Origin of the sequence: Pseudomonas sp. v388 (assembly GCF_003935425.1) — a bacterium.
Classification (GTDB): Bacteria; Pseudomonadota; Gammaproteobacteria; order Pseudomonadales; family Pseudomonadaceae; genus Aquipseudomonas.
In genome coordinates this window covers 114,253-169,151 of record NZ_RHQN01000008.1, presented here as the reverse complement: position 1 = coordinate 169,151, position 54,899 = coordinate 114,253, and the positions used below count along the sequence as shown (strand labels likewise).

At 61.3% G+C, this 54,899-nt stretch carries 56 protein-coding genes and 1 tRNA gene (2 of these 57 only partly in view); 18 read left to right on the top strand and 39 right to left on the bottom strand.

Translation table 11 applies throughout. The features are described from left to right. The 8 genes from EGJ27_RS19205 to moaA form a co-directional block, all read left to right on the top strand. Positions 1-826 carry the 3' portion of an ABC transporter permease gene (locus EGJ27_RS19205; RefSeq protein ID WP_125832316.1) on the top strand. It extends 47 nt beyond the left edge of the window, so 826 of the gene's 873 nt are visible here — the last part of the coding sequence; the start codon falls outside the window, past its left edge; its stop codon occupies positions 824-826. A 3-nt stretch (positions 827-829) separates the two neighbouring features. Beyond that, positions 830-1,624 carry an ABC transporter permease gene (locus EGJ27_RS19200; RefSeq protein ID WP_125832315.1) on the top strand — a complete coding sequence of 265 codons (795 nt, stop codon included), beginning with the start codon at positions 830-832 and terminating at the stop codon, positions 1,622-1,624. 22 nt (positions 1,625-1,646) lie between these two features. Then, complete coding sequence (locus EGJ27_RS19195; RefSeq protein WP_125832314.1) at positions 1,647-1,955, top strand: (2Fe-2S)-binding protein; 309 nt, start codon at positions 1,647-1,649, stop codon at positions 1,953-1,955. Further along, positions 1,952-3,313 carry an NAD(P)/FAD-dependent oxidoreductase gene (locus tag EGJ27_RS19190; protein ID WP_125832313.1) on the top strand — a complete coding sequence of 454 codons (1,362 nt, stop codon included), beginning with the start codon at positions 1,952-1,954 and terminating at the stop codon, positions 3,311-3,313. Before EGJ27_RS19195 ends, EGJ27_RS19190 begins: the two co-directional genes overlap by 4 nt. Continuing rightward, entirely contained in the window at positions 3,310-4,509 is a 1,200-nt protein-coding gene (locus EGJ27_RS19185) for an FAD-binding oxidoreductase (protein WP_125832312.1), read from the top strand. The genes EGJ27_RS19190 and EGJ27_RS19185 overlap by 4 nt, the downstream gene beginning before the upstream one ends. Beyond that, positions 4,502-5,569, top strand: coding sequence for an ABC transporter substrate-binding protein (locus EGJ27_RS19180; RefSeq protein ID WP_371920870.1), 1,068 nt, complete (start codon positions 4,502-4,504; stop codon positions 5,567-5,569). Before EGJ27_RS19185 ends, EGJ27_RS19180 begins: the two co-directional genes overlap by 8 nt. A 259-nt stretch (positions 5,570-5,828) precedes the next feature. Continuing rightward, on the top strand, positions 5,829-7,178 hold the full coding sequence (locus tag EGJ27_RS19175) for a sodium:proton antiporter (RefSeq protein ID WP_125832311.1): 1,350 nt from the start codon (positions 5,829-5,831) through the stop codon (positions 7,176-7,178). 91 nt (positions 7,179-7,269) lie between these two features. After that, positions 7,270-8,268, top strand: a complete 999-nt coding sequence (gene moaA / locus EGJ27_RS19170; RefSeq protein ID WP_125832310.1) for a GTP 3',8-cyclase MoaA — start codon at positions 7,270-7,272, stop codon at positions 8,266-8,268. A gap of 439 nt (positions 8,269-8,707) precedes the next feature. On the opposite strand, the gene EGJ27_RS19165 is transcribed toward moaA, so the two are convergent. From EGJ27_RS19165 to EGJ27_RS19145, 5 genes are all read right to left on the bottom strand, one after another. After that, positions 8,708-9,022: a hypothetical protein gene (locus tag EGJ27_RS19165; RefSeq protein ID WP_125832309.1), complete on the bottom strand. Its 315-nt coding sequence runs from the start codon at positions 9,020-9,022 to the stop codon at positions 8,708-8,710. 480 nt (positions 9,023-9,502) lie between these two features. Continuing rightward, complete coding sequence (gene ycaC / locus EGJ27_RS19160; RefSeq protein WP_125832308.1) at positions 9,503-10,129, bottom strand: isochorismate family cysteine hydrolase YcaC; 627 nt, start codon at positions 10,127-10,129, stop codon at positions 9,503-9,505. 84 nt (positions 10,130-10,213) lie between these two features. After that, on the bottom strand, positions 10,214-12,052 hold the full coding sequence (locus EGJ27_RS19155; RefSeq protein ID WP_125832436.1) for an amidohydrolase: 1,839 nt from the start codon (positions 12,050-12,052) through the stop codon (positions 10,214-10,216). A gap of 162 nt (positions 12,053-12,214) precedes the next feature. Beyond that, entirely contained in the window at positions 12,215-12,835 is a 621-nt protein-coding gene (locus tag EGJ27_RS19150; RefSeq protein ID WP_125832307.1) for an antibiotic biosynthesis monooxygenase, read from the bottom strand. Between the two features lie 146 nt (positions 12,836-12,981). Continuing rightward, a complete protein-coding gene (locus EGJ27_RS19145; RefSeq protein ID WP_125832306.1) occupies positions 12,982-13,917 on the bottom strand; it encodes a LysR substrate-binding domain-containing protein in 936 nt (311 codons plus the stop codon). A gap of 185 nt (positions 13,918-14,102) precedes the next feature. Here EGJ27_RS19145 and EGJ27_RS19140 point away from each other — a divergent pair, with 185 nt between their 5' ends. Further along, positions 14,103-14,516: a GFA family protein gene (locus EGJ27_RS19140; protein ID WP_125832305.1), complete on the top strand. Its 414-nt coding sequence runs from the start codon at positions 14,103-14,105 to the stop codon at positions 14,514-14,516. A gap of 98 nt (positions 14,517-14,614) precedes the next feature. Here EGJ27_RS19140 and poxB read toward each other — a convergent pair whose 3' ends face one another. After that, positions 14,615-16,333, bottom strand: a complete 1,719-nt coding sequence (poxB, locus tag EGJ27_RS19135) for a ubiquinone-dependent pyruvate dehydrogenase (RefSeq protein WP_125832304.1) — start codon at positions 16,331-16,333, stop codon at positions 14,615-14,617. 136 nt (positions 16,334-16,469) lie between these two features. Further along, positions 16,470-18,359: a penicillin-binding protein 2 gene (mrdA, locus tag EGJ27_RS19130; protein ID WP_125832303.1), complete on the bottom strand. Its 1,890-nt coding sequence runs from the start codon at positions 18,357-18,359 to the stop codon at positions 16,470-16,472. 238 nt (positions 18,360-18,597) lie between these two features. Between mrdA and EGJ27_RS19125 the strand changes: the two genes are divergently transcribed. Together EGJ27_RS19125 and EGJ27_RS19120 are read left to right on the top strand one after the other, a co-directional pair. Then, positions 18,598-18,906, top strand: coding sequence for an RcnB family protein (locus tag EGJ27_RS19125; protein ID WP_125832302.1), 309 nt, complete (start codon positions 18,598-18,600; stop codon positions 18,904-18,906). Positions 18,907-19,004: 98 nt separating this feature from the next. Further along, positions 19,005-19,838, top strand: a complete 834-nt coding sequence (locus EGJ27_RS19120) for an AraC family transcriptional regulator (RefSeq protein ID WP_125832301.1) — start codon at positions 19,005-19,007, stop codon at positions 19,836-19,838. 2 nt (positions 19,839-19,840) lie between these two features. Here EGJ27_RS19120 and EGJ27_RS19115 read toward each other — a convergent pair whose 3' ends face one another. Beyond that, on the bottom strand, positions 19,841-20,428 hold the full coding sequence (locus EGJ27_RS19115; RefSeq protein WP_177523058.1) for a LysE family translocator: 588 nt from the start codon (positions 20,426-20,428) through the stop codon (positions 19,841-19,843). Between the two features lie 211 nt (positions 20,429-20,639). Between EGJ27_RS19115 and EGJ27_RS19110 the strand changes: the two genes are divergently transcribed. After that, positions 20,640-20,840, top strand: coding sequence for a hypothetical protein (locus EGJ27_RS19110; RefSeq protein WP_125832300.1), 201 nt, complete (start codon positions 20,640-20,642; stop codon positions 20,838-20,840). Positions 20,841-20,849: 9 nt separating this feature from the next. Here the strand turns inward: EGJ27_RS19110 and EGJ27_RS19105 are convergent, their stop codons facing one another. The 3 genes from EGJ27_RS19105 to norR all read right to left on the bottom strand — a co-directional run bounded on the left by EGJ27_RS19105 (position 20,850) and on the right by norR (position 24,346). Further along, the gene (locus EGJ27_RS19105; RefSeq protein WP_125832299.1) at positions 20,850-22,307 is read right to left on the bottom strand and encodes an MFS transporter; all 1,458 of its coding nucleotides are present in this window, start codon (positions 22,305-22,307) and stop codon (positions 20,850-20,852) included. A 30-nt stretch (positions 22,308-22,337) separates the two neighbouring features. Next, on the bottom strand, positions 22,338-22,562 hold the full coding sequence (locus tag EGJ27_RS19100) for a DUF6555 family protein (protein WP_125832298.1): 225 nt from the start codon (positions 22,560-22,562) through the stop codon (positions 22,338-22,340). A 233-nt stretch (positions 22,563-22,795) separates the two neighbouring features. Then, on the bottom strand, positions 22,796-24,346 hold the full coding sequence (gene norR / locus EGJ27_RS19095) for a nitric oxide reductase transcriptional regulator NorR (protein WP_125832297.1): 1,551 nt from the start codon (positions 24,344-24,346) through the stop codon (positions 22,796-22,798). A 272-nt stretch (positions 24,347-24,618) separates the two neighbouring features. On the opposite strand from norR, the gene EGJ27_RS19090 reads away from it, so the two are divergent. Further along, on the top strand, positions 24,619-26,076 hold the full coding sequence (locus tag EGJ27_RS19090) for a DUF2723 domain-containing protein (protein ID WP_256672884.1): 1,458 nt from the start codon (positions 24,619-24,621) through the stop codon (positions 26,074-26,076). A 9-nt stretch (positions 26,077-26,085) separates the two neighbouring features. Here the strand turns inward: EGJ27_RS19090 and EGJ27_RS19085 are convergent, their stop codons facing one another. From EGJ27_RS19085 to EGJ27_RS19070, 4 genes are all read right to left on the bottom strand, one after another. Beyond that, positions 26,086-27,912 carry a glycoside hydrolase family 15 protein gene (locus tag EGJ27_RS19085; protein WP_125832296.1) on the bottom strand — a complete coding sequence of 609 codons (1,827 nt, stop codon included), beginning with the start codon at positions 27,910-27,912 and terminating at the stop codon, positions 26,086-26,088. Next, the gene (locus EGJ27_RS19080) at positions 27,905-28,705 is read right to left on the bottom strand and encodes a glucose 1-dehydrogenase (RefSeq protein WP_125832295.1); all 801 of its coding nucleotides are present in this window, start codon (positions 28,703-28,705) and stop codon (positions 27,905-27,907) included. The genes EGJ27_RS19085 and EGJ27_RS19080 overlap by 8 nt, the downstream gene beginning before the upstream one ends. A 72-nt stretch (positions 28,706-28,777) precedes the next feature. After that, positions 28,778-29,815: an NADP(H)-dependent aldo-keto reductase gene (locus EGJ27_RS19075; protein WP_125832294.1), complete on the bottom strand. Its 1,038-nt coding sequence runs from the start codon at positions 29,813-29,815 to the stop codon at positions 28,778-28,780. Between the two features lie 139 nt (positions 29,816-29,954). After that, complete coding sequence (locus EGJ27_RS19070; RefSeq protein WP_125832433.1) at positions 29,955-31,766, bottom strand: ABC transporter ATP-binding protein; 1,812 nt, start codon at positions 31,764-31,766, stop codon at positions 29,955-29,957. Between the two features lie 96 nt (positions 31,767-31,862). Here EGJ27_RS19070 and EGJ27_RS19065 point away from each other — a divergent pair, with 96 nt between their 5' ends. Next, on the top strand, positions 31,863-32,303 hold the full coding sequence (locus tag EGJ27_RS19065) for a DUF1810 domain-containing protein (RefSeq protein ID WP_125832293.1): 441 nt from the start codon (positions 31,863-31,865) through the stop codon (positions 32,301-32,303). Here the strand turns inward: EGJ27_RS19065 and EGJ27_RS19060 are convergent. From EGJ27_RS19060 to EGJ27_RS19020, 9 genes are all read right to left on the bottom strand, one after another. After that, complete coding sequence (locus EGJ27_RS19060) at positions 32,300-33,382, bottom strand: DUF1615 domain-containing protein (RefSeq protein WP_125832292.1); 1,083 nt, start codon at positions 33,380-33,382, stop codon at positions 32,300-32,302. The genes EGJ27_RS19065 and EGJ27_RS19060 overlap by 4 nt on opposite strands. Positions 33,383-33,427: 45 nt before the next feature. Continuing rightward, a complete protein-coding gene (gene glsB, locus EGJ27_RS19055) occupies positions 33,428-34,336 on the bottom strand; it encodes a glutaminase B (protein WP_125832291.1) in 909 nt (302 codons plus the stop codon). A gap of 137 nt (positions 34,337-34,473) precedes the next feature. Next, positions 34,474-34,875, bottom strand: a complete 402-nt coding sequence (locus EGJ27_RS19050) for a biopolymer transporter ExbD (RefSeq protein ID WP_125832290.1) — start codon at positions 34,873-34,875, stop codon at positions 34,474-34,476. A 1-nt stretch (position 34,876) separates the two neighbouring features. Then, positions 34,877-35,602, bottom strand: coding sequence for a MotA/TolQ/ExbB proton channel family protein (locus EGJ27_RS19045; RefSeq protein WP_125832289.1), 726 nt, complete (start codon positions 35,600-35,602; stop codon positions 34,877-34,879). Positions 35,603-35,693: 91 nt separating this feature from the next. Next, a complete protein-coding gene (locus EGJ27_RS19040; protein ID WP_125832288.1) occupies positions 35,694-36,509 on the bottom strand; it encodes an energy transducer TonB in 816 nt (271 codons plus the stop codon). Positions 36,510-36,728: 219 nt separating this feature from the next. Further along, on the bottom strand, positions 36,729-36,917 hold the full coding sequence (locus EGJ27_RS19035) for a DUF2188 domain-containing protein (protein WP_125832287.1): 189 nt from the start codon (positions 36,915-36,917) through the stop codon (positions 36,729-36,731). Positions 36,918-37,018: 101 nt separating this feature from the next. Beyond that, positions 37,019-37,507 (bottom strand): copper chaperone PCu(A)C, encoded by a 489-nt coding sequence (locus EGJ27_RS19030; protein ID WP_125832286.1) that lies wholly within the window; start codon positions 37,505-37,507, stop codon positions 37,019-37,021. Further along, positions 37,507-38,112, bottom strand: a complete 606-nt coding sequence (locus EGJ27_RS19025) for an SCO family protein (RefSeq protein ID WP_125832285.1) — start codon at positions 38,110-38,112, stop codon at positions 37,507-37,509. The genes EGJ27_RS19030 and EGJ27_RS19025 overlap by 1 nt, the downstream gene beginning before the upstream one ends. Positions 38,113-38,237: 125 nt before the next feature. Next, a complete protein-coding gene (locus EGJ27_RS19020; RefSeq protein ID WP_125832284.1) occupies positions 38,238-38,639 on the bottom strand; it encodes a hypothetical protein in 402 nt (133 codons plus the stop codon). Between the two features lie 161 nt (positions 38,640-38,800). Between EGJ27_RS19020 and EGJ27_RS19015 the strand changes: the two genes are divergently transcribed. Continuing rightward, positions 38,801-39,199 (top strand): hypothetical protein, encoded by a 399-nt coding sequence (locus EGJ27_RS19015; protein WP_125832283.1) that lies wholly within the window; start codon positions 38,801-38,803, stop codon positions 39,197-39,199. A gap of 10 nt (positions 39,200-39,209) precedes the next feature. Here EGJ27_RS19015 and EGJ27_RS19010 read toward each other — a convergent pair whose 3' ends face one another. Beyond that, complete coding sequence (locus EGJ27_RS19010) at positions 39,210-39,452, bottom strand: hypothetical protein (protein ID WP_125832282.1); 243 nt, start codon at positions 39,450-39,452, stop codon at positions 39,210-39,212. A 319-nt stretch (positions 39,453-39,771) separates the two neighbouring features. On the opposite strand from EGJ27_RS19010, the gene EGJ27_RS19005 reads away from it, so the two are divergent. Then, positions 39,772-40,626: a hypothetical protein gene (locus EGJ27_RS19005; protein ID WP_125832281.1), complete on the top strand. Its 855-nt coding sequence runs from the start codon at positions 39,772-39,774 to the stop codon at positions 40,624-40,626. A 171-nt stretch (positions 40,627-40,797) separates the two neighbouring features. Here EGJ27_RS19005 and EGJ27_RS19000 read toward each other — a convergent pair whose 3' ends face one another. The 12 genes from EGJ27_RS19000 to thrS all read right to left on the bottom strand — a co-directional run bounded on the left by EGJ27_RS19000 (position 40,798) and on the right by thrS (position 52,139). Further along, positions 40,798-41,511 carry a hypothetical protein gene (locus EGJ27_RS19000; protein WP_125832280.1) on the bottom strand — a complete coding sequence of 238 codons (714 nt, stop codon included), beginning with the start codon at positions 41,509-41,511 and terminating at the stop codon, positions 40,798-40,800. A gap of 316 nt (positions 41,512-41,827) precedes the next feature. Then, entirely contained in the window at positions 41,828-42,262 is a 435-nt protein-coding gene (locus EGJ27_RS18995; protein WP_125832279.1) for a hypothetical protein, read from the bottom strand. Positions 42,263-42,685: 423 nt separating this feature from the next. After that, positions 42,686-43,834, bottom strand: coding sequence for a glutathione-independent formaldehyde dehydrogenase (locus EGJ27_RS18990; RefSeq protein ID WP_125832278.1), 1,149 nt, complete (start codon positions 43,832-43,834; stop codon positions 42,686-42,688). 852 nt (positions 43,835-44,686) lie between these two features. Beyond that, a tRNA-Pro gene (locus EGJ27_RS18985) sits at positions 44,687-44,763 on the bottom strand. An 81-nt stretch (positions 44,764-44,844) separates the two neighbouring features. Next, entirely contained in the window at positions 44,845-45,204 is a 360-nt protein-coding gene (locus tag EGJ27_RS18980) for a MerR family transcriptional regulator (protein ID WP_125832277.1), read from the bottom strand. Then, entirely contained in the window at positions 45,185-45,487 is a 303-nt protein-coding gene (gene ihfA, locus EGJ27_RS18975) for an integration host factor subunit alpha (protein WP_002553164.1), read from the bottom strand. Before ihfA ends, EGJ27_RS18980 begins: the two co-directional genes overlap by 20 nt. Positions 45,488-45,490: 3 nt before the next feature. Further along, positions 45,491-47,869, bottom strand: coding sequence for a phenylalanine--tRNA ligase subunit beta (gene pheT / locus EGJ27_RS18970; RefSeq protein ID WP_125832276.1), 2,379 nt, complete (start codon positions 47,867-47,869; stop codon positions 45,491-45,493). A gap of 36 nt (positions 47,870-47,905) precedes the next feature. Next, the gene (pheS, locus tag EGJ27_RS18965) at positions 47,906-48,922 is read right to left on the bottom strand and encodes a phenylalanine--tRNA ligase subunit alpha (protein WP_125832275.1); all 1,017 of its coding nucleotides are present in this window, start codon (positions 48,920-48,922) and stop codon (positions 47,906-47,908) included. Between the two features lie 103 nt (positions 48,923-49,025). Then, positions 49,026-49,382 carry a 50S ribosomal protein L20 gene (gene rplT, locus EGJ27_RS18960; RefSeq protein ID WP_045184205.1) on the bottom strand — a complete coding sequence of 119 codons (357 nt, stop codon included), beginning with the start codon at positions 49,380-49,382 and terminating at the stop codon, positions 49,026-49,028. A 28-nt stretch (positions 49,383-49,410) separates the two neighbouring features. Next, entirely contained in the window at positions 49,411-49,605 is a 195-nt protein-coding gene (gene rpmI, locus EGJ27_RS18955; protein ID WP_002553160.1) for a 50S ribosomal protein L35, read from the bottom strand. A gap of 60 nt (positions 49,606-49,665) precedes the next feature. Beyond that, positions 49,666-50,217 (bottom strand): translation initiation factor IF-3, encoded by a 552-nt coding sequence (infC, locus tag EGJ27_RS18950; RefSeq protein WP_175561638.1) that lies wholly within the window; start codon positions 50,215-50,217, stop codon positions 49,666-49,668. After that, positions 50,217-52,139, bottom strand: a complete 1,923-nt coding sequence (thrS, locus tag EGJ27_RS18945; protein WP_125832274.1) for a threonine--tRNA ligase — start codon at positions 52,137-52,139, stop codon at positions 50,217-50,219. Before thrS ends, infC begins: the two co-directional genes overlap by 1 nt. Positions 52,140-52,638: 499 nt before the next feature. On the opposite strand from thrS, the gene EGJ27_RS18940 reads away from it, so the two are divergent. Together EGJ27_RS18940 and EGJ27_RS18935 are read left to right on the top strand one after the other, a co-directional pair. After that, positions 52,639-52,947, top strand: coding sequence for a hypothetical protein (locus EGJ27_RS18940; protein WP_125832273.1), 309 nt, complete (start codon positions 52,639-52,641; stop codon positions 52,945-52,947). A gap of 291 nt (positions 52,948-53,238) precedes the next feature. Continuing rightward, a complete protein-coding gene (locus tag EGJ27_RS18935) occupies positions 53,239-53,451 on the top strand; it encodes a cold-shock protein (RefSeq protein WP_125832272.1) in 213 nt (70 codons plus the stop codon). A 72-nt stretch (positions 53,452-53,523) separates the two neighbouring features. Here the strand turns inward: EGJ27_RS18935 and EGJ27_RS18930 are convergent, their stop codons facing one another. Then, positions 53,524-53,868, bottom strand: a complete 345-nt coding sequence (locus EGJ27_RS18930) for an I78 family peptidase inhibitor (protein WP_125832271.1) — start codon at positions 53,866-53,868, stop codon at positions 53,524-53,526. Between the two features lie 206 nt (positions 53,869-54,074). Continuing rightward, positions 54,075-54,899, bottom strand: partial view of a nucleoside hydrolase gene (locus tag EGJ27_RS18925; protein ID WP_125832270.1) — the 3' portion only. It continues 201 nt past the right edge of the window; the window shows 825 of its 1,026 coding nt (coding positions 202-1,026); its start codon lies beyond the right edge, outside the window — the gene reads right to left on this strand; its stop codon occupies positions 54,075-54,077.

Here is a 54,899-nt window from a genome sequence, read left to right as displayed (position 1 = left end):
GTCCGCGCCGGCGCTGGCGTTGTACATCGGGCTGCTGGTGCTGCCGCTGGGACTGACGCTGGTGTTGTCGTTCAACGTCTTCGACTACGAGGTCGGGGTCAAGAGCGACAGCTACACCTTGGGCCACTACGTGGCCGTGCTCACCGATTCCTACTTCTATGAAATCTTCCTGCGCACCTTCTGGATCAGCGCGCTGGTCACCCTGCTGTGCGTGCTGATCGGTGTGCCGGAAGCCTACATCCTCAGCCGCATGCGTGCCCCGTGGCGCTCGATCTTCCTGATCCTGATTCTTACCCCATTGCTGATCTCGGTGGTGGTGCGCGCCTTCGGCTGGAGCCTGCTGCTCGGCGCCGACGGCCTGATCAACCAGGCGATCCAGGCCATGGGCGGCCGGCCGGTGAAGATGCTCTACACTCCGTTCGCCGTGATCATCGCCTTGGTGCACGTGATGCTGCCGTTCATGATCATCCCGGTATGGACCTCCCTGCAGAAACTCGACCCCACCGCCGAACAGGCCGCGCTGTCCCTGGGCGCCAGCCAGGCGAAGGTGATGCGCCTTATCGTTCTGCCTCAAGTGATGCCGGGCGTGTTGTCCGGCTCGCTGATCGTCTTCGGCCTGGCCGCCAGCTCCTTCGCGATTCCCGGCCTGCTGGGCGGTCGGCGCCTGAAGATGGTGGCCACCGTGGTCTACGACCAATACCTCTCGGAACTCAACTGGCCCATGGGCGCGACCATTGCGGTGGCGCTGCTGCTGGTGAATCTGGCGATCATGCTGTCCTGGAACCGCATGATCGAAGGCCGCTACAAGAAATCCCTGGGGGAATGATCCATGTCCAGAAACGGTCCTTTGGCGCTGGCTTTCCATGCGCTGGTCGTGGTGTTCATGATGGCGCCGCTGGTGGTGGTCTGCCTGGTGGCCTTCACCCCGGAAAACACGCTGAGCCTGCCCACCACCGACTTTTCCCTGCGCTGGTTCCGGGCGATCTTCGAGCGTGCGGATTTCGTCGACTCGTTCTACAACAGCCTGATCCTGGCCTTCGTGTCGGCAACCCTGGCGACCCTGATCGCGGTTCCGGCAGCGCTGGCGATCACCCGTCATCAGTTTCCGGGGCGCAACTTCTGCAACGCGCTGTTCCTGTCGCCGATCATCATTCCGCACCTGGTGCTGGGCGTGGCGATGCTGCGCCTGTTTGCGCTGATGGGCGTCAACGGCAGCTTCACCTGGCTGATTCTGGCCCATACGCTGGTGATCACGCCGTATGTGCTGCGCCTGGTGCTGGCGGCCGCCATTGGTATCGACCGCAGCGCTGAGCAGGCAGCGGAATCCTTGGGTGCCAGCCGTTTCACGCTGTTTCGCCAGATCACCCTGCCGATGATCCTGCCCGGCGTCGCCGGCGGCTGGCTGCTGGCGTTCATCAACAGTTTCGATGAAGTGACGCTGTCGATCTTCGTCACCTCGCCCGCCACCCAGACGTTGCCGGTGCGCATGTACGTGTACGCGACCGAATCCATCGACCCGATGATGGCCGCGGTGTCCGCACTGGTCATCGCCCTGACGGCCGCGACCATGATCCTGCTGGACCGGGTCTACGGCCTGGACCGGGTGCTGGTCGGCAAACATTAATCCCAGGCGGAGCCCTGTAGTCATGGCATTGTTGAAAAGATTGGTCGAGACCGACCGCCCCAGCCTGGCGTTCACCCTGGACGGCCGGCCCGCCAGCGGGTTGTTGGGCGATACCCTGCTGACCGCCGTACTGACCGCCGAGAACCACTTGCGCGGCAGCGACTTCAGCGCCGAGCCGCGCGCCGGGTTTTGCATGATGGGCGCTTGTCAGGATTGCTGGGTAAAGCTGGGCGATGGGCGACGGGTACGCGCGTGCTCGACGCTGCTGGAGGCGGGTGCCGAGGTGCGCCGCGAACCCGGACGCACACCCTGCACAGGACCGCAGCCATGAGCCAATCGCCAGTGGTCATTATCGGTGCGGGTCCGGCCGGCATTCGCGCCGCCCAGACCTTGCTCGCCCACGGCGTACGACCTTGCCTCATCGACGAGGGCCTGCGCGGCGGCGGGCAGATCTACCGCCGCCAGCCCGAGCATTTCCGGCGCTCGGCCAGCGACCTTTATGGTTTTGAAGCCAGCAAGGCAACGGCCATCCACCAGACAATCGACAGCCTGGCCGCCACCATCGACTACCGGCCAGGGACGCTGGTGTGGAATGCCGAGGACGGCCGGCTGGACACGCTGTGTGACGCACATGCCGGACGCATCGATTATGAAAGACTGATCGTCGCGACCGGCGCCACGGACCGCATTCTGCCGATGCCGGGCTGGACCCTGCCCGGCGTCTACAGCCTGGGTGCCGCGCAAATCGCGTTGAAGTATCAGGGTTGCGCCATCGGCGAGCGGGTGGTGTTCAGCGGCAGCGGTCCGTTGCTGTATCTGGTCGCGTATCAATATGCCAAGGCCGGCGCGAAGGTACTGGCAGTGCTCGACAGCTCGCCTTTCTCCGCTCAGTGCCGTGCCCTGCCCGCCTTGCTCGGCCAGCCTGCGACCCTCGCCAAAGGCCTGTATTACCGCGCCTGGCTGAGCGTCCACGGCATACCGGTGCATCAGGGCGTCACGCTGCAGCGGGTCGAAGGCCGGCAACGGGTCGAGGCCGTGCGCTGGCAGCGTGCGGATGAGGAGCACGAAACCGCGTGCGATGCGGTGGCCTTTGCCCACGCCCTGCGCAGCGAAACCCAGCTGGCGGATCTGTTGGGCTGCGAGTTCGCCTGGAGCGCGCTGAACCGGGCGTGGCTGCCCGCCCGCGACGAGGCCGGACGCAGCAGTGTGCCGGGGGTTTACCTGGCTGGCGACGGCGCCGGCATCATGGGCGCCGATGCCGCCGAAATGGCCGGCGAGCTGGCAGCCCTGGCCTTGTTGGCGGACAGCGGGCACACCGTGGACGTGCAGCGTAGCGAACACCTGCACCGTCGGCTCAAACGCATCGAGCACTTTCGTCACGGGCTGGAAAGCGCGTTCCCGTTCCCGCTCGACTGGGCGGCGCAGGTGGCCGATGACACCCCGATCTGCCGCTGCGAGGAAGTCAGCGCCGGGCAGATTCGTGCCACGGTGGACGAAGGCCACTGGGAAGTGAACCGGGTCAAGGCCATGTGCCGGGTCGGCATGGGCCGTTGCCAAGGGCGGATGTGCGGCATGGCGGCGGCGGAAATCATCGCCGCCCGGAGCGGCCGCGCCATCAATGACATTGGCCGGTTGCGCGGCCAGGCCCCGGTCAAACCACTGCCGTTCGGCCTGGAGATCGAGCCATGAGTGGAATTATCGAAACCGATGCGCTGGTCATCGGCGGCGGCATCGTCGGCTCATCCGCCGCGATGGCCCTGGCGAGCCACGGCAAACGGGTCGCGCTGCTAGAGAGGGATTTCTGCGGATCGCATTCCAGCGGCGTCAACTACGGCGGCGTGCGGCGTCAGGGTCGCCTGTTGTCGCAACTGCCGCTCTCGCAACGGGCGCACCAGATCTGGGGCGGACTCAAGGAACTGCTCGGCACCGACGGCGAATACGTGCGCTCCGGCCACTTGAAACTGGCGCGCAGCGAGCAGGACCTGGACGCGCTGCGCCGGTATGCCGAAGCCAGCGAACCGTTCGGGCTTGAGCTGCAATTGCTGGACCGTGACCAATTACGGGCACGCTACCCATGGGCCGGCGATGTGGCGGTGGGCGCTTCGCTGTGTGCCGATGACGGCCACGCCAACCCGCGCCTGGTGTCACCGGCCTTCGCTCGCGCCGCACGTTTGGCAGGCGCGCAGATTTTCGAACAGGCCAAGGTTGTGAGTGTGGATCACGACGGCCAGGCATTTATCGTCCGGACCTCCAGCGGCCTGACTCTGCGCGCGCCGTGGCTGCTCAATTGCGCAGGCGCCTGGGCCGGAGAATTGGCGGCGCAGTTCGGCGAGCCGGTGCCTATGTATTCCGGCCATCCGGCGATGCTGGTCACAGAACCGTTGCCGATGTTCATGGACGTCAGCACCGGCGTGGAAGGCGGCGGCATTTATGCGCGCCAGGTGGCGCGCGGCAACTGCGTGCTGGGCGGCGGCCAGGGTTTTGCGCTGGACCCGGCCCGCGCGCGACCCGGTCAGGCGGCGGTGCTGGACATCCTGCGCAACGCAGTCGAACTCTACCCACCGCTGGCTGGCGCCATGGCGATCCGCACCTGGAGCGGCACCGAAGGTTATTTGCCCGACCGTCAACCGGTGCTTGGCCCGAGCCTGCGCCAGCCCGGCCTGCTGCACGGTTTCGGCTTTGCCGGCGCGGGTTTCCAGATCGGCCCGGCGGTCGGCGAGGCGCTGGCCCAGTGGGTCTGCGACGGCCACTCGGTCATCGCCCTGGACGCATTTTCCATCGGCCGCTTCCGGGCAGCCGATTCATCCCTGTCACTCCCTGATTCCACCCACAACGTCATCCCATTGCGCTCACATTGCACAGAGGAAGGTCGCCCCAATGACTAATGCCCGCCAGTCCAACGCCAAACGTCGCGTCATGCTCGGTTTGTCCTGCTTGCCGCTCGCCAGCCTGCTCGTCGCAGCGCCCGCCCAGGCCGAGACCACCCTCTACCTGGGGATGAACGGCGGGACCATGGAACGCCTGTATGCCGATCAGGTGCTGCCGGCCTTCGAGAAGGCCAATAACGTCAAGGTGGTGATCGTGCCCGGCACTTCGGCGGACATTCTGGCCAAGGTCCAGGCCAGCAAGGACAGCCCGCAGATGCACGTCATGTTCCTCGACGACGGCATCATGTACCGCGCCATTTCCATGGGCCTGTGCGATCCGTTGCAACCCAGCGCCGGGCTGGCGGACCTGCCGGACAAGGCGAAGATCAAGGACCAGGCGGCCGCCGTCAGTCTTGGTGTGACGGGGCTGGCGTACAACACCCGGATGTTCAAGGAAAACGGCTGGAGCGCGCCGACCTCGTGGATGGACCTGGCCGACAAGCGCTTCAAGGACAAGGTGGTCTTCCAGTCGCTGGCCTCGTCCACCTTCGGCTTACATGGCTTCCTGATGTTCAACCGCATCCAGGGCGGCAGCGAGAAGGATGTTGAACCGGGCTTCAAGGCCTGGCCGAAGACCGTCGGCACCAACGTGCTGGAATACATCGCCAGTTCCGCGAAAATCTCGGAAATGGTCCAGACCGACGAGGCCGCTCTGTTCCCGCTGACGCCCACCCAGGTTACTGCGCTGAAAATCAAGGGCGTGCCGGTGGAATACGCGGCGCCCAAGGAAGGCGGTGTGGTGCTCAACGTCGCGGAGTGCGCCATCGCCAAGAACAGCCAGCCCGAGCTGGCGCAGAAACTGGCCGCCTACTTGCTGAGCCCCGAAGCCCAGGCTCCGGCGCTGGAGTTCGGCGACCAGATCCCGTCCAACCCGAAAACCCCGACCACCGACAAGACCCGCAGCCAGGTGGAAGCCATGAACACATACCTGAAAACCGCCATCACCATTGACTGGGATCAGGTCAACCAGATCCGCCCGGAATGGAACGCCCGCTGGAGTCGGAGTGTGGAGCGGTAGGCATACCGAGAAGAAGACTGTAGGCGCGGACCGGGCAGCGCTCCGCTTGTCTGCAAAGAGACTGGTGCAACCACAGCCAATGTTTCGTCTGCAAGTCAGTCTTCGCGAGCAAGCTCGTTCCTACAGATCCAGTACGGGTGTAGGGCTGGCTTGCTGGCGAGGGTGGAATGAACGCGGCAAATATTTCAAATTATTGCTGCACCTTGCAGTCACACTTTCATACCCCTTCGTGTGACCACTCTGCAATGGTTCTGCCTATATGAGCTTCATAACCTGCATGAGCGTGCTTGGCGTGCTCCTGATGCTTTTGGCATTGACCTCTTCCTATCTGCGCTGGATGCCGGTTACGACATCCGCTGTGTGTCTGGCGTTCGGTTTCGCCATCGGGCCCGTGGGGCTGGCGATGATCAACCTGGACTTCAGGCAGGCGGTCGGCTGGATGGAACGCCTGACTGAAGTGGCAGTGCTGTTCTCGCTGTTCAACACCGGCATCAAGCTGCGCCTGCCGCTGCATGGCAAGGCCTGGCATTCGGCGTACTGGCTGGCCGGGCCGGTGATGATCGCCACCATCGCCGGCACCTGCCTGGCGGCGCATTACCTGCTGGACCTTTCCTGGGGGCTGTCACTGCTGCTCGGTGCCATGCTGTCGCCCACCGACCCGGTATTGGCCGGGCTGGTGCAGGTCACCAACGCCCAGGATCAGGACCGCCTGCGCTTCGGGCTGTCCGGTGAAGCCGGGCTGAACGATGGCACCGCCTTTCCGTTCGTCTATCTGGCTCTGTTCTACATAGGCTCCAGCACCCTGGGCTCAGGCTGGCTGGGCCACTGGGCGCTGGAAAAACTCGTCTGGGCGGTGCCGGCCGGGCTGCTGCTCGGTTATGTCATGGGCCGTGGTGTCGGGCACCTGATGATTTTCCTGCGCATCAAGAACGCCGACAGCACCACCTCGCCCAACGATTTTCTGGCACTGGCGCTGATCGCTTTGTCCTACGTGACTGCCGACTGGATCGGCGCCTACGGCTTTCTGTCTGTGTTTGCCGCCGGGTTCGGGCTGCGCCAGGCCGAAGCGCGCATCACCCGCTCGGAAATCCCCTCCGAACACGTCGCTCAACCGGTCCTGGGTCATATGACCGGCGGCCTGGAGAAAGGCACCGCGGCCGACGCCGAGGATCTGAGCGACACACAGCTGGCCGCCGGTGTGATGATGGGCGACATGCTGGCGTTCGGCAGTCTGGTGGAGCGTTCCATGGAAGTGCTGCTGATCACCTTGCTGGGCGCGGCGCTGTCGTTGTACTGGGACTGGCGCGCCATCGGCCTGGGCCTGGCGCTGTTCTGCATCATCCGCCCGGCAAGCGTGTGGCTGTTGATCAGCCGCCGGCTGCTGAACCGCCGGCAGAAGGCGCTGGTGGGCTGGTTCGGCATCCGCGGCATCGGCAGCCTCTATTACCTATGCTTTGCGTTGACTCACGGTTTACCGGAAGATGCGGGGCAGGTCATCATCGGCCTGACGCTGTCGGTTGTGGCGCTGAGCATTCTGCTCCATGGCCTGAGCATCCAGCCGTTGCTGGACCGTTATGAACGCTATTCGGCGTCCAGGGCGAGCGATTGATAGAGAGAGTCGATCAACCCATCGCAACAAGCGATTGGACTGTAACGCCCGGACTGCGCAAGCTTCACGTACTGTGTATTGAGAAGGTGAAATGTCAGATCACGTCCTGATGGACCGCTTTGCACGTAAAGTCGATTATCTGCGCATGTCGGTGACCGACCGGTGCGATTTTCGTTGCGTGTACTGCATGGCCGAAGAGATGACCTTTCTGCCCCGCCAGCAGATTCTGTCGCTGGAGGAAATCCTGCAGGTGGCCGAGCGCTTCGTCGCACTGGGTACCCGCAAGATCCGCCTCACCGGCGGCGAGCCGCTGGTGCGCGCCGGGGTAGTGGGCCTTTGCGAACGCATCGCCGCCCTGCCCGGCCTGCGTGAACTGTGCATGACCACCAACGGCTCGCAGCTCGACCGCCTGGCCAGGCCGCTGTTCGATGCCGGGGTCAGTCGCCTCAACATCAGCCTCGACAGCCTTGACCCGCAGCGCTTCCGCGAACTGACCCGTACCGGCGATCTTGCCAAGGTTATCGCTGGCATCGATGCGGCCAATGCGGCCGGGTTCCAGCACACCAAGCTCAACTGTGTGGTGATGCAAGGCCGCAACGATCACGAAATCAACGACCTGCTGGCTTTCGCCATCGAGCGCCAGCTGGACGTGTCGTTCATTGAAGAAATGCCGTTGGGCGTGATCAGCGAACACAGCCGTGCCGAATCCTTCTACTCCAGCGATCAGGTACGCGAGCGCATCGCCGAGCGCTATACGCTGGTGCCGTCCACCGATTCCACCAACGGCCCGTCGCGCTACTGGCGTCTGGCCGAAGCGCCGGATATCCGTATTGGCTTTATCTCGCCCCACAGCCACAACTTCTGCGGCACCTGCAATCGCGTGCGGCTGACCGTGGAAGGTCGTTTGCTGCTATGCCTGGGCAACGAACATTCGGCGGACCTCAAGTCCGTACTGCGCGCCAACCCGGGCCAGCCGCACAAGCTGGAAAAGGCCATCATCGACGCCATGCAGCTCAAGCCATGGAGCCACAACTTCACGCTGGACGACGATGTGCAAGTAGTGCGGTTCATGAACATGACCGGCGGCTGATCCTAGCGTTGCGCCCTGCCGACAGAACGCCTCACTCAGTGAGGCGTTTTTCGTTTCGACAGGTCATGCTGATGAGACATCAATGACGCGTTTGGTACGGGTCATTTTGTCTGCCAAGGCTTCCCGCCCAGGGTCTCAAAGAAGCGCGCAAAGCGCTGTCGCCCAGAGGTCGGCGTGCGGGCAAGCAGGCGGATTGAACAGCGGCGGAAACGAAAACGCCCCGCCTGCCGCTGGGTGGCGGCAGGCAGGGCGTAAAGAATTCAAGGGAGTCGACGACGTGGTCTAGACCGAAACCGATCACATCAGCGCCAAACCGCCAACCCGTGACTGAAGATATACACTCGATCGGATATAAACAACACCCGAACGAATTATTTTTGCTGTCAAGAAACAGACCAACCCCATTATTGGATCCATCCGCAGGCCAGTCCGCTACCGATCACGCGACACGGCTGCCACGCCCCTGAGACTGTTGCCAACGGATTTGCAGTTCCCTGAGCACCGACTCCAGATACGCGTTGTCCGCTGCGGCTTTCTTGCCAACATAACCTTGCCCCCGGCGAAACATCTTCACGCAGGCACGCAGTTGCGGATGCGTGTCGCGGAATTCGTCTTCCTGTGAACAAGGCGACATCGGGTCAAGATGCACTTCGCCGGAGTCGGACAGCCACAGCATGTGGCAGTCGAGGGTGTCTTTGCGGGCTGCAAACAGACGAGCCAGTTCATCGAGAGTGGCGTGGCGGGTAATGTTCATGTTGATGCTCCTTCGCTCGTAAACCTGTTCAAGTGGATGCAGCACGTTCATCGGCCGAACCAGCATCGGTCCAGCGCCAAGGGGCCACAGGTAGCCGCGATGAAAAGCCACTACATGGCAGCATCGACAATGAGAAAGTGGTGAACTCCGAAGCCCAGGGCGGTGATCACGAGGATCACCCACAAGGTCATGAAGACGGTTCACCAGACTTGTGCCCTGTCGAGCAGTCATGCCGGGTCAGCTTCATCAATCTGCCTTGTGGGCAGCCTGTATCCGGGAACATCTCGACGGCTTGCCGAGCCTGTTCAGTACGTTTCCAGCCCTCCCGATCAGGGAGACAGCTGCATAATGCAAAACGGGAACGAGGACGTCAACGATTATGTAGTGCTTATTTTTACTCACTACATATAGGGATGAGCAGGCAAAAAAAAGACGGTGGCGTGACTGGTCAGTCACGCCACCGTCAAGGGGAGCGCGGTTTTAATGGGTGAATGCGGTGTAGCTGTTGATCAGGTTGCGGTAATTGGGGATGCGCTGAGACAGTAGATTCGCCAGGCCTTCCATGTCGTTGCGCCAGTCAATCTGCAGCTCGCAGGCAACCGAGAACCAGTTCACCAGTTGCGCACCCGCGGCGCTCATGCGTGCCCACGCCGCCTGCTGCACGGTTTCGTTGAACGTGCCGGACGAGTCGGTCACCACGAACACTTCAAAGCCTTCGGCCAGCGCGCACAGGGTCGGGAATGCGACGCAGACATCGGTCACCACACCGGCGATGATCAGCTGGTTGCGGCCGGTAGCCTTGACTGCCTTGACGAAATCTTCGTTGTCCCAGGCGTTGATCTGGCCTGGACGCGGAATGTATGGCGCGTCCGGGAACATCTCCTTGAGTTCCGGCACCAGCGGGCCGTTCGGGCCGCTTTCGAAGCTGGTGGTCAGAATGGTCGGCAGGTCGAAGAACTTGGCGATATCGGCCAGGGCCAGAACATTGTTCTTGAACTCGTTGGGCGAGAAATCCTGAACCAGCGAGATCAGGCCGGTCTGGTGGTCGACCAGCAGGACTGCGGCGTCGTCTTTGTTCAAACGGCTGTAAGGGGTTGGGGTGCTCATGATTGACTCCTTTGGGTTAGCGAGGGTGTGGTGCACATCTCGCCAGGCCGGGAAGAACCTTCGGCCTGACGTGTTGAAGTCCGGTCAGAAGGCGAAGCACGAGCAGCCGAATGCGCCCCAGAAACCCTGGAAATCACTGACCGGCGCATTGGACAGCCGGGCCCGCTCATGGCTATGCGAATGCACCGCGCACGGGCCGCTGCACTGGTGGACCTGGGCCAGCATCGGCGAGGCCGGACGCCAGTGGCCCGGCACCTTGGCCACCGGCGACCAGTCCGGCAGCACCGGAACTGCGGGCGGTGCCAGCTTTTCAAAGTCGCCGGAGCCGAACACCACTTTGCCGTCCACCACCGTGAGCACCGATTCGATCCACTTGATCGCTTCTTCATCGACGCTGAAATAGTCGGCGGACAACGCCACAAGATCCGCCAGCTGGCCGACCTTGATCTGGCCCTTCTTGCCCTGTTCCGACGAAAACCAGGCGCTGCCGTGGGTGAACAGCTCCAGTGCCGTGTCGCGAGACAGCCCTTCGGGATATAGCTCCAGACCACCGACCGTGCGGCCGCTGACCATCCAGTACAGCGAGGTCCACGGGTTGTAGCTGGAAACCCGGGTCGCATCGGTGCCGGCGCCGACCGGCACGCCTTCGGCCAGCATGCGTTTGATCGGCGGGGTCATTTCCGCAGCCTTGGCACCGTAACGGTCGACGAAGTATTCGCCCTGGAAGGCCATGCGGTCCTGGATGGCGATACCGCCGCCCAGCGCCCGCACCCGCTCGATGTTCTTCGGGGTAATGGTTTCGCAATGGTCGAAGAACCAGGGCAGGCCGTTGAACGGGATGTCGCGATTGACCTTCTCGAACACGTCCAGCATGCGGCTGATGGATTCGTCATAGGTGGCGTGCAGGCGGAACGGCCAGCGGTTCTCCACCAGATGCCGCACCACCGGCTCCAGGTCCTGTTCCATACCGGCTGGCAGGTCCGGGCGCGGTTCGAGGAAATCTTCGAAATCCGCTGCTGAAAAGGTCAGCATCTCCCCTGCCCCGTTATGCCGCAGGAAGTCATCGCCCTGGTGCAGCTTGACGGTGCTGGTCCAGTTCTTGAAGTCGGCCAGTTCTTCCTTGGGCTTTTGCGTGAACAGGTTGTAGGAAATGCGCACGGTCAGCTGTTTTTCGCGGCCCAGTTGCTCGATGACCGCATAGTCGTCGGGGTAGTTCTGGAAACCGCCACCGGCGTCGATGGCGCTCGTCACGCCCAAACGGTTGAGTTCGCGCATGAACTGGCGCGTAGAGTTGACCTGATACTCCAGCGGCAGCTTCGGGCCTTTGGCCAGGGTCGAGTAGAGAATCATCGCGTTGGGCTTGGCCACCAGCATGCCGGTGGGATTGCCCTGGCTGTCGCGCACGATCTCGCCGCCCGGCGGGTTGGGCGTATCGCGGGTGTAACCGGCAACGCGCAGCGCTGCGCGGTTGAGCAAGGCGCGGTCGTACAGGTGCAACACGAACACCGGAGTGTCCGGCGCCGCCTGATTGAGTTCTTCCAGCGTGGGCATACGCTTTTCCGCGAACTGAAACTCGTTCCAGCCGCCCACCACCCGCACCCACTGCGGCGTCGGAGTGCGGTCGGCCTGATCCTTGAGCATGCGCAGCGCGTCGGCCAGGGACGGCACGCCTTCCCAGCGCAGTTCAAGGTTGTAGTTCAGCCCGCCACGAATCAGGTGCAGGTGCGAGTCATTGAGGCCAGGAATCACCGTGCGTTTTTGCAGGTCAATCACTTGGGTGTGGCTGCCGCGCAGGCCCATGACTTCGGCCTCGGTGCCGACCGCCACGAAACGCCCGCCGCTGATCGCCACGGCGCTGGCCTTGGGCTTTTCGCGGTCGACGGTGTGGAATTGGCCATTGAACAGAATCAGATCGACATTCATGGATGTACCTTTGGTGAACGTTGAAGAGGCATCGGCAAAACCGGTGAATGGCAGGGACGGCAAAATGGCTGCGGCGGCACTGAGCAGCGAGCCCTTGGCGATGAAGCGCCTGCGCTGCAGATCGGTTTTCTCGTCTGTCATCGGAAGGTTTCCTCGGGGGCCTTATTCAGGCGATTTGGCAGAAGCGTTCAGCCAGGGCGCCAGCAGTCGGGTGGCGGCCGGCATCAACGGGTAAACCACCAGCAACACAATGGTGATAGTGATGATTGCGGTACTGACCACATACCCCGACAGCCACGGGCTGAACGCCAGAATCGGCAGCCAGAACAACGGCACGCACAAGGTCAGCGGCAGGATCACCAGAAACGATACGCAGGCCTGTTTCCAGCGCGGCGGCTGCCCGGTCTGATCGGTGCCGGGGTTGAACCAGAACTCGTTATGCGGATTGACCTGAATCTGGTCGCCGTCGGCCAGCATCGGCGCGGCTTCCTCCACCAGTGCACGGCGCTGCTCGGAGTCCAGCCACGCCTGCATCGCCTGGGTCGAATGAAAGCGCAGCACGCAGGTGAACTGTTTCAGGCCGTCGGCGGTGCTGCGGATCACGTCAACGCCCAGATGGCCCGGATAACCGCTGGCGATGGTGACGATGCGTCGCAACCATTGCTCGTAATGGGCTTGCTGTCCGGCCTTGACGCGGTGCTTGATGACCAGGGTGACGACTTCATTGAAGGCCGCGCTGTCGATGGCGCGGGCCTCGGCATCGAGGCGAATGGATTCGGACATAACCTGCGGCTCCGGCAAACGGTTATTAAAGGTCGCGGCGCCGCTTCGGCCTGGTAGGTGTTACGACGGCGCCCTGAATGGAAACAGAGAGTGCCGTCGATCAACCGGCAGTGATTGAATCGATGTGCTTTCTTTGCGAAAGGTTCTCACTGTTGCCCCAGGGCCGCCGACTCAGGCAGCGGCGCCGACATGTATTCGGCGATGCGTGACCGTAGCCAGCGTTCGGCCGGGTCGTTGTCATGCACCCCGCTCCACACCATCGACAGCTCGGCCGGAACGATCGGGAACGGCGGCTCCTCGGCGCGAAGCTGACTGCCTTCGATCAATGCGCAGGCGGCGTAATCGGGCACCGTGGCAATCAGCTCGGTGCCCGCCAGCAAGGCGCGCAAACCGTTGAACTGCGGCACCGCCAGCACCACCTTGCGGGCACGACCGACCCTGGCCAGATCCAGGTCGATGTTGCCGCTCAGGTCGCCGGAAAAAGACACCATCGCGTGCTTGCGTTCACAGTAGTCGTCCAGGCTCAGCGTGCCAGGCCGAGCGTCGCCACGGATCACCTTGCAGCCGATGTCGCGCAACTTCTTGCGCTTGGCGTTGGCCGGCAGCTCTACGGTATAGCTGACCCCGACCGAGATTTCCCCCGAAGCGAGCAGCGCTGGCAGCAACAGGTAGTTGGCCCGACGAATGACCACGATAATGCCCGGCGCTTCCTCACGCAGGCGGCTCAGCAAGGGCGGCAACAGGCCGAACTCGGCGTCGTCCGACAGGCCGATGCGGAACACGTCGCAGCTGGTCGCCGGATCGAACTCCTTGGCACGGCTTACTGCCCCGGAAATGGTGTCCAGCGCCGGGCGGATTTCTTCGAGGATCACCAGAGCCCGCGCGGTGGGCTCCATGCCCCGGCCGTTGCGCAGCAGCAACGGGTCGTCGAACAGGTCGCGCAGACGGCCCAGTGCGGCACTGACCGCCGGCTGGCCGATGAACAGTTTCTCGGCGACGCGAGTCAGATTGCGCTCGAACATGAGCGCCTCGAAGATCACCAGCAGATTGAGGTCGACACGGCGCAGGTCATTGCGATTCATGAAAGCTTCCGGCTTCAATGGATGAGAAAGGGCTTGCCCAACCTAAGCACATTTCCTCACAACCGGCTTGTTCGCATGTGCGCAATTGTCATCTAGGCGCCACACCCCATCGCCCGATCCGTCGGCTCGATTGGGCAGAGTCGAATCCGGGGGTTACCCTCAAGGGCAAAAACGGAGGCTCAGCCATGATCAAGAAAGTCGGTCCGACCCGGATCAATCCTGTGCACAAAGCGTCGTGCCATTGCGGCGCGGTGATGCTGGAACTGGACTTGCCGGACGGCATCGTCGATCCGCACCGCTGCGACTGCTCACTGTGCAGACGGCGCGGCGCGATTGTCGCCACGGTGGCGGCAGATGGCATTCGCCTGCTCCATGGGCAAAGCGTATTGAAGTTGTATCAGTTCAACACGCTGACGGCCCGCCATTACTTCTGCGGCCATTGCGGCGTGTACACCCACCATCAGCGCCGCTCGAATCCTGAGCAATACGGCTATAACGTGGGGTGTCTGGAAGGAGTCAATCCGTTCGATCTGGGGCCGGTCGGGACGTCCGACGGGGTTCACCACCCCGCCGACGCCGAACCGCCTCGTTGCGACTGACCCGGCTGCACCGGACCAGGTGCCTGTACGACTGTTTGAGCGAAGGTCCGGCAGGCCTGTTTTAACGCGGCATCACCGAGTGCAGATGCCTGCACCTCCTAGCGCAGATTGGTCTTGGCCAGCTCCAGTACCTGATTGCCCCGCCCGCTGAGAATCGCGCGCATCATGTACAGGCTGAAACCCTTGGCCTGGGCCAGTTTGATTTTCGGCGGGATGCCCAGCTCCTGCTTGGCGGTCACCACGTCGATCAGCACCGGGCCTGGGTGTTCGAAGGCCTTTTGCAGCGCGGCGGGCAATTCGTCGGCGTTCTGCACGCGAATGCCAAGGATGCCGGCACCCAGCGCCACGCCTGCAAAGTTGGTGTCGTGGAAGTCGGTGTCATGGGGCACGTAGCCGGCAGCTTTCATTTCCATGTCGACGAAGCCCAGCGAGCTATTGTTGAACACCACCATTTTGATCGGCAGGTTCAACTGGCGGATGCTCAGCAGGTCGCCCAGCAACATCGACAAACCGCCGTCGCCGCACAACGCCACCACTTGGCGATCCGGATACTGCGCCTTGGCGCCCAGTGCCTGCGGCATGGCGTTGGCCATCGAGCCGTGATTGAACGAGCCGATGAGCTTGCGCTTGCCGTTCATGTGCAGGTAACGCGCCGCCCACAAGGTCGGCGAGCCCACGTCCACGGTGAAGATCGCGTCGTCATCGGCCTGCTCGTCGATCAGTCGCGTCAGGTACTGCGGATGAATCGGCCGGCCGGGCGGAGTCGGCGTGGCGAGTTCGTCCAGCTCTTCGCGGGCCTTGGCGTAATGCTTGAGCGCCTTGTCGAGAAACCGCCGGTCGCTGTGGGGCTTGAGGCGCGGCAGCACGGTGTCGAGAGTTTCTTTGATGCCACCGACCAGCCCCAGCGCCACGGGCGTGCGACGGCCCAGTTGGGTCGGGTCCAGATCGATCTGAATGATCTTCGCGTCGGCCGGATAGAAATTGCGGTACGGAAAGCTGCTGCCCAGGATCACCAGCGTGTCGCAGGACAGCATCGCGTGGTAGCCGGAGCTGAAGCCGATCAGCCCGGTCATGCCGACGTCGAACGGGTTGTCGTATTCGACATGCGGCTTGCCGCGCAAGGCGTGGACGATTGGCGCGCCCAGCGTCTCGGCCAGTTTGATGACCTGCTGATGCGCACCGGCGCAGCCCGCGCCGCACAGCAGCGTGGTGGCCTTGGAGTCGTTGAGCATCTCGACCAGGGTTTGCAGGTCCTGCTCGGCCGGCACCACACTCGGCGGCTGGACCTCGACCCACTTGGCCGATACGTCCGGCGAATCACTGAGCAATACGTCACCGGGCACCACGATCACCGCCACACCCTGCTGGCTGATCGCCGCTCGCATGGCGCGCTCCAGTACGCGCGGAAACTGCTCGGGGCTGCTCACCAGTTCGACGAAGTGGCTGCACTCCTTGAACAGTTCCTGCGGGTGGGTTTCCTGAAAATAATCCAGGCCGATTTCGGCGGAAGGAATGTGGGCCGCAATCGCCAACACCGGCACACGGCTGCGATGGCAGTCGTACAGGCCGTTGATCAGGTGCAGATTGCCCGGCCCGCAACTGCCGGCGCAGACCGCCAGTTTGCCGCTCGATGCCGCCTGGGCGCCGGCGGCGAAGGCCGCGACTTCCTCATGGCGGGTGTGCATCCAGCGAATCGATTCGGTGCGTTGCAGGCTGTCGGTCAGGCCGTTGAGGCTGTCGCCGGCCACCCCCCAGATATGGGAAACACCAGCCGCTGCGAGGGTTTGCGCGAGATGGTCGGCAATGGTCTTGGACATGCGGGGTTCCTTGTCGAAGCTGTGAAGGATCGGCGCAGGCTCGGCAGCGCCTGCTGTGGTCGACCCGTCACGCTGACGACAGTTCAGTAAACCTGCGCCCGGTTCAGCCTCGCCAACTCACGCCCGATCCGCCGCGTCAGGCATGGGGCGCACCGCTCGCCGAAGCCGGCGCGGCATACTGCGGCTTGAGCTTGCCGTTCTGGTCCAGCAGCCAGGCGTCGAGAATTTCCCGCACCACCGGCCCGGCCACGCGCCCGCCCGCCTCGCCGTTTTCGATCATCACCGAGACCACGATCTTTGGCCGTTCGGCCGGGGCGAAACCCACGAACAGTGCGTTGTCGCGGTGGCGTTCCAGGGTCTTGTTGCGGTCATAGCGCTCGCCCTGCTTGATCGCCACCACTTGCGCGGTGCCGCTCTTGCCGGCGATGCGATACTGCGCGCCTTGCGCCGCCGCACGGGCGATACCCCGCGGATCGTGCATGACCATCTGCATGCCGACGTTGACCTGATCCCATTCCCGGGGATCGCGCAGCACGATGTCGGGCATCGGATGCTCATCCACCGGGGCCACGTGGCCGACTTCTTTGGCCAGATGCGGACGGTGCCACACGCCTTTGCTGGCAATCAGCGAGGTGGCCTGGGCCAGTTGCAGCGGCGTGACCTGCATGTAGCCCTGGCCGATGCCGAGAATCACGGTTTCGCCCGGGAACCAGGCCTGGCGCCGCGTGGCCCGTTTCCATTCCCGGGACGGCATCAGCCCTGCAGATTCCTCGAACATGTCCAGCGAGACCTTCTGGCCGATGCCGAACATGGTCATGTAGTCGTGCAGCCGGTCGATGCCCAGCTTGTGCGCCAGGGTGTAGAAGTAGGTGTCGTTGGAACGCATGATCGCCGCGTCCATGTCCACCCAGCCATCGCCGCTGTGGTTCCAGTTGCGGTACTTGTGATCGAAGTCCGGCAACTGGAAATAGCCAGGGTCGAAGACCCGGGTCGAGGCGTTGACCACGCCGGTGTCGAGCCCGGCGATGGCCACTTCCGGCTTGACCGTCGAACCGGGCGCATACAACCCGCGCAGCACGCGGTTGAACAGCGGCCGGTCGATGGAATCGCGCAACGCCGCGTAGGCTTTGAAGCTGATCCCGGTCACGAACAGGTTGGGGTCGAAACTGGGCTTGCTGACCATCGCCAGCACTTCGCCGGTCTCCGGGTCCAGCGCTACCACCGAACCGCGCCGATCACCCAGCGCATTCTCGGCGGCTTCCTGCAAATGCACATCCAGGCTCAGGGTGATGTTCTTGCCGGGAACCGGATCGGTGCGTTTCAACACCCGCAGGACTCGGCCCTGGGCGTTGGTCTCGACCTCTTCGTAGCCGACCCGACCGTGCAGTTCGGATTCATAGAAGCGCTCGATACCGGTCTTGCCGATGGACTGGGTGCCGCGGTAGTCGGTGTCCAGTTGCCTGGCTTCTTTCTCGTTGATGCGCCCGACATAGCCAATGGAATGCGCGAAATGCGCGCCCAACGGGTAATGCCTCACGAACTGCGCCGCCACGTCGACGCCGGGCAGGCGGTATTGATTGACCGCCAACAGGGCGATCTGCTCTTCGGTCAGCTCGTACAACAAGGTGGCGGGCTCGAATGGGTGGCGAACCTGCTTGAGCTCCTTGTCGAACAGGATCCGGTCCTCATCAGGCAGCGAGAGAATGCTCATCAGCTGGTCGATCACCCCGTGCCAGTCACCGGCGCGCTCGCGGGTCAGGGTCAGGTTGAAACTGGGGCGGTTGTCGGCCAGCACCTCGCCGTTGCGGTCATAGATCAGGCCACGCTCGGGCGGGATCGGCAGCACATGCACCCGGTTGTTCTCGGAGACGGTGGAGTGGTAGGCAAATTCGGTGACCTGCAGGAAATACAAGCGGCCCACCAGGCAGGCGCTCAGCACCGCAATCAACGCGGCACAGGCAATGACTCGGCGATTGACCAGCCGGGCGTCCTTTTCATGATCCTTGAGAGGAATGGGATTGGGCATTTCTACAGCTTCTCGGTAAAGGACACAGGTCGCGTTAACATGTAATTAAATATTTCGGCGCGCACCATACCAAGAAGTCGCCGCCAATAGGGACAGCAATGGCGCCGTGGGGGTGAAAGTTCTGTCAGGTGTCGGTTGTCACGCCCAGCAACAGATCGAATGATTTCTCTTGCCCACGGTCCCATGCTGCAGGACAGGCAATAAGCCAGTCGCCTTACACTCAAGACGGAGTCTTCACATGAATAGCAAATCGTTGATCGCCTGCATGTCCCTGATCGGCTGCTTCTCGGTTGTCACTCTGCCCGTGCACGCCGACGAGAAGCCCGAGCCCAAGGTCGAGGAATCGCAGTACAACCAGCACGAACTGGAACTGGGTTCCCGCGTGCCTGAGCAGTTTCGCCGCAGCGATTCCAGCATCAAGGACTGGAAAGCCAAAGGCCTGAAAGAGCCGGCCAAGGAAAGCGAATGGATTCAGATCAACGACAAATACGTGCGCTTCCAGAAAGTGAACGGCCAGATCGTGGATATCGTGCCTGCCCCCAAGTAATAAAACCCTCTTAGCAGGAGCGGAGCGCCGCCCGGTCCGCTCCCACAGAAGTTTTGGCAAATGCGCTAGTCTTATGGCTCAGCCACCGGGACGTTCGCATGGACCGCATCAATCGCCACCCCACTCCCGTCACGCCGTTCTTCTGGCGTGACGAACGCTTGCCGTTCATCGAGGCGCGCTCGGTAGAGGATGGGCGCAAGCTGTGTTACGCACGGCATTCCCATGAAGTGTTTTCCATCGGCGCCATCACCGCCGGGACCAGCACCTATCTGCACGAAAAGACCTCGCAAACCGTCAGCCAGGGCACCGTGGTGCTGATGAATCCCGGCGCCGTTCACGCCTGTAATCCCATCGCCGACCAACCCTGGTCGTACCTGATGCTTTACGTCAACAGCCAGTGGCTGGGTGAACGCCAGGCCGAGTTGCTGCAGCAGCCCGGTTGCGGTTTCCAGCCGCTGGCCGCTACGGCCAGTACCGATCCGGCGCTGTATTCGGGCCTGGTGGACTTGTACCGGACCTTGATCGACCCGGATCAGGACACACTGCACAAGCAGTGCACCGCCCTGTCGTTCTTCACCTTGCTGCAACAGGTGCTGGGCAGCGCGCCGCATGCCCTCGACAAGCCGCTGCATCGCGTTGCGCAGGCCGCCCGGTTCATCGACGAGCATTTCAGTGAACCCATCAGGCTGGACGATATTTGTGCAGCGGCCAGCCTGTCGGCTTCGTATCTGATCCGCGCCTTTGAACAGCGCTATCACATGACGCCCCACGCTTACCTGATCAACCGGCGTATCCAGCACGCCCGCAACCAGCTCAAGCAAGGCCGATTGATTGCCGACGTGGCCCATGAGACGGGTTTTGCCGATCAGGCGCATTTGCAGCGCGAGTTCAAGAAACACTTGGCCGCCACGCCGGGCCAGTATCGGCTCTGAGTTCAGCCCAGCAGCAGATACAACGCGCAGCCGGCCAGCAAGGCCGCCATGGTCCGATTGAACCGCCGCACGCCCGCCGCGCTGCGCAGGTAATGGCTGAAAAAGCTGCCTGCGTAGGCCCAGCAACCCAGCGACGCATAGCAGACCACGCAATAAATCGCCGAAAACTGCCAGACCAGCCGGGCTTCGCTATTGGCCACGAATACACCCATGCCCGCAATCGACGCCAGCCAGGCCTTGGGGTTGAGCCACTGCATCAGTGCGCCGTACAGCATGGACGGCCGTTTGCCCTGCTGATTGACATTCAGCCGCCCATCATCAGCCGCCAGCTGCCAGGCCATGTACAACAGGAACGCGACGCCGGCCCACTGGATCAGCCGGGTCAGGAACGGCCACTGGCGCAGGGTTTCATGCAGGCCCAGGCCAATCAGCACCAGCAGCAAGGTAAAACCCAGGGTGGCACCGAGCACATGGCGCATGCTCGGCCAGAAACCAAAGCGTGCGCCGGCGCTGAGCGCGACCAGATTGACCGGCCCCGGCGTAATGGATGACGCCAGGGCAAATGCCGCCATGGAGATGAACAGACTCATGGGAACCTCTGATACAGGATGGATTGACCTGATCAGGGTAAAGAGCCGGTTTGAGCCGGTATTGAAGGAAATCACCCAGTGCGCGACCGAATGCCGCGTGGCACCGCGACAAATAAATTGAAGCAAAGTGCCATCACGGCCGATAATGCTTTCAGACAGTCAAGGAGCAGCCCCATCACGCCACCGGGAGGCGACTTACTGAGGAACGGCAGTGCAGCTTGAACCACTCAAAGACATGCAGGATTACCTGAAGCGCACCGCCGACGATCTGGAGCGAGTGTCGCGAAACCTCGCCGGTCATATGCGCTACCTGCAACATTCGTCTCGGATCATCGATGCGCAAGATGTGAATGCACGCATCCAGGGCCTCCAGGCTTCGGCCAATGATCTGCGCCAGGTCTTCAAAAAGTAGCAGCCGCGACTAGTCGTCCCCCGCTTGCGACAACGGCCTTGCGACCTGCTCCAGCGACTTGCGCTCCGATGCCACGCCCCAGCGCGCCTGTACGGCGGCGGCGAATATCATCAGCCCTGCCCCGATCAGATAGCCGATCTGCACATTGCCCCTGTCCTGGGTCTCGATCAGTTGCCCGAACAGAGTCGGGCCGATGATGCCGCCAAGGCCAGTGCCGAATGCGTAGAACACGGCAATGGCCAGCGCGCGGATTTCCAGTGGAAAGGTCTCGGCCACCGTCAGGTAGGCGGAACTGGCCGCGGCGGACGCGAAAAAGAAAATCACCATCCAGGCCATCGCCTGCTGCGTTACATCCAGAGCGCCCTGCTCGAACAAATAGCCGCTGATCGCCAGCAGCACGCCGGACAAGCCGTAGGTCAGGCTGATCATCACCCGCCTGCCGATCACATCGAACAGTCGGCCGAGCAGCAACGGCCCGCAGAAATTACCCAATGCCAGCGGCAGCACGTACCAGCCAACCTGTTCGGCAGGCACTGCGTAGAAATCGGTCAGCACCAGGGCGTAGGTGAAGAAGATCGCGTTGTAGAAAAAAGCCTGCGCCGTCAGCAGCGTCAGGCCCACCAGCGAACGCTGGCGGAAGGTGCGGAACAGCGTGTCGACAATTTCCTTGAGCGGTGTGTGATCCCGGGCATGCAGGCGCAGCGGTCTGCCCTGCGGCTCGGTCAGCACGTGGCCCTGCCGGCGCAAATCGGCCTCGATCCGCTCGACGATGCGCGTGGCTTCCTCGGTACGGCCGTGGATCAGCAGCCAGCGCGGGCTTTCCGGCAGCCACAGGCGCATCAACAGGATCAACAGGCCCAGGGCGGCGCCGATGCCGAAGCACAGGCGCCAGCCAAGCTCGCCGCCAATCCATTGCGGGTCGAGCAACAGGATCGAACCGCCGGCGCCCAACGCCGCGCCCAGCCAGAAGGTGCCATTGATGCTCAGGTCGACCCAGCCGCGATAGCGTGCGGGGGTGAATTCCTGGATGGTCGAATTGATCGCTGTGTACTCGCCGCCGATGCCCATGCCGGTCAGGAAGCGAAACAACATGAAGCTCCAGACATTGAAGGAAAACGCCGTCGCCGCGGTTGCGCCGACGTACAGCAGCAAGGTGATGAAAAACAGTTTGCGGCGTCCGAGACGGTCCGTGAGCCAGCCAAAGAACAACGCGCCCAGCACTGCGCCAGCGATATACACCGCTCCGGCCAGGCCAATGTCACTGTTGGACAGGTTCAGCGCCGGGCTGTTTTTCAAGGCGCCGGCCACGGAGCCGGCCAGCGTCACTTCCAGCCCGTCGAGCAGCCAGGTGATGCCCAGCGCGATCACCAGCAACGTATGAAAGCGGCCCCACGGCAAGCGGTCCAGGCGCGCCGGCAGATCGGTCTCAAACACGGCACCCTGCTGAATCGGCGGGATGGACGTCATGGCCGGAAAATCCTCTGGGCAGGTTCAGGATCAGGCCTGGGCCCACTCCACATCGCTGATGCCGTATTGCTCGGCACTGGGCTGGGTGACCATGGGGACCCTTTCCGTCCGGTATTTGGGGATCCGCGCCAGACCGGCATCGACACTGGCATGGTGCCAGGCATTGGCACCGTCCATGTGTTCGGCCCGGATATAAAACGTCTTGAAGGCGCCGTTGAGCAGGTAATCGATGCGGAAGTGTTTGGGGAGGGCCATTGAAGGCTGAGCCTTTTTTTCGGTGACGAGACAATAACCGACCCCTGACGAAGGCAAATAATTCAGTCTTTTTGTCTGACAATGTTCAACAAGCTTGCTTCTACTCGATTACGAACACACTGAATGTGCAGGAGCGAGCTTGCGCGCGAAGGCGCCAGGCCACTCGAAGCCTCTTTAGCGGCAGAACCGATGTCTCCGCCAGCAGGCTCGCTCCTACAGGACGGCGATGCTGTTTATCGAATCCCCAAACGCCTGGCGAGGCGGTTCAGGTTGGCCCGGTCGACACCCAACGCCCTGGCGGCTTCGCTCCATTTACCCTGGTGCTTTTCCAGCGCATCGACGATCAGGGCGCGTTGATAGGCGTCGACTGCCTCTTTGAGCCCTTCCCCCGGCTGCAACGCCACTACCGGTGCCTGGACTGCGCTTGGCGTCGCGGTAGCTACGACCTCGTCAAGGCCCAGCGCCTGCGCTTCGATGGTCAGGATACGTGGTCGCTGAGGTTGTGCGGCCAGGCTCTTGAGCACGGCCCGGCTGATCAAGTGTTCCAGCTCGCGCACGTTACCGGGCCAGTTGTGGCTGAGCAGCAGCTTCTGCGCCTCGCCGTTCAGACGCAGGCTGCGCAGCCCCATGCGCAAGCGATTTTCCTCCAGAAAGTAGCCGGCCAGCACCAGTACATCGCGGCCTCGCTCACGCAACGGCGGCACCTGCAATGGATAGACGCTGAGGCGATGATAGAGGTCGGCGCGGAACCGCCCGGCCCGTACTTCCTCGGCCAGGTCGCGATTGGTGGCGGCGATGATGCGCACGTCCACCCGGTGCTCCTGATCCGAGCCGACCCTCTGCAACTGACCGCTCTGCAGCACCCTGAGCAGTTTCGACTGCACCGGCAGCGGCAGTTCGCCCACCTCATCGAGAAACAGGGTGCCGCCATCGGCCAGCTCGAACTTGCCGCTGCGTCCGTTGACCGCGCCGGAAAATGCGCCCTTGACGTGGCCGAACAGCTCGCTTTCCACCAGGGTTTCCGGCAGCGCCGCGCAGTTGAGGCTGATCAACGGCTTGTGCGCCCGTGGCGAATGCAGGTGGATGGACTCGGCGACCAGTTCCTTGCCGACGCCGGTTTCGCCGGTCACCAGAACTGTCAACGGGCTGTTGCCGACCAGCTGGATTTCCTGCAACAACCGTTTGTGTACCGCGCTCTGGCCGATCAACTCACGCGGGGCACGCCCGCCGGCAGCGCGTTTATAGACTTCGGCAAGCTGGCGCTGGTCTTCGAACCCCCGCGCCAGCTGTTTTATGCGCTCACTGGCCATGACGGTGGCCGCCGCCAGGCCGGCGAACGCCTGCAGGCTGTCCAGGTCGACACTGCCGAAGCTCGCCGGGTCCAGGGAATCGAGGGTGATCAGCCCCCAGGGACGTTCCTGGAAATACAGCGCACAGCCCAGGCAGTCGTGAACCTCCAGCTGGCCATGGCCTTCGACCAGGCCGTCGTAAGGGTCAGGCAGTTCACTGTCGGCGCAGAACCTGACCGGCCCTGCGCTCTCCAGCAGGATCCTGAAGCGCGGATGTTCCTGAACGCGAAACCGACGGCCCAGGGTGTCGGGGCTCAATCCGTCCACGGCCAGCGGAATCAGTACCTCATCTTCAAGCTTGAGCAGCGCCGCCGCATCGCAGGGCAGCATCTGGCGCAAGGATTCGAGCAAGCGGCGATAGCGTTCTTCGTCAGGCAGATCGCGGGACAGGTCCGCCACCAACGGCACCAGTTCCAGCAGCAGCGGATGGGTCATTGCGACTCCGGATGGGACGGTATGAAAGGGGGTCATTATGACCAGGCTGCCAAGAGACCGGTAGATCTTTCCGGCCGCGCAAAGCTGTAGGAGCTGGCCCAAGTAGTAGAACTTTTCGATGAGACCCGAAAAACACGATCAACCACTGACGCCAGCCACCCGGCACCTCTCGCTCTGCCGTTAGTTTTTATTCAAGAGGCGAATGTCCAGTTTCGTTCCATAGTGTGTTCCGTTGCGAAGTGGACGTTACACACCCTAAGGAGCGGCGCGGCATGCGGCATGTGATCAATCCACCTTCCATTGCACCCACGACCGCAGAGCGGCCGCGCGGGTCATCGATCCTGATTCCCTTGCTGCTGGTGATCGCTGCCGTGCTGTCCAGCTCCATTGCCTCCAGCGGCCCGATTCAATGGGGCGATAACGGCGCGCTGCTGGCCAATGCAGCCAGCGGCCGGTTGCTCAGCGAATCCCTCGGACCGCTGGATCATCCGCTTTATCACCTGCTCACCACCGCGATCCAGACACTGTTCGGCTCCCGCGTCCTGGGCCTGCTCAATTCCCTGTTGCTGATACCGCTGGCCTGGCTGGTGGTACAACTGGCCATCAGCGTGGGCGCAACTCCGCGCCAGGCGCTTCTGGCCGCGGCCGCCACGCTGCTGTCCCACGCGGTGTTCTGGGTCTCGACCAAGGCCGAGATCTACCTGCTGCACACCTTGCTCATGCTGCTGGCGTACTGGGTGTACTGCGCCTGGAGCGCGCACCTGAGCGCACGTCGCACCCTGTTGTCGATCGGCCTGCTGACCGGCCTGGGTGCCTCGACGGACCCGCTGACTTTCGTGGTGCTGTTGCCGCTGTACGTTCAGTTGCTGGTCCAGTACAAAACGCAAACCTGGCTCGCGGCGGCCGGGTTCCTGATGGGTTTCCTGACCGCCTACCCTGCGCTGATCAACGACCTGATGGCGGGCCTGGGGCCGCTGGACATTGCCCGACGCTACATCGCGGGCGACTCCGCGGCGGCCCACTGGTACGGCAACCTGTTTCGCGTGGACCTGCTCTGGCATGAAAAGAATGCGGTATGCGTGTTGCTGGCATCGCTGATCGGCCCGCAGCTGCTGGGGCTGATCAGGCCCGGACGACGCCTGCGTCGCCTGCTGTGGAGCGCCGCAGTGCTGAACCTGGTGTTTGCGCTGACTTACAACGTGTTCGACCGTTTCACCCTGTTTCTGCCCGGCATTGCGCTGTTCAGCATTCTCGGGGTCCTGCAGCTGCGCAAGTGGCTGCCGCGCAAACCCCTGGCCAACGGCTTGCTCAACGCCTCGGTGCTCAGCGGGCCGCTGAGTATCGTGCTGATCTATTCGCTGTACGTGAGCGGCCAACTGCACCTGCCCACCCACAAGGAGTCGCTGCCGTTTCGCGAAGACATTCGCTATGTCATGGTGCCGTGGCTGCCCGACCGTTCGGCGCAGCGTTTCGTCCACGCCTACCAGTGGGGGGTGCCCGAAGGCTCGGTAATCGTCGCCGACCCTACGCCCATGGGCGCGCTGCGCGCGGGCCAGGCACTGGGCCTGTTGCGCGGCAGCACACTGGTGATGTGCGGCGAAACCGCCGATCTGCGCGCCTGGCTCAGCAACCCCGGCGTGTACCTGGCGCGACTGAGTTTCTGTGGGATGATCGCCGAAAACTTCAAGCTCGAAGACATTCAGTTCGGCTACGCCCTGCACACCAAATGAACCCGCCCATCACGGCTGCCACAGGCCTTCCCCGCCGTCCAGTTTACGGTTGAGGAAGGTCGCGGCGCTGATCAGCGCCAGATGGCTCAGTGCCTGAGGCGTGTTGCCCAAGTGATGGCCGTAACAGTCGAACTCTTCGGCGTACAGCCCCACCGGGTTGGCGTAGCGCAGCAACTGCTCGAATTCCAGCTGTGCCTTTTCGACTTGCCCGGCGCGGGCCAGGCACTCGACGTACCAGAACGAACAGGCGACGAACGCACCCTCTTCGCCCACCAGCCCGTCATCATGGCTGTCGTCGTTGCGATAGCGGTAAACCATGCCGTCGCGAACCAGCGCGTGCTCGATGGCTTCCAGGGTCGCCAGCCACTTGGGATCGCTGGCGCCGACGAAGCGCACCAGCGGCATCAACAGCATCGCCGCGTCCAGGCTACGGCTGCCCTTGTACTGAACGAAGTGGCCCAGCTCGGCATTCCAGAAATGCTCCCAGATGTCGTCGTGAATCGCCTGGCGCACGTTGTCCCAGCGCTCGAACGGCGCCGGCAGCGAGCGTTTGGCCGCCAGACGCAAGGCGCGGTCCAGCGCCACCCAGCACATCAGCCGCGAATGCAGGAAGTGCTGGTCCTCGCCGCGTTTTTCCCAGATGCCCACATCGCGATCGCTCCAGTGCTCGCAGACGTAATCCACCTGGCGCACCGCATGGGTCCAGCCGTCGTGGGAAATCGCTTCGCCGTACTTGTTGGACAGGTACACCGCGTCCATCAATTCGCCATAGATGTCCAGCTGGACCTGGTCGTAGGCGCCGTTGCCGATGCGTACCGGCTGCGCGCCGCCGTGGCCCGAGAGGTGATCGAGATTGGTCTCGGGCAGTTCATGTTGTCCAGCGAGGGAATAGAGAATGCCGAGTTTTTCACAGCCACCGGAGCAGTCGTCGAGGCGTCGGCGCACCCAGCGCATGTAGGCATTGGCCTCGCCGGTGTAACCCAGGCGCATGAAGGCATACACCGTGAACGAGGCGTCACGGATCCAGGTGTAGCGATAGTCCCAGTTGCGCTCGCCGCCGCGGGTTTCCGGCAGGCCATAGGTGGCCGCGGCAATGATTCCGCCGTGTTTGCGCGAGGTCAGCAGTTTGAGCGCCAGGGCCGAGCGCATCACCATTTCACGCCAGCGTCCACGGTACTGGGATTGCCGGCTCCACTGACGCCAGAATTTGAGGGTGTCATCGTAGTAACGCGAACATTGCCCGGCGGCCACGTGCGGATCATCCACGCCGCCCAGGATGAACTCGACGGTCTGTCCTTGCTGGAGGTCGAAGTCGGCACAGGCGGTGCCGTCTTCGACGGTCATCACCGTATTGCCTGACAGCCGCATGCCCAGCTGCCCCGCGGCCTGGAAGCACACGGAGCCGCCATCCAGATGCGCGGCCGTGGACGCCCGGTTGTAATCCAGGCGCACCCGACAACGCATGCGGATTCGCACGTTGCCGGCCTGAACCTGCACCCGGCGCACCAGGCGCGGCAGGTCATCGGCGTCCTGGCCGATGGGCATCAGGTCGGTGACTTCCACCACGGCCTGTTCACCGATCCAGCGGGTTTGCAGAACATTGGTGTCGGGGAGGTAAATCTGCAGGCGACGGGCGTCGGGCAACTCCGGCGCCAGCTGAAAGATCCCGGCATCAGTGCTGTCGAGCAAGGCGCTGAAGATGGACGGGCTGTCAAAGTCCGGCCAGCAGCAGAAGTCGATGCTGCCGGTGTCCGCCACCAGCGCCGCACTGCGCATGTCGCCGATGATGCCGTGGTTCTCGATGGGGTTCTGGGCTTCTTCCAAGCGTTCAACCATTGCCACGAAACTCCGGATAAAGGCTCATGCCGCCGTCGATGAACAGCGTGCTGCCATGGACATAATCGGAGGCGTCCGACGCCAGCCAGACCACTGCGTTGGCAACGTCCTCAGGCTCGCCGACGCGGCCGTAGGGGATCAACTCCAGCAATTTCTTTTCCGCATCGCCGGCCCGGGCGTCTTCATTGATAGGCGTGCGGATCGCACCTGGCGCGATGCTGTTGACGCGGATTTTCTGCACGCCCACTTCCTGGGCGATGCTGCGCATCAGCAGGTCTACGCCGCCTTTGGACGCCGCGTAATTGGCATGTCCGGCCCAGGGAATCAACTGGTGCACCGAACTCATGTGAATGATCTTGCCCATGGCCCGGGATACGTCGGGGCGCATGCCCTGGGCGATGAATTGGCGCAATGCCGCGCGGGCGCAAAGAAATTGTCCGGTCAGGTTGACGTTGATGACGGTGTTCCAGTCGTCCAGGGACATATCGACCAGGGCCGCATCTTTTTGCAGTCCGGAGTTGGCAACCAGAATATCCAGGGCGCCGAACGCCTCCAGGGTCTGGGCGAACAGGCGCTCGACGTCCTCCTCTTTCGACACATCGGCGCCAATGGCGACCGCCTGACCACCCGCGGCACGGATTTCGTCCGCCAGCGCTTCTGCCGGTTCCGCCTTGGAATGGAAGTTGATGACCACAGCCGCACCGGCCTGGGCCAGCGCCCGCGCCGCACTCGCGCCCAATCCGGAACTTGCGCCGGTGACGAGTGCGACTTGTCGCTTCAAAGAAATATGCATCGGTGTTCAGCCTCCAGGTAAGCACTGTAGATGCTGACTTGCGAGGCTGACGGGAAGTTCAAGCCCTGAGGGTTACGGCGCCGGATTCGGCTGCTGGGCGTGAATGGCTTCGATACCGGCGATGACCTCATCGGACAGCACAAGATCGATGCTCTCCAGATTGATCGCCAGCTGCGTGAGGTTGGTGGCACCAATAATGTTACTGGTTACGAACGGCCGGCTGGTGACATAGGCCAGGGCCATCTGCGAGGGGTCCAGACCGTGTTCGCGAGCCAGCGCGACGTACTTTTCGGTCGCACTGACCGCCTGCGGATTGTTGTAGCGCTGGAAACGCTCGAACAGGGTCAGACGGCCGTCCGCCGGGCGTGCGCCGTTTTCGTATTTGCCGCTCAGCACACCGAACGCCAGCGGCGAATACGCCAGCAGGCCGATCTGCTCGCGAATCGCCATTTCCGCCAGGCCGATCTCGAAGCTGCGGTTGAGCAGGTTGTAGGGGTTCTGGATCGACACCGCGCGCGGCAAGCCGTGAACGTCGGCCAAGTGCAGGAAACGATGGGTGCCCCACGGGGTTTCGTTGGACAGCCCGAAGTGACGAATCTTGCCGGCCTTGACCAGGTCGTTGAGCACTTCGAGGGTCTCTTCGATCTCGACCGACACGTCATCCGCATCGTGGGTGTAACCCAGCACGCCGAAGAAATTGGTCTTGCGGTCCGGCCAATGCAGTTGATACAGGTCCAGGTAATCGGTGTTCAGGCGGGCCAGACTGGCGTCCAGGGCGGCGGTGATGTTCTTGCGGTCCAGACGCGGGTTACCGTCACGGATATGCTCCATGCGGCCCGGGCCTGCCACCTTGCTGGCCAGCACCCAGTCAGCGCGGTCGCGGTACTTCTTGAAGTATTCGCCGATGATGCTTTCGGTCTTGGTATAGGTTTCGCCACGCGGCGGCACCGGATACATCTCGGCCGTATCGAGGAAATTGACCCCGGCCTCCTTGGCCATGCGGATCTGTTCGAAAGCTTGTTCCTGAGTGTTCTGCTCACCCCAGGTCATGGTGCCCAGGGAGATGGCGCTGACCGAAACGTCTGTCCTGCCCAATGAACGAAATTGCATCGAAGACTCCGTTTTTATCCAGTAAAAGATTCAGTCCGGCACCGACGACGCGCCGGTTTCACTTGCGGCAAAGACCTGTAATGGAACGCCCCGCGCTGGTGGACTGCAAGATTTAATTGTTTTCTGAAGGGATTTTCATCTAGCGGTAACCCTGCGCCTGCAGGTCGAACAACGCGGCGTAACGTCCGCCGGCTGCCACCAGACTCTGGTGATCGCCCCGCTCCAGCACCCGGCCGTGTTCCAGCACCACAATATGCTCGGCATTGCGCACGCTGGAGAACCGATGGGAAATCAGCAGGGTCATGCGGCCTTTGGCGTACTCGCGGAAATGCTCGAACACCGCCGCCTCGGCCCCGGCATCCAGGGCGGCGGTCGGCTCGTCGAGGATCAGGATATCGGCGTGGCGGCGCATATAGGCACGGGACAAGGCGATCTTCTGCCATTGCCCGCCGGACAATTCCTGGCCACCGGCAAACCAGCGGCCAAGCTGGGTGTCGTAGCCCTTGTCGAGCTGCTCGATAAACTGCGCAGCCATGCCTTGGGCGGCAGCTTCGCGCCAGCGGTCCTGATCGTGAAAGGCATCCATATCCCCGACTCCGAGGTTTTCGCCGACCATGAACTGGTAGCGGATGAAGTCCTGGAAGATCACCCCGATGCGGGTGCGCAGTGCCTCTTCGTCCCACTGCGCCAGGTCGCTGCCATCGAGCAGGATGCGGCCGCTGTCGGGCCGGTACAGCCGGGTCAGCAACTTGATCAGCGTGGTCTTGCCCGAACCGTTCTCCCCCACCAGCGCCACGCTGCGACCGGGCGCCAGGTGCAGGTCGATATGCTCCAGCGCCGGGCGGGCACCGCCCGGATAAGTGAAGCTGACATTCTCGAAACGCATGCCGTCGCCGGGCACGGCGCCCTGGGTCAGATGCCCGGTCTGGGCCACCACCGGCTGGCCGAGGTAGTCGTACAGATCCGCCAGGTACAAACCGTCTTCGTAAAGGCCGCTGATCGCGCTCAGGCTGCTGCTCACCGCCGATTGCCCTTGTTTGAACAGCACCAGATACATGGTCATCTGCCCCAGCGTGATGTGTCCGTGCACCGCATCGACCACCACCCAGGCGTAGGCCAGATAGAACGCGGCCGTCCCCAGCAGGCCGAGCACAAACCCCCAACCGTCGCGGCGCAGCGTCAATCGGCGATCCTCGGCATAGAGGCGGGCGAAGGTGTCCTGATAGCGCTTGAGCAGCAACGGCGCAAAGCCGAACAGCTTCACTTCCTTGATATAGCCCTCGTGGGAAAGCAGGGTTTCGATGTAGTTCTGCTGTCGGGTCTCCGGCGCGCGGCGGGTGAACAGACGGAACGCATCGCCGGAGAAATGGGCCTCGGCGAAGAATACCGGGAGTGCACCCAGCACCAGGATCAGCAGTGCCCACGGCGAGAAATGCACCAGCAGCACCGCGAAACTGACCAGCGAAATGAGATTCTGCAACAGGCCCAGCGATTTGGTGACCAGGGCCAGCGGCCGGGTCGAGGCTTCACGGCGCACCCGCACCAGCTTGTCGTAGAACTCCGAGTCTTCGAACTGCATCAACGACAAGGTCTGGGCTTTCTCCAGAATCAGCAGATTGACCTTCTGCCCCAACTGCACCCGCAGCAAGGCCTGCTGCACCGACAACACCCGCTGCGCGCCGGCCAGTAGCGCCAGTACGCCGGCCTCCAGCAGCACGTATTGCAGCACCGGCCACAGCGGCGCCTGGCCGGTGGCGGCATGCAGTTGCATGGCCGCGACCACCGCGTCGACGATGCGCTGGCCCAGCCATGCCGCCAGCGCCGGCAGCAGGCCCGCGACCAGCGTGGCGACCACCAGGCCCAGGGACAAGCCGCGCGAGGTGCTCCAGACCAGCTGCATGGCCCGTGCCGCCTGGCGGATGAACGACGTGAAACGATGGACTAGCGACATACGCATTCGAACTCTGGACCTTGGGATGAATCAATCACAACGCACACATCATAAGGCGCCGGCACCAGCCGGCCGGCCATTTCCGGGAGATCAATCATGAACGACGTCTTCGACCTGCAACGCTTCGTCGACGCCCAGGCGCCGGTCTTCGAACAGGCGCTGGCCGAACTGCAAGCGGGCCGCAAACGCAGCCACTGGATGTGGTTCGTGTTCCCGCAGATCAAGGGGCTGGGACGCAGCGAGATGGCGCAGCGCTACGCCATCAGCGGCCTGGAAGAAGCTCGGGCCTATCTGCAACATCCGTTGCTCGGCCCGCGTCTGGAGCAGTGCGCCAAGGCCATCGCCCCACAGGTGGAACGCACGGCGCAGCAGATATTCGGCTCGCCGGACGATCTCAAACTGCATTCGAGCATGACCCTTTTTGCCGCCGCAGCACCCGAACGCGAGGTCTTTCGCGACGTGCTCGACACCTTCTTCGACGGCAGGGCCGATGCCCAGACCGTGGAAAAACTGCAGGCCGTACCCGAGCGCCACTAGCGGGCGGCCGTCGAACGCTGCACGCAGCGTTCGCGACGATCATCGACCCGCTCGGCGAACCACGCCGTGGTCAGCTTGCGGGTGATCTTCGGGCTCTTGAGGGTGATTCCCGGCAGGACCGCCCTTGGCAGCGGCTTGCCCTCGGCCTGTTCGGCCAGTTCGAACACGCGCTGGTAAAGCGGGGTGTCTTCGAAGGCCAGGCTGTCGCCCTGCTTGAGCTGGTTCCAGATCGCCGAATTTTTCAGGTCCAGGCGTTTGCCCAGAGTGCGCACTGCCCGCTCCGTCGCGCCGGGGGTGGTGGAACCGTGAATGATCAGGTCGCCGTCCAGCGCCAAGTCGATACCGGTCGCCCGGCTCACGGCGTTCTGGAACGCAGCGTTGCGGCTGGCGTACCAGCCGGCATTGAAGTCGGCAAAGCGATACAGCGAGCGCTCATAGTTGACCGGATAGCCGAGCAGGTGGGCGATACCGAAGTACATGCCGCCACGCCGGGTGAATACTTCGCGACGAATCGAGCCATCGGGCGTGTAGGGGTAATCGGCTGCGTGCTTTTCCGCGAAGGCAATGCTCACCTGCATCGGCCCGCCGGTGTGCACCGGGTTGAAATTGCCGAACAGGGTCTGGCCCATGGGCACCATGCCGATGAAGTCATCGAAGATCGCCGACAGCTCCTTCTCGGTGCGCGCGGCATCCAGCCTGGCGGCGTAGGTCTTGCCGCCGGGCGAGCGAACGCGCAAGGCCGCGTTGATCAACGCGCCCGGGATGTGCAGCCGCGCGGCACGCCGGTCGATCTCGCCACGGGCGATCTTCGCCAGGCCCGGCACCGCAGGGTCCACCTGATAGGTCGACTCCTGCTCAGTGACGGCCAGTACCGAGCACAGATTTTCGGTGGTCAGGGGAATATCCTGAGCCACGAACGCCGCATGGATGTCGGTGGCCCAGCCTCTGCGATCCGGCGTCTGGGCCGGCATCAAACGCACGATCTGCGCCTTGGCCTGCTCTGGGGTCAGCTCGGGTTCCTGGGTGCGCTGAGTGCCGCACCCGGCCAGGGCCAGCAAGCCCAGGCTCATGACAGACATTCTGATTGTCGAAGGCTTCAACCTCTGCTCCCGTGCAAAGCGGCTCTAGAATACGGACCACTCGATCCTGGCGCTGAGCTTCTCCAGCGCAGCCATTCCGACAAGTGAATTGCCCGCCGCGTTCAACTCCGGGGACCACACGCAAACCGAAAAGCGTCCGGGCACCACCGCGACAATACCGCCGCCGACCCCGCTCTTGCCGGGCAGGCCGACCCGGTAGGCAAAGTTGCCGGCCTCGTCGTACAGGCCGCTGGTGGCCATGATCGAATTAAGCTGGGTAGTCTGCCGGGCGCTGAGGATCTGCTCGTCGCTGTGGATGCAATAACCCTGATTGGCGAGAAAACCGAACGCGCGCGCCAGGTCCACGCAATTCATGCTCAACGCACAGTGATGAAAATAGCTGCGCAGCACGTCCTCCACTTCACCATGGAAGTTATCGAATGACTTCATCAGGTACGCAGCCGCCGCATTGCGCGAACGGTGCTGGTATTCGGATTCGGCGACTCTGGAATCGGAAATGATCGAAGCATTGCCGCACAGGCGACGGACGAAGTCGCGCATGGACAGTGCAGGTGCGGCGAAGCGAGCCTGGTTGATGTCGCAGATCACCAGCGCACCGGCATTGATGAACGGGTTGCGCGGCCTGCCCCGCTCGAATTCCAGCTGCACCAGCGAGTTGAACGGCTGCCCCGACGGCTCGTGGCCCAGGCGCTGCCAGATCGACTCGCCGGAATGCCCGATGGCCTGCACCAGGCTGAATACCTTGGAAATGCTCTGGATCGAGAACGGCGTTTGCGCATCTCCGGCGCAGAACACGCGTCCATCGTTGCCGTAGACCGCAATACCCAGCTGATCAGGACGCACGTCACCCAGCGCCGGAATGTAATTGGCAACCTTGCCCTGACCGAGCAGCGGCCGGACTTCGTCAAGGATTTCGTTCAACAGCTCTTGCATGTGGCCCCCTTGTTTTGGATGCGCACACTACACCAAGCCGAGACGTCTCGCTGCGGTGTCGATCACGGGCAGAAAAAAGGGGCCGCACCTGCCTGAGAGTGCGGCCCCAAAAGCCTGAAGGGGTCGAGAGATGAAGGTCAGCGAGCGGTGATCACCGACAGTTTGGTGATACCGGCGCGCTCGATGGACGCCATCGCCCGCGCTACTTCGCCGTAATTCACGCCGTCGTCGGCCTGCAGTTGAACCCGCACCTGAGCATCCTTTTCCTTGGCACTCTTGAGACTGGTTTCCAGCAGGTCCGGCTGGATTTGATCCTTGTTGATGAACAGCTTGCCGTCACCGTCGATGCTGACCACCAGCGGGTCTTTCTGCTCCACCGGGGCCACGTCCTCGGTCTTGGGCAGGTTGATCGGGATGGAGTTGGTCAGCAGCGGCGCGGTGACGATGAACACCACCAGCAGCACCAGCATCACGTCCACCAGCGGCGTCACGTTGATCTCACTGAGCACTTCATCGCTGTCCTGGGTAGAAAAGGCCATATCAGGACGCCTCCTTCACTTTCTGGCCGGAAGCGGTCGCGCCGGACTTGTTGAGCACGGGATGCAGCAGCACGCGGAAGGCGTTTTTCTGCGCCAGGCTGTAGAAGTCGTGGGCGAAGTCGTCGAGGTCGGCGGCGGTCAGCTTGAGGCGACGCAGGAAGTAGTTGTAAACCAGTACCGCCGGGACCGCGACGGCAATACCGACACCGGTGGCCACCAGTGCCGCACCAATCGGGCCGGCAACGGTTTCCAGGCTCGCCGAGCCTGCGGCACTGATGCCCTTGAGCGCCGACATGATCCCCCAGACCGTACCGAACAGGCCGATGAAGGGTGACGTGCTGCCGATACTGGCCAGCACAGCCAGGCCGGTTTCCAGCGAACGACGCTCGCGGACGATCTGCTGACGCAACGAGCGTTCGAGGCGATCCTGATGGTTGATCGAATGCGCCAGGTCTGCAGCCTGGGACGTGTCGCCCACCTGAATCGCCGCGTAACCGGCCTGGGCCACGCGGGCTGCCGCGCCGGGTTGGCTGGAGGCCAGTTCTGCGGCCGAATCGAGACTCGACGCCGCCCAGAAATGCTTGTGGAACTTGCGGTCCTGGTTCTTCAGGCGGGTGAACTGCACGCCCTTGAGCAGGGCCAGCCCCCAAGTGGCGACGGAAAACAGGATCAACAGCCAGATGACGGCGTGTTCAACGGATTCAAACGGGGATGCCAGTAGGTTCATGGTTAGCGCTCTCGTGCTGATACAGCAGTTCGTGTGGCGATGCTCCTTTTGTCAGGTGGCCCGCAATAATGGTCGAAGGTCGGTCGGGCTATTACTTGAGTTTGAAATCGATAGGCACGCTCACCCAGCCGTCCTGCGCGACGTCGCCCTGCTTGGCGGGCACGAAACTCCAGCGCTTGACGGCGGCCAGGGCGGCCTCGTCGAGTTGGTCACGGCCACTGCTTTTCTGAATCTGAATGTCGCCCGGCTTGCCGCTGGCCAGCACATGAACGCGCAGCAAGACGGTGCCTTCCCAGCCGCGACGCATCGCCAGCGACGGGTATTCGGGTGCAGGGTTGCGCAGGTAGCCGGCGTTGGCCGAAGCCGGCGTGACCGGTTTGGGCGCAGGCGGCGCCGGTGGCGCTGGAGCGGCCACCGGCTGCGGGGGTGTCGGTGGCTGCTCGACAGGCTTGGCAACCGGCTTGGGCGGCGGTTTCGGCGCTTGCTTGACCACCGGCTTGGGCTTGGTAACCGGTTTGGGTGGCGGTGGCTTGACGGCCAGCTCGTCTTCGACCGGCGGCGGTGGTTCGACCACAGGCTCAACCACCGGCTCGGGTGGCGGCGGTTCGACCACCGGCGGCGCGGGCTGCGAGAACTCGATGGTCATGGGTGGAATTTCCGGCGGCACCACCGGCAGCGGTGGCGTCGGATTCTGGCTCAGCCAGTAGATCGCCGCGCCGTGCAGCACCAGTGCGAACACGCCGAACAGCGCTTTCTCCCGGCCGCTCAACACACCCTTGGGCGTGCTCTGCAAACGCGACAGCGCCAAAGGCACCCGGTAAGGACGCCCCAGATCGACCAACTCACCACTGGGCGCTTGCTGCCATGGCAGCTGCTGTGCGCTGGCGGCGGTCTGGACATTGCCCATTGATACACTCCCCTGCATTTCTCAATGAAAATCCAGGTTCTGTTGGTATCAGTCACCTTTGCGAAGTAAATAGCTCGAGGGGGATCATCTCTGAAACAGCCTTGTTCCGGAAAAGAATATTTAGTTCTCCATTTATGCGCTTATCGAATATCACCTGTCGTCAGACATGAAAAAGCCCCGCCGGCTGACGCCTTGCGGGGCTTGCTTCGCAGCCCGGGATTACCCGCCCGCGGCCGGCTTAGCGCTCCAGTTGCGCACCGGCAGCGCGGCTGCATAGGCCATGGCTTCCTGGCGGGTATTGAAGGACGCCAGCCGATCACTTGGGGTACAGACCGTCCATGGACCGCTGTTGACGCTGACCAGTTGATATCCGTTGAACTGGCATTTGGACAAGATGGGAGCACTCATATCGACCTCCGCTGGAGAGAGACATTCTCGTTTCCGCCCGCCTACCTTACACCCGTCACGGACCGCTGTGCGCCCCGCTCGGCATTCCGTGCCGTCCTCTTTCAGTGACCGCTGTGGGCACCATGCCCGCCGTGATCCTCGCTGGTCAGCGCGCGAACCGGCGCCTGCAACTCGATGGCCTGACGAACGCCCTTGTCGTTTTCCACGGTCAGGGTCATCGGCACGGTGTCGCCCTCCTTCACCTGAGCCGCCAGCCCCATGAACATCACGTGATCACCGTTGGCATCGAACACAACGGTCTTGCCGGCCGGCAGTTCGACGCTGTCGACCTGCCGCATGCTCATGACGTCATTGGCCATGCTCGACTGATGGATCTGTACCGTCCTGGCAATCGGCGAAGCAACGCCCACCAGCTTGCTGTCAGTGGTGGCCGTGATCTGCATGAAGGCGCCGGTCGCCGGCTGCCCGGCCACCGTGGCCCGGACCCAGGCGTCGTCAACTTTGGTCTGGGCCTGGGCGAACAGGCTGACGCTCAGCAGGGACACGGCCAGCAGGCCGGATTTCAGGGCAGTGGCGATTACAGTATTCATCAGCAGACTTCCATGAGAGTGAGCAAATCTTCCGCGCATTGCTGGGCGGACAGCCGGTGCGACAGGCCAAGGCGCAGTACGCCGCGGGTGTCGTACACATAACTGGTTGCGGTATGGGAAATGGTGTAGGTGTCACCCAGCGGCACCTTCTCGAAGAACACTCCGAACTCCTTGGCGGTGGCGGCGGTTTCCTCCAGAGTGCCGGACAAGGCCACGAAGGTGGGATCGAAGGCTTTGACGTAGGCGTCGATCACCTTGGGCGTGTCGCGCTCCGGGTCCAGGGTGATAAACACCACCTGAAAGGAGTCGCCCTCGGCGCCCATCAGCTTCTTGATCTGGGCGGCGCGTGCCAATGCTGTAGGGCAGACGGCCGGGCACTGGGTGAAGCCGAAGAAAATCATTGGCATGAAGCCGCGGAATGTGGAGAGGGTCGCGGGATTGCCGTTAACGTCCTTGAGCTTGAAGTTCCGGCCGACAATCTCGTTGCTCATGTCCTTGCCATGCTTGAAGGGCAAGGCATTGGAGTTACCGCAGCCGGCCAGCAGGCCCAGGCTCAGCAGCGAGAGGCCCGTGACCACCTCGCGGCGGGTCAAATGTTGAGTCATGCGTTACGGTCCTTTAAAGGATAAGGCGCAACCCGCTGCGAATGGCAGCGCGGCTGATCCTGTGGGCAGGCAAGGCATCACGCGGGTGAATACGCCTCGCTGGCACGGTGGTCCGGCGGCGGGGTTCAGGGCGCCTGGGGCACCAGGCCGGGCAAGGCATTGCGCGGCGCGGTGGGCATGACGCCCTGAAACAGACGCGGCCCGACATCGAGGGCGCGCAGTAGCCAGACCAACCCGCCCATCAATAGCAGAGCACCAATGAGCTTGCCGGCGAAGGCACAGTCGAACATCGCCAGCTGCATCCAAAGGCCATGCCCGCTGCGGTGCGGCGCTTCGATCGCTGCCGCTTGTTCACCGCCCGGACCGCAGACGTCGGCACTGGACAATTGCGTTGCAACGGGCTTGGGAGACGACTGCGCCGCGGCCAGCATTTGCCCATGACCCACGCCGCACAGCACGCCATTGATCAGCACGAAGCTGAAAAGGACCCAGGCAAGCAGGTGGCGATGTGTGCGGGCAGATTTCATGGCGGCGAATTTACCACTGCCGGGCGTGACGGAACACCGCCGGCCTCAAGGTATCTGTAACCGTTGGCGCAAACCGTGCTGCGACAGGCGTCGGCCCGAGTGCGACAAATGCGCGCACCCGGTACTGGTCAGCAACCTTTCCCTGTCGTTATGCTGCGCCCATGAATGGCCTTCCCCCCACCCGCCACCCCTGCCCGCCCGGCGCTTGCAACTGCGAGCGAGAACGGCTGGACTCACCCGATGCGGATCGGCGCATCCTGTTGCTCACCCGCGACGAAGAACGGCGCCTGCTCGAGCGACTGGAGCGGATTGACAGCCTGGCCGATCTGCAACGTATGCAGCGCAAGCTTGAGGAGCAACTGGGCATGCGTCTGGAAATCTCTCCAGGCCACAATGAAGTGCGGACCATGCGCGGCATCAGCATCGTGCTGCATCAGCAGGTCGGCCTGTGCCGCAAGACTCGCCAAGCGATCCCCGCCGCCATCCGGCGCGGCCTGGAAGCACGGCCGGACATTGCCTGGGCGTTGCTCAACGCCAACGATCTGTTGCGCGACGCCTGATCCAGCCGGGTCAACGAGGATTGGGTTGCCGATCCATTTCAGCATTGTCCACGTCAACATCCGGCATGTCTTCCACGACCGGAGTTTCATCGTCGGCGTCCAGCGGCACCCGACCGTCGTTGTCCGGCAGTTGGTCAACACCTTCCTTGTCGCTGGGATTGAGGTCCGTACGGCCTGGGCTGAGCGGTTCATTGGAGGCCGGCAACGGCTCATCATTGCCTCGTCCCGATTCAAGCTGAGTGTCTTTGTTCATTACAGTCTCCGTGGATCGCCAACAGTCAGGCGTGTACCTGTGGAGCGGGATGCGCAGGCAATGGTTCGGTGTTTTCGCCGAACGGTGCGTCCTTGACTGGCCGGCGGCGCCGAGTGCAGACGGACGCGCCGGCAGGCAGGCAATGAATTCCCGTTATAAATCGGATACACGGCCGCCTTCACAAGTCTGGATTGCCTAAACAGCACTGCATGAGTAGAGCTGAAGAACTTTCTTACATGGGTGATGTTCGTTGTCTTACAACCGAGCCACATGTAATAATTCAGACACAATTTGTGACTCACCATGGCGTCTAGTTTTTATGTTTGCTGGTAGGGATATCGTCCAACATTTTCCGTCTACTTTCAGTCACCTCAACGCAAAGCTTTATCTCGCCAAGCCTCCGGTTCACGCAGCTCAGAATGCCTTCGAACGTCTGATTGAAGCTCGCCGTCATGTGCGCAACCAAAAAATGGAACGGGTCAGCGCGCCGCTGGCGGGCCTTGAACACGAGCTTTTTGCCAAATCCCAGCCTCTGGATAACCTGCGGCCCAAGATTCGGGTCACGCTGTGGCGCGCCAAGCGCGACGGCATGTTCGACTGGCCGCTTGAGGAAGTCATCAATACGTTCGAGGCTCAGCGCCGCGACGCTCCCGTTGCCCGCCTGGCCGGATTCGGCTACAGCAAATCTGCGGTTGGCGTGACTCAGGAGTTCTTCATATTTACCGAACTGTTGTCGTCCCACATTAATGGAATGGACTGGATTCAAAGTCCGGATAACGACATCGAGGCCTTTATTCGCAGGGCTTTCCGATTACTCAAGGCGCTCCATGATAAAAGCCTGACCCACATGGACTTCTGGGCCAACAACGTCATGGTTAGTCTGACGCCTGATGAACCGGACAAGGCAATTGACCTGGAGAATTGTTTCCTTGGCAGCTCCCGGAAACATACCTGCGAAACGCTGGCATTCCAGTTCGGGTTCTTTTATCGCAGAGAAATCTACCGCTTCATCACCGAAGCGCGTTATGACCAGCTTGTTCATGAAGAACTGGCGAATCACTACAGCGTCGATATGGAACGATTCACGCCGATATACCTGCTCGCCAAACATGAAGTCATCAGCCGACGAGCTCGGCGCGAGACGTTTCTTAGCGGAACGGTGGTAACCGGTTAGTCACCCGTTTCCGGATATCGCTGCAGCGGGCCTTGCGCAGCGGATCGCCCTCCGCACAGCGACAGCCACCAAGGCTGTTGCGCTCGGGAAAACACCGAAGCGGCATGATTCTGGATCGCCCGTTCCAGCGACCCCATGTGAGCCATACCCTGCCCGGCCACTGATCCAACGTTACTGCACCGGCAGGAAATTCATCAGCAGCAGGCTTTGTGCGTAGTTGAGACCGATACGTCGGTATCGCTCATCCAGAATCTGGGTCAGCAGATCAAGGCGCGCCACGATCTTGCCGAACTCGACGGCGAAACTCAGGTTGCTGCCATCTTCGGAAAGCTCATTGGAGAACAGCAGCAGTTCGCCGTTGGCGTCCTGGCGCTGACTCAGCAACCAGGTCGCCTTTTCTATGTTGCGCGCGGCATTGCTGACGAACTCCGGGTTGATTGAGTCGGTGACATAAAATTGCGTGCGCCCGCCGTGGGCGGTGACGAGCATGCTGCCGATCGCGTAGATAAACGCGCCGACCCGGTCGCCGCGAAACTCAGGACTTAACGAATAGCTCAGCGCCACCAGATCACGCCGCTCCCCGAGCGCCGCCAGTGGGCGGCGCTGTTCGATGGCCTCGCGGATTTCCCGGGCGGCACTCGCAGCATCCAGGTAGCCGGAGGCACGCCACTGGCTGGGGTTGCGCAGATAGAGCTTGTTCATCAATAGATCCAGGCTCTGCAGGTTGTCACGCATGCCCAAAGTGGCCATCCGGTCAACGCTGGTCTGGAACAGCTCGTCGGGCTTGCCGCCGGTGAATTGCTTGACCAGCTCATGCTCCTGTTGCTGGCTGCAACCGCTGGCGAACAGCGTCAGGACTAAAGCCAGCAGCAAGGACGGAGGCATGGGTGCGGTGAGGAAAGCGGGTAACGGGCAATGCATTGGCACGAAGTCTGGTGGTCGTAGCCACGCTGGAGGTAGCGTGGCTGGGACACACATAGATCGAAGAAGTCGCAAAAAGTGCGATTAAGGGGTGGCCGCTGATCAGTCGCAAGGTTGCGGGCCATCGTCTGGTGAGCTGCCACTGGTCATTGATCGTGAGGGCAAGTGCGAGTGCCGACGCAAGCAACGGGCGCCGCCGCACGCGGTTGCCATGAACCCGCCTCACCAAAGTGAAATGCACTGTTAAGACGTCACCAGCGCGGTCTGGCCAGGATTATTATCAATCGATAGACGCTTGCTGCGGTGTGAGAGCTGCGGGCTTACCCGTAATATCATCGGGTAGCGTGTACATGGCGCCAGTAAGCGGATCAACGATCAGCAGACCTATCAGCCCGCCGAACAGGATATTGCCCCAGTACCAGCCGTTCACTGTAGTTTTGAGTGGCACCGTTGTTTCTTCATACCCGTCTTTGCGAAAGGTCACCTTGTAGTTTTCGCCTTTGAAGTAGCCGCGCCCACTTTCAAGAAGTACTCGGCCTGGCGTTACGCCTTGAGCAACCACTATTCCTCGACTGTTGACGATCTCATATCTGGCAGCGGCGGGTGTGCTGTACACTCCAACTGCTGGCTTGCTGTCGCTCACAATGCTTGCACAACCTGAAACTGCAAACGTCACACCAATCGCCGTCCCGGCGATTATCTTCCTGACAATCATTACACTGCTCCATTTTGCCGTTATTGGCGTGGCCGGGCACCGGCCGGGGCGGATTGTAGTCGAATAATGGCCTTAGGACACCTATCCAATCGAATGCTCTTGGTTCTTAAAAAAAGTTCAGTGCCGCCAACTTCAACCGCGCATGATCGAAACTTCACATCGAGCGCCGCTCAACGCAGGGCTTTCCCAAGATAGAGGGATTGATACCGCACGACCTGGACATGACAGCGCATTCGATCCACCTGAAAAGAGCAGCCTCTCTTGGGCGACCGCCTGGCCCGCAAATTAGACCGCTACCGCCCAGATGTGCTGTCTCATAGGCGGTAGACGGGCTAACTGCTACTTGTCATGACTCGAAGCGGCACGAGTGTTCGCCGTACGGCCGCAGGGCTTTTTGCGCCAGGCAGATGGCACTTGGGTTTACTAGGAACCGGGGTGCAGGACGACTTTTGTCCAACCGTGATCGCGCGCATCGAAGTGCTGGTAGGCATCCGGCGCCTGGTCCAGCTTCAGTTCATGGGAAACGACAAACGATGGCTTGGCACGGCCGGCGTGGATAAGGTCGCGCAGTTGCCGGTTGTACGCCTTGACGTTGCATTGGCCAGTGCCGATACGCTGCCCCTTGAACCAGCACGTGCCCCAGGCAAACTCGATCATCCCTTTTTTCGCCAGCTCGTCCGGGCCGCCCGGGTCTTGCGGAACGAATACTCCGACCACGCCAATCCCGCCAGTGAATTTGACCGAGTTGACCAGATTGTTCATGGTGAGGTTTGGATGCTCGTGCCGATGCGAAGAATGGTCGTGGCATTGATAGCCTACGCATTCGCACCCCACGTCCGCGCCTTTGCCGCGGGTCAACTCCATGACCCGCTGGACCGGGTCTTCCTTTGAATAGTCAATCGCGATCGCGCCGATCGATTCGGCCAGCTTGAGGCGGTCGGGATGGCAGTCGACCACCATGACACTGCAGGCTCCCTTAATCATCGCCGAGTGCGCTGCCATCAGGCCCACCGGGCCGGCGCCATAGATGACCACCCGGTCTCCGGGCTTCATACCGGCCAGCTCGGTCACGTGCCAGCCGGTTGGGAAAATATCGGCGCACATCACGTAATCGGTCTGCTTCTCCTCAGCATCCGGCGGCAGCTTCAGGGCCATGAAGTCAGCCCATGGTACTCGCAGGTATTCTGCCTGCCCGCCCGTCCATGGCCCCATGTCGGCAAATCCGAACGCACCGCCGGCCATACCGGGTTCGTTTGCTCTCAGACAGTAGGCGGTCAGGCCGCGTTCGCAGTTCTTGCAGTGGCCACAACTGATATTGAACGGCAGACAAACCCAGTCTCCAGGCTTGAGCCGTTCGACCGCCGGCCCCACTTCCAGGACCACGCCAAGGTTTTCATGGCCGAAAACGCGGCCCTGCTCGAAATCAGTTCGGCCTTCGTACATATGCAGGTCAGAACCGCAGATGTTGGTGGTGGTAATCTTAACGATGGCATCCGTCGGACGTTCGATCTTTGGATCCGGAACGTTTTCGACAGCAACCTGGTTGGGACCGCGATAGACAACAGCTTTCATGATCTTCTCCCGTGAACCGCCAGGAAATAGTCTTCATGCATGAAAGGGCGCAATACGGCGTCCCGGCGGTTTTGGTAAAACCCGCACGCAGTGCTTGCCGGATCATTTACCAGCTTATTGTGCCCGGCGCGCAGCCAAGGCACTTAGAGCTTGGCCCCCTTAAAAACCCTGTCAAGTTATTGAGTCTATATATCGAAATTGGCGACATATGTCGATTTAGTTCATGTACCTTTATTTTGCACACTAAAGGTCGATGCCTGCACGCTTGACAACCGCATTTGGATTACTGCTCAATCCATTTGAATGGCCGAGTTCAGGGACTGGCCATCGTGCTGGCCGCCTGGATTCTCTAGAGGCAGTACATCATTCCAGTTCTCGAGTTACCTTAATCGACAACCTCAAAAGCGCTCTACTACTGCAGTAATATTTAAAACCTTACCCTTACACCATCATCGTTCATCACCAAAATTGTCTAACACTATTCTTGCGCTTTGCCCTGTGTCGCTTAATAAAACCGCCATGTTATTACTAAGTATCCGAGCGCAAATCCCTGATGTTGACGTAATCGGTCTGACGCACCTGTGCGCAGTCGCCAAGGGGTTTGCAAGAGGTCGGAATTGCATCGAGGCTATATGAACGGCTGATATTGACGCGCTTGAGATCGCCTCCAGCCAGACCTGCACCGGCGGATGGCGGCCCTGATCTGCCTGCAGCTACGGAGACCGGATCATGGACACCAGTGAGGTGGATAAGGTGGGAACGGGGAACTCTGGTGCCGGAGCTGGACCAGCAAAAATCCCTACGCATGAAAAAGCCCAACCTGAGAAGATTGGGCTAAGTCATTGAAAAATATGGTCGGGACGGAGTGATTCGAACACTCGACCCCTAGCACCCCATGCTAGTGCGCTACCGGACTGCGCTACGCCCCGACTAGGCGTGTAACTGCTTTGGAACTTGCGAAAGCGATGAGGAATATACCCTAAGCTTTTGAAATATGGAAGTATCTGGCTTCACTCCGTGCGAAGCACAACCAGCACGTCTTCCAGTTCGGCAATCATCTGCCGGATCATTTGCTTGTACTGCTGGGTATCGTCCTTGGCCTCTCCGCTGGAGAGACGAAGGCGGGCTCCGCCGATGGTGAAGCCCTGGTCGTAGAGCAGGCCGCGGATCTGGCGGATCATCATGACATCCTGTCGTTGATAATACCGCCGGTTTCCGCGTCGCTTGACGGGGTTGAGTTGAGGAAATTCCTGCTCCCAATAGCGCAAAACGTGCGGTTTCACCGCGCAGAGCTCGCTGACTTCACCGATGGTGAAGTAACGTTTGCCCGGGATAGGCGGTAGCTCGTCGTTATGACTTGGTTCCAGCATAAGCCTCAACTCGGGCCTTCAACTTCTGCCCTGGACGAAAGGTGACCACACGGCGAGCCGTGATCGGGATCTCTTCACCGGTCTTGGGATTTCTCCCAGGACGCTGGCGTTTATCTCGCAGGTCGAAATTGCCGAAACCGGACAATTTCACTTGCTCGTTATCTTCCAGAGCGTGCCTGATTTCCTCGAAGAACAGCTCAACCAATTCCTTGGCTTCTCGCTTGTTCAGGCCCAGCTCTTCGTACAGACGTTCGGCCATTTCAGCTTTCGTCAGAGCCCCCATACGCTACTTCCTTAACGTGGCGTTCAACCTCTCCTCAAGTGAGGTGAGGATAGCAAGTGTGGTTGCATTTACCTCATCGTCATTAAGAGTGCGCGATGGATGCTGCCAGGTCAAGCCGACTGCAAGGCTTTTTCTATGCGGATCAATGCCTTTACCCTGATAGACGTCAAATAGCCTGAGGTCTGTCAGCCATTCACCGGCATTTTCGCGGATCACGTCGAGAACGGCGCTGGCCGCTACGTCCCGATCGGCCAGTAACGCCAGGTCGCGGCGCACTTCCGGGAAGCGGGAAAGCTCGTAAAATTTGGGCAGACGGCCGGTGGCCACTTCAGCCAGAACCAGCTCGAAGACAAAGACCGGACGGTCCAGACCCAGCGTCTTGGACAGCTCTGGATGTATCGCACCCAGGAAGCCCACTTCCCTGCCATCGCGCTCGATGCGAGCGGTCTGACCAGGATGCAGCGCAGGATGCTGACCCGCGGTGAAGGTGAAGTCGTCCAGCGCACCGGCAAAGCCCAGTACCGCTTCTACGTCAGCCTTGACGTCGAAGAAGTCCACCGCATCGCGGCCCTGCGCCCAACCTTCCGGCAGACGGCTGCCGCAGACCACACCAGCCAGCATCGGCTCTTGCTTCAATTCGCCCAGCTGACCGACGAAACGCAGCCCGCTTTCGAACATGCGGACGCGGTCCTGCTGGCGATTGAGGTTGTGCTGCAGAGCCTTGACCAGGCCCGGCCAGAGCGACGAACGCATGGCGGCCATGTCGCTGGAAATCGGGTTGGCCAGCAGCAGCGGCTGAGTGCCCGGATTGAACAGCTCGAACCACTTCGGATCGATGAAGCTATAAGTGATCGCTTCCTGGTAGCCACGAGCGACCAGCAGGCGACGCAATTCCGGCAGATCGCCTTTGGCTTCAGGATTGGCCTGAGGCGCCAAGCGGGCCTGCGGGTAACGAACCGGCAGGCGGTTGTAGCCGTAGAGACGCGCCAGCTCTTCGATCAGGTCTACTTCCAGACTGATGTCAAAGCGATGACTCGGCACCTCGACGCTCCACTGACCCTCGCCGCTGCCCGAAACTTTCAGGCCCAGACCGTTGAGCAGACGTTCGATCTCGGCGTTTTCGATAATCAGGCCCAGCATTTGCTCGACGCGACTGGCGCGCAGTGTCACCGGCGCGACTGACGGAAGATGTTGTTCGCTGACGGTTTCGATCACCGGGCCAGCTTCGCCGCCGGTGATTTCCAGCAGCAGGCCGGTGGCCCGCTCGATGGCTTCACGGGCCAGCTGCCAGTCCACGCCACGCTCGTAACGGTGCGATGCATCGGTGTGCAGACCGTAGGAACGAGCCTTGCCTGCGACCGAAATGGCGTCGAAGAACGCGCTTTCCAGGAAAATATCGCGGGTCTTGGCGGTCACGCCACTGTGCTCGCCACCCATGACACCGGCGATGGCCAGGGCACGTTGATGATCGGCGATAACCAGGGTATCAGCGCGCAGGCTCACTTCCTGACCGTCAAGCAGGACCAGCTTCTCGCCCTCCTCGGCCATGCGCACGCGAATGCCGCCATTGATTTCGGCGAGGTCGAAGGCGTGCAGTGGCTGGCCCAGCTCCAACATGACGTAGTTGGTGATGTCGACCGCGGCGTCGATGCTGCGCACGTCAGAACGACGCAGGCGCTCGACCATCCACAACGGCGTCGGACGCGACAGGTCGACATTACGAATGACGCGACCCAGGTAGCGCGGGCACGCAGCCGGTGCCAGTACTTCGACAGGGCGCACTTCATCGTGCACGGCAGCCACGCTGGCAACCTGAGGTCGAGTGACGTCAGCGGCGTACAGCGCGCCCACTTCACGAGCCAGACCGGCTACCGACAGGCAGTCGCCACGGTTCGGCGTCAGGTCGACTTCGATGCTGGCGTCGTCCAGTTCCAGATAGACGCGGATGTCCTGCCCCACCGGCGCATCGGCCGGCAGCTCCATCAGGCCATCATTGCCCTCGCCTGCCTGCAGCTCGGCAGCCGAACAGAGCATGCCATTGGACTCGACGCCACGCAGCTTGGCTTTCTTGATTTTGAAGTCGCCCGGAAGCTCGGCGCCGATCATGGCGAACGGGATCTTCAGGCCCGGGCGCACATTGGGTGCCCCGCACACGACCTGGAAGGTCTCGATGCCGTTGCTGACCTGGCATACACGAAGCTTGTCGGCATCGGGGTGTTGCTCGGTGCTCAGCACTTCGCCTACTACCACGCCACTGAAAACGCCGGCGGCCAGCGTCACGCTGTCAACCTCAAGACCGGCCATCGACAGACGAGCCACCAGCTCGTCACGGGAAACCTGCGGGCTTACCCAGCCGCGCAGCCATTGTTCACTGAATTTCATCCTGCTCTCCTGAAAGATACGTTACGGGCGTGCGACCTAGCGAAATTGCGCGAGGAACCGCAAGTCGTTGTCGAAGAACAGACGCAAATCATTGACGCCGTAACGCAGCATGGCAAGCCGCTCCACGCCCATGCCGAATGCAAAGCCCTGGAACTCTTCAGGGTCGATGCCGGACATGCGCAGCACGTTGGGGTGGACCATGCCGCAACCCATGACTTCCAGCCAACCGGTTTGCTTGCAGACACGGCAGCCTTTGCCGCTGCACATCACGCATTCCATGTCGACTTCAGCCGAAGGCTCGGTGAAGGGGAAGAACGATGGGCGGAAACGCACGGCCAGTTCTTTTTCGAAGAACACGCGCAGGAATTCTTCGATGGTGCCTTTCAGATCCGCGAAGTTGATGTCGCGGTCGACCAGCAAACCTTCGATCTGGTGAAACATCGGCGAGTGGGTGATATCCGAGTCGCAGCGATAGACTCGGCCCGGGCACACGATGCGGATCGGCGGCTGTTGCGATTCCATGGTCCGCACCTGCACCGGAGAGGTGTGGGTACGCAACAGCATGTTCGCATTGAAATAGAAGGTGTCATGCATCGCTCGGGCCGGGTGGTGGCCTGGGATGTTGAGCGCCTCGAAGTTGTGATAGTCGTCTTCGACCTCAGGGCCTTCGGCAATGCCGTAGCCAATGTGGGTGAAGAACTGCTCGATACGCTCGAGAGTGCGGGTGATCGGGTGCAGACCGCCGGAGGTCTGGCCACGGCCCGGCAGGGTCACGTCAATGCATTCGGCGGCGAGTTTGGCAGTCAGTTCCGCCTCCTCGAACGACGCCTTGCGGGCATTGAGAACCTCTGTAACACGCTCCTTGGCTACGTTGATCAGCGCACCGACTTGCGGCCGCTCTTCAGCAGGCAGGTTCCCCAGGGTCTTCATCACCTGAGTCAACTCACCTTTCTTGCCAAGGTATTGAACCCGGATTTGCTCCAGGGCATTGATATCTTCAGCGCTTTGCACAGCCTCAAGAGCTTGAGAGACCAGCGCGTCCAGGTTTTCCATGTACAGACTCCAGATACGAAATAGGGGAAGAGCTTAAGGCTCTTCCCCTATTTATGACGTTCAACACCAACTCCGAAACCGGGGCTGGTGATTGTCGGGGGACTTAGGCCAAAGTGGCTTTAGCTTTCTCGACAATCGCAGCAAACGCCGCTTTTTCGTTCACTGCCAGATCAGCCAGAACCTTGCGGTCGATCTCGATCGACGCTTTTTTCAGGCCAGCAATCAGGCGGCTGTAGGACAGACCGTTGACGCGAGCACCAGCGTTGATACGAGCGATCCACAGAGCGCGGAACTGACGTTTTTTCTGACGACGGTCACGGTAGGCGTATTGGCCTGCCTTGATTACCGCTTGCTTGGCAACGCGGAACACGCGTGAGCGTGCGCCGTAGTAGCCTTTGGCAAGTTTCAGAATTTTTTTGTGACGCTTACGGGCAATGACGCCACGCTTAACACGAGCCATGAGTTATTCCTCTATATCTTGATCAAAATTAACGAAGGCGCAGCATGCGCTCGACTTTAGCCACGTCAGACGGATGCAGCAGGCTGCTACCGCGCAGTTGACGCTTACGCTTTGTCGACATTTTGGTCAGGATGTGGCTCTTGAAAGCGTGTTTGTGCTTGATGCCGTTAGCAGTTTTCAGAAACCGCTTAGCTGCACCACTTTTAGTCTTCATCTTTGGCATGTTCGGATACTCCGCATTCAGTTGATAAACATAACCGCAAGGCCTGCCGTGCCCTGGTGGTTACTTCTTCTTTTTCGGGGCGATGACCATGATCAGCTGGCGTCCTTCCATCTTAGGATGCTGCTCAACGGAACCGTATTCGAGCAGGTCAGCTTCAACCCGCTTCAACAATTCCATGCCCAGCTCCTGGTGGGCCATCTCACGACCGCGGAATCTCAACGATACCTTGGCCCTGTCCCCGTCACTCAGGAAACGTACCAGGTTGCGTAGTTTTACCTGGTAATCCCCTTCCTCCGTCCCTGGACGAAACTTGATTTCTTTTACCTGGATCTGTTTCTGGTTTTTCTTCGCCGCAGCAACCTGCTTCTTCTTCTCGAAGATCGACTTGCCGTAGTCCATGACTCGGCAAACCGGAGGGAGTGCGTCGGCAGAAATTTCTACCAGATCCAGCTTCGCCTCTTCGGCGATACGAAGCGCTTCATCAATCGAGACGATGCCAATCTGCTCGCCGTCAGCGCCAATTAACCGAACCTCGCGGGCCGAGATATTCTCATTGATCGGGGCCTTAGGTGCAGCTCGTTTATCTTGTCTCATTTCACGCTTAATAATAATTACTCCGAATCTTGGCGACCACGCCGGGAAACCGCTTGTGCGAGGAATTCAGCGAATTGCGCGACCGGCATCGAGCCGAGGTCGGCGCCCTCACGTGTACGCACAGCGACAGTTTGCGTTTCAACTTCCCGATCCCCGATGACGAGGAGATAAGGAACCTTGAGCAAAGTATGCTCGCGGATTTTAAAGCCGATCTTTTCATTTCTCAAGTCGGACTTGGCACGAAATCCGCTTTGAGCCAGAGTTTTTTCGACTTCAAGGGCAAAATCTGCCTGTTTATCAGTGATATTCATGATCACTGCCTGAGTCGGCGCCAGCCAGGCGGGGAATGCGCCTTCGTAGTGCTCGATCAGGATACCGATGAAACGCTCGAAGGAACCCAGGATCGCGCGGTGCAGCATCACCGGATGCTTGCGACCGTTATCCTCGGAAACGTACTCGGCGCTCAGGCGTATCGGCAGGTTGAAATCAAGCTGAAGTGTACCGCATTGCCACACGCGACCCAGGCAATCCTTGAGGGAGAACTCGATCTTCGGACCGTAGAACGCACCTTCACCCGGCTGCAGGTCGTAAGGCAGGCCGGCGCTGTCCAGCGCAGAAGCGAGCGCGGCCTCGGCACGATCCCACAATTCGTCGGATCCCACACGCTTTTCAGGACGAGTGGACAGTTTGAGTTCGATATCCTTGAAGCCGAAATCGGCGTAGACGTCCAGCGTGAGCTTGATGAACGCTGCGGATTCGGACTGCATCTGCTCTTCGGTGCAGAAGATATGTGCATCGTCCTGGGTGAAGCCACGGACACGCATGATGCCGTGCAGCGCACCCGAGGGCTCGTTGCGATGACAGGCACCGAATTCGGCCAGGCGCATCGGCAGCTCGCGATAGCTTTTCAGGCCCTGATTGAACACCTGCACGTGGCAAGGGCAATTCATCGGCTTGATGGCGTAGTCGCGGCTCTCGGACTCGGTGGTGAACATGTTGTCGGCGTAGTTGGCCCAGTGCCCGGATTTTTCCCAGAGCGAGCGATCAACCACTTGCGGCGTCTTGATTTCAAGGTAGCCGTTTTCGCGCTGAACCTTGCGCATGTACTGCTCCAGCACCTGATACAGAGTCCAGCCCTGTGGGTGCCAGAAGACCATGCCCGGCGCTTCTTCCTGAGTATGAAACAGGCCCAGACGCTTGCCGATCTTGCGGTGATCGCGTTTTTCGGCTTCTTCGATACGCTGAATGTAGGCCGCCAGCTGCTTCTTGTCCGCCCAGGCAGTGCCGTAGACACGTTGCAGCTGCTCGTTCTTGGCGTCGCCGCGCCAGTAGGCACCGGACAGCTTGGTGAGCTTGAAGGATTTCAGGAAGCGGGTGTTCGGCACGTGCGGGCCGCGGCACATGTCGACGTATTCTTCATGGTAGTACAACCCCATGGCCTGCTCGTTCGGCATGTCTTCGACCAGACGCAGCTTGTAGTCTTCGTGACGGGCAGTGAACACCTCGATCACTTCGGCACGCGGGGTGACCTTCTTGATGACGTCGTAGTCTTTTTCGATCAGCTGCTGCATGCGCTGCTCGATCGCCGCCATGTCGTCAGGCGTGAACGGACGCTCATAGGCGATATCGTAATAGAAGCCGTCGTCGATCACCGGGCCGATGACCATCTTGGCGGTCGGATACAGCTGCTTGACCGCATGACCCACCAGGTGAGCGCAGGAGTGGCGGATGATCTCCAGTCCTTCCTGGTCCTTGGGGGTGATGATCTGCAGGCTGGCATCGTGCTCGATCAGGTCGCAGGCGTCGACGAGCTTGCCGTCGACCTTGCCGGCGACGGTGGCCTTGGCCAGACCGGCGCCGATGGAAAGCGCAACGTCGGCTACGGAAACCGCGTGATCGAAAGAACGTTGACTGCCGTCGGGAAGAGTAATGGTGGGCATGGCGCCTCCTCTCCTAGTGGTGACCCCTACCAAAGGTCACGTGGGTTGGGATGAGCCAGTACGTGATCCGGTGGTACACCTGCCTCACAGTGGCAGGAGCCCCACAGGCTGTGTAATAACGGCTGCGTTTGGCAATACGGCGTTGAAAGCAGGCTCGGAATGCTCATTTACCGTTCGTAAACTGCGCGTCCCCCCCTTGTGCCTCGTCCTGCCGTCGCTCGCGACGTTTTTACACGACCTGCTTAAGGCCAACCTTGAACCGAACCAGCTGACTGGATGGATACGAAAAAACTGCCTGCATCGCGCGGACATCTGCCCCAGCGCGGTGCGAGCGAAATTTACAGGATGCGCATCCTAGCACAGCTGTCCGGATCCGGACCTATATCCAGGCTGGAAGATGCCAAATAGACAACTAAGCGCACCTTGTCTGAACTGGTCCGCCTCAGAACCGTCAGAAGTAACCGAGACATGTAAGATTTTTCCAACCTAGGAGAACACCATGAAGCCTTCAAGCCTGTCTGCCCTTTTCGCCTGCGCAGCGGTCCTGGCTCCGTTCGGCGCCCAGGCGGCCATGGACAGCGCGACGCGCTCGACCTTTACGCAAGAGTGCATCAGTGCCGCCAAGCAGCAGAATCTCGATGAGAACGTCGCCAAGGCGCATTGCGATTGCGGAGCCAAGCAGGTCGACGCGCATTTCACCCCCAAGGAAATCGCCTCGCTCAACGACACCAACGCTGCGCCGAGCGCAGAATTGACCTCGAAAATGCAAAAACTGGTCGCTGAAAATTGCGTTCAGCCAAAAAAATAAATTATTCACACAACGAAAAACCGGGCCTGTAGATAGCTTTTTGCTACTACGGTCGAATATTCTGAAAGCCCTTTAGACCGGGGCTTTCAGCGTCGTTGCCATAGTTCAAATGAAGATCAAGAAAGTGATCAGCGCCACAAAAACAGCGCACATTTGCGCAGGCATTTTGATTGACCAATCAAACTTCCTACCTAAAGGGCTCTCTTTTCGTACATTTCGACTATGATAGGCCGGTGTGCCCAGTTGGCCTGAGCAGCACGCTACTGAAAATTATGTTCTTGGAGATACACCATGTCTAATCGCCAAACCGGCACCGTAAAATGGTTCAACGATGAAAAAGGCTTCGGCTTTATCACTCCACAAGGTGGCGGTGACGACCTGTTCGTACACTTCAAAGCAATCCAGAGCGACGGTTTCAAAAGCCTGAAAGAAGGCCAGACCGTTTCTTTCGTTGCTGCTAAAGGCCAGAAAGGCATGCAAGCAGAAGAAGTCCAGGTAGTCTGATTCAGATTGACCTGACTCAAAAAAAACCCCGTTATTGACGGGGTTTTTTAGGCCTGCTGAAAAGTGGCCACCTCAGCCGCAGTTGACGCGAATCACTTTGCCGGCGGCATCGGCATTGACGTTGACCCGCTCTGAGCGGTACTCCAGCGTCACCATGTCATTGGGGCCGAGAAGGCGGGCATCCATGGCGCCGGTGCGGGTGCGCACCTGGTTGAGCAAGTCCATCGAAGCCGGCTTGCCCAGTGCGAACTGACCGCCCTCGGCATTGCAGCGACCATCGCCCGTGCTGGCCGGAGTCTGAGCCTGAGTGCTGGAATCGCCGGCTTTCGTGTCGGCAGTCGACCCCGATGGGGTACTGCAGCCTGCCAGCAGCGACGTCATGACCGCAAAACCTAGTGTTGCAAACTTCCAGGGCATACACCCTCCTCTATCGATAAACATGAGCAACCACTGTGCGACCGCGCTCGTGCGCTTTGGTTGCACCCACAGCCAGAGTCGGCCGGGACGCTGTGGCGCAAAACGTGAAAGTTTGCCCCACCCACGAACCTTACAGGCTGCGAAATCGTGACAAGACATTTTGCGCAGCCGAAGATCGCCGTAACGGCATTGTCGCTCAGAGCGGCCTACTTCAGGCGCGCCAGGCGACTGGTCAGCAGATCGAAGAAGCCCTGCGCATCGCCATTCTCGACCCAGAATACGTTTTGCGGCTGTTTGAGCGTGCCATACCAGTCCGCGACAGTCTGACCAAAACCGATGCCTTCACGGCTGTCTATCGCGAGGTGGATCTGCCGCCCCGAGAACAGCTCGGGCTTGAGCAGCCAGGCGATCACGCTGGCGTCGTGCACCGGGCCGCCAGGCAGGCCGTAGTGCTCCATGTCCATTTTGACGTACTCATTGAGAATACCCTCCACCAGTCTGCCGGCGTTGTTGCCCAGGGCCGCGATCTGCTTGAGTCGCGCTTCACTGGTGAGGATCTTGTGAGTGACATCCAGCGGCACGTAGGTAAGTTTCACACCGCTGGCGAGCACGATCTGGGCGGCATGCGGATCGGCGTACAGGTTGAATTCGGCCACAGGCGTAATGTTGCCGCCATTGAAATGGGCACCGCCCATCACGATCACTTCCTTGATTCCCTGGGTGATTTCCGGGGCCTGCACCAAGGCCAATGCCAGATTGGTCTGCGGCCCGAGCATGGCAATGGTCACGCTATGCGGCTTGGCCTCGCTCAGGGTGCGGATCAGGTAATCCACCGCATTGCCCGATGCCAGGCCCTTGGCCGGCTCGTGCACCGGCACGCCCGGCAACCCTTCCTGACCGTGAACATTCTCGGCGTAGATCGGCGTGCGCACCAATGGCCTGGGCGCACCGGCATACACCGGCACCTCGTCACGGCCTGCCCATTCCCGGGCCAGGCGAGCGTTGCGCGAGGTCTTGTCGAGCCGCACATT

Excerpts from the sequence above, each read along its gene's own strand:
- EGJ27_RS19185 (WP_125832312.1), top strand. The coding sequence starts at position 3,310 with ATGAGTGGAATTATCGAAACCGATGCGCTGGTCATCGGCGGCGGCATC.
- EGJ27_RS19150 (WP_125832307.1), bottom strand. The coding sequence starts at position 12,835 with ATGTCCGAATCCATTCGCCTCGATGCCGAGGCCCGCGCCATCGACAGC.
- EGJ27_RS19165 (WP_125832309.1), bottom strand. The coding sequence starts at position 9,022 with ATGAACATTACCCGCCACGCCACTCTCGATGAACTGGCTCGTCTGTTT.
- EGJ27_RS18930 (WP_125832271.1), bottom strand. The coding sequence starts at position 53,868 with ATGCCCTGGAAGTTTGCAACACTAGGTTTTGCGGTCATGACGTCGCTG.
- EGJ27_RS19040 (WP_125832288.1), bottom strand. The coding sequence starts at position 36,509 with ATGGGCAATGTCCAGACCGCCGCCAGCGCACAGCAGCTGCCATGGCAG.
- EGJ27_RS19090 (WP_256672884.1), top strand. The coding sequence starts at position 24,619 with ATGCGGCATGTGATCAATCCACCTTCCATTGCACCCACGACCGCAGAG.
- EGJ27_RS19030 (WP_125832286.1), bottom strand. The coding sequence starts at position 37,507 with ATGAATACTGTAATCGCCACTGCCCTGAAATCCGGCCTGCTGGCCGTG.
- EGJ27_RS19070 (WP_125832433.1), bottom strand. The coding sequence starts at position 31,766 with ATGTCGCTAGTCCATCGTTTCACGTCGTTCATCCGCCAGGCGGCACGG.
- EGJ27_RS19050 (WP_125832290.1), bottom strand. The coding sequence starts at position 34,875 with ATGGCCTTTTCTACCCAGGACAGCGATGAAGTGCTCAGTGAGATCAAC.
- EGJ27_RS19200 (WP_125832315.1), top strand. The coding sequence starts at position 830 with ATGTCCAGAAACGGTCCTTTGGCGCTGGCTTTCCATGCGCTGGTCGTG.
- rplT (WP_045184205.1), bottom strand. The coding sequence starts at position 49,382 with ATGGCTCGTGTTAAGCGTGGCGTCATTGCCCGTAAGCGTCACAAAAAA.
- EGJ27_RS19065 (WP_125832293.1), top strand. The coding sequence starts at position 31,863 with ATGAACGACGTCTTCGACCTGCAACGCTTCGTCGACGCCCAGGCGCCG.
- EGJ27_RS19060 (WP_125832292.1), bottom strand. The coding sequence starts at position 33,382 with ATGTCTGTCATGAGCCTGGGCTTGCTGGCCCTGGCCGGGTGCGGCACT.
- EGJ27_RS18940 (WP_125832273.1), top strand. The coding sequence starts at position 52,639 with ATGAAGCCTTCAAGCCTGTCTGCCCTTTTCGCCTGCGCAGCGGTCCTG.
- glsB (WP_125832291.1), bottom strand. The coding sequence starts at position 34,336 with ATGCAAGAGCTGTTGAACGAAATCCTTGACGAAGTCCGGCCGCTGCTC.
- EGJ27_RS19195 (WP_125832314.1), top strand. The coding sequence starts at position 1,647 with ATGGCATTGTTGAAAAGATTGGTCGAGACCGACCGCCCCAGCCTGGCG.
- moaA (WP_125832310.1), top strand. The coding sequence starts at position 7,270 with ATGTCAGATCACGTCCTGATGGACCGCTTTGCACGTAAAGTCGATTAT.
- EGJ27_RS18995 (WP_125832279.1), bottom strand. The coding sequence starts at position 42,262 with ATGATTGTCAGGAAGATAATCGCCGGGACGGCGATTGGTGTGACGTTT.
- rpmI (WP_002553160.1), bottom strand. The coding sequence starts at position 49,605 with ATGCCAAAGATGAAGACTAAAAGTGGTGCAGCTAAGCGGTTTCTGAAA.
- EGJ27_RS19000 (WP_125832280.1), bottom strand. The coding sequence starts at position 41,511 with ATGCCTCCGTCCTTGCTGCTGGCTTTAGTCCTGACGCTGTTCGCCAGC.
- EGJ27_RS19115 (WP_177523058.1), bottom strand. The coding sequence starts at position 20,428 with ATGAGTCTGTTCATCTCCATGGCGGCATTTGCCCTGGCGTCATCCATT.
- EGJ27_RS19035 (WP_125832287.1), bottom strand. The coding sequence starts at position 36,917 with ATGAGTGCTCCCATCTTGTCCAAATGCCAGTTCAACGGATATCAACTG.
- EGJ27_RS19025 (WP_125832285.1), bottom strand. The coding sequence starts at position 38,112 with ATGACTCAACATTTGACCCGCCGCGAGGTGGTCACGGGCCTCTCGCTG.
- EGJ27_RS19180 (WP_371920870.1), top strand. The coding sequence starts at position 4,502 with ATGACTAATGCCCGCCAGTCCAACGCCAAACGTCGCGTCATGCTCGGT.
- ycaC (WP_125832308.1), bottom strand. The coding sequence starts at position 10,129 with ATGAGCACCCCAACCCCTTACAGCCGTTTGAACAAAGACGACGCCGCA.
- EGJ27_RS19140 (WP_125832305.1), top strand. The coding sequence starts at position 14,103 with ATGATCAAGAAAGTCGGTCCGACCCGGATCAATCCTGTGCACAAAGCG.
- EGJ27_RS19125 (WP_125832302.1), top strand. The coding sequence starts at position 18,598 with ATGAATAGCAAATCGTTGATCGCCTGCATGTCCCTGATCGGCTGCTTC.
- ihfA (WP_002553164.1), bottom strand. The coding sequence starts at position 45,487 with ATGGGGGCTCTGACGAAAGCTGAAATGGCCGAACGTCTGTACGAAGAG.
- mrdA (WP_125832303.1), bottom strand. The coding sequence starts at position 18,359 with ATGCCCAATCCCATTCCTCTCAAGGATCATGAAAAGGACGCCCGGCTG.
- EGJ27_RS19075 (WP_125832294.1), bottom strand. The coding sequence starts at position 29,815 with ATGCAATTTCGTTCATTGGGCAGGACAGACGTTTCGGTCAGCGCCATC.
- EGJ27_RS18935 (WP_125832272.1), top strand. The coding sequence starts at position 53,239 with ATGTCTAATCGCCAAACCGGCACCGTAAAATGGTTCAACGATGAAAAA.
- EGJ27_RS19005 (WP_125832281.1), top strand. The coding sequence starts at position 39,772 with ATGTTTGCTGGTAGGGATATCGTCCAACATTTTCCGTCTACTTTCAGT.
- EGJ27_RS19100 (WP_125832298.1), bottom strand. The coding sequence starts at position 22,562 with ATGGCCCTCCCCAAACACTTCCGCATCGATTACCTGCTCAACGGCGCC.
- EGJ27_RS19085 (WP_125832296.1), bottom strand. The coding sequence starts at position 27,912 with ATGGTTGAACGCTTGGAAGAAGCCCAGAACCCCATCGAGAACCACGGC.
- EGJ27_RS19190 (WP_125832313.1), top strand. The coding sequence starts at position 1,952 with ATGAGCCAATCGCCAGTGGTCATTATCGGTGCGGGTCCGGCCGGCATT.
- EGJ27_RS19080 (WP_125832295.1), bottom strand. The coding sequence starts at position 28,705 with ATGCATATTTCTTTGAAGCGACAAGTCGCACTCGTCACCGGCGCAAGT.
- EGJ27_RS19120 (WP_125832301.1), top strand. The coding sequence starts at position 19,005 with ATGGACCGCATCAATCGCCACCCCACTCCCGTCACGCCGTTCTTCTGG.
- EGJ27_RS19010 (WP_125832282.1), bottom strand. The coding sequence starts at position 39,452 with ATGAACAAAGACACTCAGCTTGAATCGGGACGAGGCAATGATGAGCCG.
- thrS (WP_125832274.1), bottom strand. The coding sequence starts at position 52,139 with ATGCCCACCATTACTCTTCCCGACGGCAGTCAACGTTCTTTCGATCAC.
- EGJ27_RS18980 (WP_125832277.1), bottom strand. The coding sequence starts at position 45,204 with ATGCTGGAACCAAGTCATAACGACGAGCTACCGCCTATCCCGGGCAAA.
- norR (WP_125832297.1), bottom strand. The coding sequence starts at position 24,346 with ATGACCCATCCGCTGCTGCTGGAACTGGTGCCGTTGGTGGCGGACCTG.
- EGJ27_RS19145 (WP_125832306.1), bottom strand. The coding sequence starts at position 13,917 with ATGAATCGCAATGACCTGCGCCGTGTCGACCTCAATCTGCTGGTGATC.
- EGJ27_RS19015 (WP_125832283.1), top strand. The coding sequence starts at position 38,801 with ATGAATGGCCTTCCCCCCACCCGCCACCCCTGCCCGCCCGGCGCTTGC.
- EGJ27_RS19020 (WP_125832284.1), bottom strand. The coding sequence starts at position 38,639 with ATGAAATCTGCCCGCACACATCGCCACCTGCTTGCCTGGGTCCTTTTC.
- EGJ27_RS18990 (WP_125832278.1), bottom strand. The coding sequence starts at position 43,834 with ATGAAAGCTGTTGTCTATCGCGGTCCCAACCAGGTTGCTGTCGAAAAC.
- EGJ27_RS19175 (WP_125832311.1), top strand. The coding sequence starts at position 5,829 with ATGAGCTTCATAACCTGCATGAGCGTGCTTGGCGTGCTCCTGATGCTT.
- EGJ27_RS19155 (WP_125832436.1), bottom strand. The coding sequence starts at position 12,052 with ATGAATGTCGATCTGATTCTGTTCAATGGCCAATTCCACACCGTCGAC.
- EGJ27_RS19045 (WP_125832289.1), bottom strand. The coding sequence starts at position 35,602 with ATGAACCTACTGGCATCCCCGTTTGAATCCGTTGAACACGCCGTCATC.
- pheT (WP_125832276.1), bottom strand. The coding sequence starts at position 47,869 with ATGAAATTCAGTGAACAATGGCTGCGCGGCTGGGTAAGCCCGCAGGTT.
- pheS (WP_125832275.1), bottom strand. The coding sequence starts at position 48,922 with ATGGAAAACCTGGACGCGCTGGTCTCTCAAGCTCTTGAGGCTGTGCAA.
- EGJ27_RS19105 (WP_125832299.1), bottom strand. The coding sequence starts at position 22,307 with ATGACGTCCATCCCGCCGATTCAGCAGGGTGCCGTGTTTGAGACCGAT.
- poxB (WP_125832304.1), bottom strand. The coding sequence starts at position 16,333 with ATGTCCAAGACCATTGCCGACCATCTCGCGCAAACCCTCGCAGCGGCT.